Annotated in this window: 52 protein-coding genes (1 of these 52 running past the window's edge); 39 read left to right on the plus strand and 13 right to left on the minus strand. The window is 71.3% G+C overall.

Annotated features, from left to right (window positions below; translation table 11 throughout):
- The 15 genes from HYV93_18580 to rsmA form a co-directional block, all read left to right on the plus strand.
- On the plus strand, window positions 1-201 hold a 201-nt coding region (locus tag HYV93_18580; protein MBI2527977.1), incomplete at its 5' end, for a 2-oxoacid:ferredoxin oxidoreductase subunit gamma.
- Between the two features lie 20 nt (window positions 202-221).
- A complete protein-coding gene (locus tag HYV93_18585) occupies window positions 222-920 on the plus strand; it encodes an ABC transporter ATP-binding protein (GenBank protein MBI2527978.1) in 699 nt (232 codons plus the stop codon).
- 509 nt (window positions 921-1,429) lie between these two features.
- Entirely contained in the window at window positions 1,430-2,857 is a 1,428-nt protein-coding gene (locus HYV93_18590) for a glutamate--tRNA ligase (GenBank protein MBI2527979.1), read from the plus strand.
- A gap of 261 nt (window positions 2,858-3,118) precedes the next feature.
- Window positions 3,119-3,748, plus strand: coding sequence for a histidine phosphatase family protein (locus HYV93_18595; GenBank protein ID MBI2527980.1), 630 nt, complete (start codon window positions 3,119-3,121; stop codon window positions 3,746-3,748).
- Between the two features lie 7 nt (window positions 3,749-3,755).
- Window positions 3,756-5,360, plus strand: coding sequence for a Na/Pi cotransporter family protein (locus HYV93_18600; GenBank protein MBI2527981.1), 1,605 nt, complete (start codon window positions 3,756-3,758; stop codon window positions 5,358-5,360).
- 9 nt (window positions 5,361-5,369) lie between these two features.
- Window positions 5,370-6,863 (plus strand): glycogen synthase GlgA, encoded by a 1,494-nt coding sequence (gene glgA / locus HYV93_18605; protein MBI2527982.1) that lies wholly within the window; start codon window positions 5,370-5,372, stop codon window positions 6,861-6,863.
- A gap of 19 nt (window positions 6,864-6,882) precedes the next feature.
- Window positions 6,883-7,221, plus strand: a complete 339-nt coding sequence (locus HYV93_18610; protein ID MBI2527983.1) for a P-II family nitrogen regulator — start codon at window positions 6,883-6,885, stop codon at window positions 7,219-7,221.
- 50 nt (window positions 7,222-7,271) lie between these two features.
- Window positions 7,272-10,334: a bifunctional [glutamate--ammonia ligase]-adenylyl-L-tyrosine phosphorylase/[glutamate--ammonia-ligase] adenylyltransferase gene (glnE, locus tag HYV93_18615; protein MBI2527984.1), complete on the plus strand. Its 3,063-nt coding sequence runs from the start codon at window positions 7,272-7,274 to the stop codon at window positions 10,332-10,334.
- A gap of 7 nt (window positions 10,335-10,341) precedes the next feature.
- Window positions 10,342-10,647 carry a hypothetical protein gene (locus tag HYV93_18620; GenBank protein MBI2527985.1) on the plus strand — a complete coding sequence of 102 codons (306 nt, stop codon included), beginning with the start codon at window positions 10,342-10,344 and terminating at the stop codon, window positions 10,645-10,647.
- 97 nt (window positions 10,648-10,744) lie between these two features.
- Window positions 10,745-11,074 (plus strand): hypothetical protein, encoded by a 330-nt coding sequence (locus HYV93_18625; GenBank protein ID MBI2527986.1) that lies wholly within the window; start codon window positions 10,745-10,747, stop codon window positions 11,072-11,074.
- Window positions 11,075-11,210: 136 nt separating this feature from the next.
- Window positions 11,211-11,447 (plus strand): DUF4160 domain-containing protein, encoded by a 237-nt coding sequence (locus HYV93_18630; protein ID MBI2527987.1) that lies wholly within the window; start codon window positions 11,211-11,213, stop codon window positions 11,445-11,447.
- Window positions 11,428-11,778: a DUF2442 domain-containing protein gene (locus tag HYV93_18635; protein ID MBI2527988.1), complete on the plus strand. Its 351-nt coding sequence runs from the start codon at window positions 11,428-11,430 to the stop codon at window positions 11,776-11,778. Before HYV93_18630 ends, HYV93_18635 begins: the two co-directional genes overlap by 20 nt.
- 31 nt (window positions 11,779-11,809) lie before the next feature.
- Entirely contained in the window at window positions 11,810-15,649 is a 3,840-nt protein-coding gene (locus HYV93_18640) for a hypothetical protein (GenBank protein MBI2527989.1), read from the plus strand.
- On the plus strand, window positions 15,646-16,278 hold the full coding sequence (locus tag HYV93_18645; protein ID MBI2527990.1) for a dephospho-CoA kinase: 633 nt from the start codon (window positions 15,646-15,648) through the stop codon (window positions 16,276-16,278). The genes HYV93_18640 and HYV93_18645 overlap by 4 nt, the downstream gene beginning before the upstream one ends.
- Window positions 16,275-17,156: a ribosomal RNA small subunit methyltransferase A gene (rsmA, locus tag HYV93_18650; protein MBI2527991.1), complete on the plus strand. Its 882-nt coding sequence runs from the start codon at window positions 16,275-16,277 to the stop codon at window positions 17,154-17,156. The genes HYV93_18645 and rsmA overlap by 4 nt, the downstream gene beginning before the upstream one ends.
- Window positions 17,157-17,279: 123 nt before the next feature.
- Here the strand turns inward: rsmA and HYV93_18655 are convergent, their stop codons facing one another.
- The 4 genes from HYV93_18655 to HYV93_18670 form a co-directional block, all read right to left on the minus strand.
- On the minus strand, window positions 17,280-18,209 hold the full coding sequence (locus HYV93_18655; GenBank protein ID MBI2527992.1) for a creatininase family protein: 930 nt from the start codon (window positions 18,207-18,209) through the stop codon (window positions 17,280-17,282).
- Window positions 18,210-18,372: 163 nt separating this feature from the next.
- Window positions 18,373-18,903, minus strand: a complete 531-nt coding sequence (locus HYV93_18660) for a diheme cytochrome c (GenBank protein ID MBI2527993.1) — start codon at window positions 18,901-18,903, stop codon at window positions 18,373-18,375.
- Entirely contained in the window at window positions 18,900-19,331 is a 432-nt protein-coding gene (locus HYV93_18665; protein ID MBI2527994.1) for a DUF1924 domain-containing protein, read from the minus strand. Before HYV93_18665 ends, HYV93_18660 begins: the two co-directional genes overlap by 4 nt.
- Entirely contained in the window at window positions 19,328-20,473 is a 1,146-nt protein-coding gene (locus HYV93_18670) for a cytochrome b/b6 domain-containing protein (GenBank protein MBI2527995.1), read from the minus strand. Before HYV93_18670 ends, HYV93_18665 begins: the two co-directional genes overlap by 4 nt.
- A 107-nt stretch (window positions 20,474-20,580) precedes the next feature.
- On the opposite strand from HYV93_18670, the gene HYV93_18675 reads away from it, so the two are divergent.
- The 20 genes from HYV93_18675 to alaS all read left to right on the plus strand — a co-directional run bounded on the left by HYV93_18675 (window position 20,581) and on the right by alaS (window position 46,535).
- Window positions 20,581-20,913: a PepSY domain-containing protein gene (locus HYV93_18675; GenBank protein MBI2527996.1), complete on the plus strand. Its 333-nt coding sequence runs from the start codon at window positions 20,581-20,583 to the stop codon at window positions 20,911-20,913.
- Window positions 20,913-21,593, plus strand: a complete 681-nt coding sequence (locus HYV93_18680; GenBank protein ID MBI2527997.1) for a response regulator transcription factor — start codon at window positions 20,913-20,915, stop codon at window positions 21,591-21,593. Before HYV93_18675 ends, HYV93_18680 begins: the two co-directional genes overlap by 1 nt.
- Before the next feature lie 50 nt (window positions 21,594-21,643).
- On the plus strand, window positions 21,644-22,981 hold the full coding sequence (locus HYV93_18685; protein ID MBI2527998.1) for a hypothetical protein: 1,338 nt from the start codon (window positions 21,644-21,646) through the stop codon (window positions 22,979-22,981).
- Window positions 22,982-23,200: 219 nt separating this feature from the next.
- Window positions 23,201-24,802, plus strand: a complete 1,602-nt coding sequence (locus tag HYV93_18690; GenBank protein ID MBI2527999.1) for a ribonuclease J — start codon at window positions 23,201-23,203, stop codon at window positions 24,800-24,802.
- 153 nt (window positions 24,803-24,955) lie between these two features.
- The gene (locus tag HYV93_18695) at window positions 24,956-27,178 is read left to right on the plus strand and encodes a DNA translocase FtsK 4TM domain-containing protein (protein MBI2528000.1); all 2,223 of its coding nucleotides are present in this window, start codon (window positions 24,956-24,958) and stop codon (window positions 27,176-27,178) included.
- A 190-nt stretch (window positions 27,179-27,368) separates the two neighbouring features.
- Window positions 27,369-28,034 (plus strand): outer membrane lipoprotein chaperone LolA, encoded by a 666-nt coding sequence (gene lolA / locus HYV93_18700; GenBank protein ID MBI2528001.1) that lies wholly within the window; start codon window positions 27,369-27,371, stop codon window positions 28,032-28,034.
- 30 nt (window positions 28,035-28,064) lie between these two features.
- Window positions 28,065-28,562: a YajQ family cyclic di-GMP-binding protein gene (locus HYV93_18705; protein ID MBI2528002.1), complete on the plus strand. Its 498-nt coding sequence runs from the start codon at window positions 28,065-28,067 to the stop codon at window positions 28,560-28,562.
- Between the two features lie 555 nt (window positions 28,563-29,117).
- Window positions 29,118-30,026 (plus strand): PEP-CTERM sorting domain-containing protein, encoded by a 909-nt coding sequence (locus HYV93_18710; GenBank protein ID MBI2528003.1) that lies wholly within the window; start codon window positions 29,118-29,120, stop codon window positions 30,024-30,026.
- Window positions 30,027-30,134: 108 nt separating this feature from the next.
- Window positions 30,135-32,117 (plus strand): tetratricopeptide repeat protein, encoded by a 1,983-nt coding sequence (locus HYV93_18715; GenBank protein ID MBI2528004.1) that lies wholly within the window; start codon window positions 30,135-30,137, stop codon window positions 32,115-32,117.
- Between the two features lie 336 nt (window positions 32,118-32,453).
- Window positions 32,454-33,326 (plus strand): hypothetical protein, encoded by an 873-nt coding sequence (locus HYV93_18720; GenBank protein ID MBI2528005.1) that lies wholly within the window; start codon window positions 32,454-32,456, stop codon window positions 33,324-33,326.
- Window positions 33,327-33,961: 635 nt separating this feature from the next.
- Complete coding sequence (locus HYV93_18725; protein MBI2528006.1) at window positions 33,962-35,053, plus strand: PEP-CTERM sorting domain-containing protein; 1,092 nt, start codon at window positions 33,962-33,964, stop codon at window positions 35,051-35,053.
- Window positions 35,054-35,125: 72 nt separating this feature from the next.
- Window positions 35,126-37,177, plus strand: coding sequence for a tetratricopeptide repeat protein (locus HYV93_18730; GenBank protein ID MBI2528007.1), 2,052 nt, complete (start codon window positions 35,126-35,128; stop codon window positions 37,175-37,177).
- A 15-nt stretch (window positions 37,178-37,192) separates the two neighbouring features.
- The gene (gene rimO, locus HYV93_18735; GenBank protein MBI2528008.1) at window positions 37,193-38,503 is read left to right on the plus strand and encodes a 30S ribosomal protein S12 methylthiotransferase RimO; all 1,311 of its coding nucleotides are present in this window, start codon (window positions 37,193-37,195) and stop codon (window positions 38,501-38,503) included.
- 33 nt (window positions 38,504-38,536) lie between these two features.
- Window positions 38,537-39,001, plus strand: a complete 465-nt coding sequence (locus HYV93_18740; protein MBI2528009.1) for a phosphatidylglycerophosphatase A — start codon at window positions 38,537-38,539, stop codon at window positions 38,999-39,001.
- Window positions 38,998-40,233, plus strand: coding sequence for a nicotinamide-nucleotide amidohydrolase family protein (locus tag HYV93_18745; GenBank protein ID MBI2528010.1), 1,236 nt, complete (start codon window positions 38,998-39,000; stop codon window positions 40,231-40,233). The genes HYV93_18740 and HYV93_18745 overlap by 4 nt, the downstream gene beginning before the upstream one ends.
- Window positions 40,233-40,829: an RNA 2',3'-cyclic phosphodiesterase gene (thpR, locus tag HYV93_18750; protein ID MBI2528011.1), complete on the plus strand. Its 597-nt coding sequence runs from the start codon at window positions 40,233-40,235 to the stop codon at window positions 40,827-40,829. Before HYV93_18745 ends, thpR begins: the two co-directional genes overlap by 1 nt.
- 162 nt (window positions 40,830-40,991) lie before the next feature.
- A complete protein-coding gene (gene recA / locus HYV93_18755; GenBank protein ID MBI2528012.1) occupies window positions 40,992-42,047 on the plus strand; it encodes a recombinase RecA in 1,056 nt (351 codons plus the stop codon).
- A 9-nt stretch (window positions 42,048-42,056) separates the two neighbouring features.
- Entirely contained in the window at window positions 42,057-43,241 is a 1,185-nt protein-coding gene (locus HYV93_18760; GenBank protein ID MBI2528013.1) for a type IV pilus twitching motility protein PilT, read from the plus strand.
- A 53-nt stretch (window positions 43,242-43,294) separates the two neighbouring features.
- Complete coding sequence (locus tag HYV93_18765) at window positions 43,295-43,795, plus strand: regulatory protein RecX (protein ID MBI2528014.1); 501 nt, start codon at window positions 43,295-43,297, stop codon at window positions 43,793-43,795.
- 49 nt (window positions 43,796-43,844) lie between these two features.
- Window positions 43,845-46,535 (plus strand): alanine--tRNA ligase, encoded by a 2,691-nt coding sequence (gene alaS, locus HYV93_18770; protein MBI2528015.1) that lies wholly within the window; start codon window positions 43,845-43,847, stop codon window positions 46,533-46,535.
- Window positions 46,536-46,662: 127 nt separating this feature from the next.
- On the opposite strand, the gene HYV93_18775 is transcribed toward alaS, so the two are convergent.
- The 4 genes from HYV93_18775 to HYV93_18790 all read right to left on the minus strand — a co-directional run bounded on the left by HYV93_18775 (window position 46,663) and on the right by HYV93_18790 (window position 50,118).
- Window positions 46,663-47,841, minus strand: coding sequence for a class I SAM-dependent rRNA methyltransferase (locus tag HYV93_18775; GenBank protein MBI2528016.1), 1,179 nt, complete (start codon window positions 47,839-47,841; stop codon window positions 46,663-46,665).
- Window positions 47,842-47,862: 21 nt separating this feature from the next.
- Window positions 47,863-48,630 carry a class I SAM-dependent methyltransferase gene (locus HYV93_18780; GenBank protein MBI2528017.1) on the minus strand — a complete coding sequence of 256 codons (768 nt, stop codon included), beginning with the start codon at window positions 48,628-48,630 and terminating at the stop codon, window positions 47,863-47,865.
- 147 nt (window positions 48,631-48,777) lie between these two features.
- Window positions 48,778-49,635 (minus strand): agmatinase, encoded by an 858-nt coding sequence (speB, locus tag HYV93_18785; protein MBI2528018.1) that lies wholly within the window; start codon window positions 49,633-49,635, stop codon window positions 48,778-48,780.
- A complete protein-coding gene (locus HYV93_18790) occupies window positions 49,636-50,118 on the minus strand; it encodes an arginine decarboxylase, pyruvoyl-dependent (GenBank protein MBI2528019.1) in 483 nt (160 codons plus the stop codon).
- Window positions 50,119-50,406: 288 nt separating this feature from the next.
- Between HYV93_18790 and HYV93_18795 the strand changes: the two genes are divergently transcribed.
- From HYV93_18795 to maf, 3 genes are read left to right on the plus strand one after another with little or no spacing between them, the layout of a single operon-like run.
- Window positions 50,407-50,799 (plus strand): S-adenosylmethionine decarboxylase proenzyme, encoded by a 393-nt coding sequence (locus tag HYV93_18795; protein ID MBI2528020.1) that lies wholly within the window; start codon window positions 50,407-50,409, stop codon window positions 50,797-50,799.
- On the plus strand, window positions 50,799-51,719 hold the full coding sequence (gene speE, locus HYV93_18800) for a polyamine aminopropyltransferase (GenBank protein MBI2528021.1): 921 nt from the start codon (window positions 50,799-50,801) through the stop codon (window positions 51,717-51,719). The genes HYV93_18795 and speE overlap by 1 nt, the downstream gene beginning before the upstream one ends.
- Before the next feature lie 27 nt (window positions 51,720-51,746).
- Complete coding sequence (maf, locus tag HYV93_18805; protein ID MBI2528022.1) at window positions 51,747-52,319, plus strand: septum formation protein Maf; 573 nt, start codon at window positions 51,747-51,749, stop codon at window positions 52,317-52,319.
- Window positions 52,320-52,326: 7 nt separating this feature from the next.
- Here the strand turns inward: maf and HYV93_18810 are convergent, their stop codons facing one another.
- The gene (locus HYV93_18810) at window positions 52,327-53,298 is read right to left on the minus strand and encodes an ABC transporter substrate-binding protein (protein MBI2528023.1); all 972 of its coding nucleotides are present in this window, start codon (window positions 53,296-53,298) and stop codon (window positions 52,327-52,329) included.
- A gap of 50 nt (window positions 53,299-53,348) precedes the next feature.
- Here HYV93_18810 and HYV93_18815 point away from each other — a divergent pair, with 50 nt between their 5' ends.
- Complete coding sequence (locus tag HYV93_18815; protein ID MBI2528024.1) at window positions 53,349-54,038, plus strand: endonuclease III domain-containing protein; 690 nt, start codon at window positions 53,349-53,351, stop codon at window positions 54,036-54,038.
- Here HYV93_18815 and murG read toward each other — a convergent pair.
- The 4 genes from murG to HYV93_18835 all read right to left on the minus strand — a co-directional run.
- Entirely contained in the window at window positions 54,013-55,125 is a 1,113-nt protein-coding gene (gene murG / locus HYV93_18820; GenBank protein ID MBI2528025.1) for an undecaprenyldiphospho-muramoylpentapeptide beta-N-acetylglucosaminyltransferase, read from the minus strand. The genes HYV93_18815 and murG overlap by 26 nt on opposite strands.
- Window positions 55,126-55,240: 115 nt before the next feature.
- The gene (locus HYV93_18825; protein ID MBI2528026.1) at window positions 55,241-56,053 is read right to left on the minus strand and encodes a hypothetical protein; all 813 of its coding nucleotides are present in this window, start codon (window positions 56,051-56,053) and stop codon (window positions 55,241-55,243) included.
- A 10-nt stretch (window positions 56,054-56,063) separates the two neighbouring features.
- The gene (locus tag HYV93_18830; GenBank protein ID MBI2528027.1) at window positions 56,064-57,188 is read right to left on the minus strand and encodes a D-alanine--D-alanine ligase; all 1,125 of its coding nucleotides are present in this window, start codon (window positions 57,186-57,188) and stop codon (window positions 56,064-56,066) included.
- A gap of 12 nt (window positions 57,189-57,200) precedes the next feature.
- Window positions 57,201-57,671: the final stretch of an MFS transporter gene (locus HYV93_18835; GenBank protein ID MBI2528028.1), read on the minus strand. The gene runs 765 nt beyond the window's last position; 471 of the gene's 1,236 nt are visible here — the last part of the coding sequence; the start codon falls outside the window, past its right edge; the stop codon is at window positions 57,201-57,203.

Genomic DNA, 57,671 nt, shown 5'->3' on the forward strand with positions numbered 1-57,671 from the left:
CTGGCGCAGCTCGGCCGGGGACGCGCGGGCAAGGGCGTGCCGCCGAACATGGCCGCGCTCGGCGCGCTGGTCGCGCTCACGGACCTCGTGCCCCTGCCGGCCCTGGTCGAAACGGCGATGGCGCGGGTTCCCCGCGGAACGGAGGGGCCGAATCGGCAGGCGCTCGAGGCCGGCTATGCCGCTGCCAGGGGGACGAAATGACAACCGGGAGGGCGGGGACGATGCTGAGGCTCGGCGGCGTGCAGAGCGGGTACGGGTCCGTGCCCGTTCTCCGCGGCGTCAGCGTCGAGATCGGCAAAGGCCAGATCGCTGCGCTGCTGGGCGCCAACGGAGCCGGCAAGACGACGACCATGCGGACCATCATGGGTTTTCTGCGCCCGTCGGCTGGAGAGATCGACTTCGACGGCAGGTCGATCGCCGGGCTGCCCACCCCGCGCATCGTCCGGGCCGGACTCAGCCTGGTGCCCGAGCGCCGCGAGCTGTTCCCGCAGATGACCGTACGCGAGAACCTGGAGCTCGGGGCCTACAGTCGCCGGGACCGGCGAACCATCGGCGAGGACCTGGAGCGCGTGTATGGCTATTTCCCTGTCCTCAGAAACCGCCTGGGGCAGCTGGCGGGGACGCTATCGGGCGGGGAGCAGCAGATGCTGGCCATCAGCCGGGCCCTCATGACCTGCCCCCGGACGCTCCTCCTCGACGAGCCGTCGCTCGGGCTGTCACCGCGGATCGTTCAGGATATCTTCGACATCATTGCCCGACTCAACGGAGAGGGGCTGGCGATCCTCCTGGTGGAGCAGAACGCCGCGATGGCGCTGACCATTGCCGACTACGTGTACGTTCTCGACCGCGGGGTGGTCGCCTACGAGGGGCCGCCCGAGGAGTTCGCCGAAACGGACCTCGCCCTGGCGTACCTGGGGTGACGCTGAACCACAACAAGGCGGGCACGCTCATGACATCCACAGTCTGACGGATCGTCGTGATGCTGATCAGTTTCTGCATCGTCGTCCTCACCGGTGGGGGGCCCGCCGCCGCGGCCATCGCCAACGCGTGGCCGACGCCTTCGGCGGTCGATTGCAGATCCTGCATCCGGTGCTTTCGCCCGCGCGCGTCCAAGCGTTGCTAGCCCATCTCTGAAGGCGCTGCGCCGATCCGGCCTCCGCGACAGGGCCCCATGGGCTGATCGTGGGGGGGATCCGTTGTTGGCGGCCGGAGGCTGCAGCCGGGCCCGTTCTCGGGGACCGCGCCAGCCCTCGAACCGATCGCCGGCTCGGTCGCTCCTCGCTCAACGGTCAGCGGGTACGCCCCCTCGCCGCCTCGCATCTGCGCCCTCTCGAGCGGCCTGCGAGATGTTTCCGCAGCCTCCGGGCCGCGGCGGGGGGGAGAAGCCCGCGGCCCGGTTCCTGACCCCGGTCGGTTAGAATAAAGGCCTATGCGGGAGCCGGTGCGTGTCCGCTTTGCCCCCAGCCCCACGGGGCACCTGCACGTGGGAGGCGCCCGCACCGCGCTGTTCAACTGGGCCTTCGCGCGCCGGCACCAGGGGGTCTTCATCCTCAGGGTCGAGGACACGGACCGCTCGCGCTCCACGGAGGAGTACATCGAGTCGATCCTCGAGGCCCTCGCGTGGCTCGGGCTCGACTGGGGCGAGGGGCCGCCCACGGCGGGCTATCGCCAGACGGAGCGGCTGGAGATCTACAAGGCGCACGCCGATCGCCTGCTCGGCGAGGGCCGCGCCTATCGCTGCCGCTGCCCGGCCGACGTGCTGGACGCCCTCCGCCGTGAGGCGCAGGCTCGCGGCGAGACCTTTCGCTATCCGGGCACCTGCCGGGAGGCCGCCGTGCCGGCCTCGGAGCCGAGCGTCCTTCGCCTGCGCGTGCCGGCCGAGGGGCAGACCGTCGTGGAGGATGCCATCCACGGGCCCGTCACCTTCGACCACGCGCAGCTCGACGACTGGATCCTGGTGCGCAGCGACGGGACGCCCACCTACAACTTCTGCGTCGTGGTGGACGACGTGACGATGCAGATCACCCACGTCATCCGCGGCAACGACCACCTGTCGAACACGCCAAAGCAGATCCAGTGCTACGCGGCCCTGGGCTACCCGCTGCCGGTGTTCGCCCACATCCCGATGATCCTCGGCCCGGACAGGAGCCGTCTCAGCAAGCGCCACGGCGCCACCTCCGTCCAGGCCTTCCGCGACGCCGGGATCATGCCCGAGGCCATGCTCAACTACCTGGCCCGGCTCGGCTGGTCCCATGGCGATCAGGAGATCTTCTCCCGGGAGGACATCGCCCGGCACTTCGAGCTGGCGCAGGTGGGGCAGGCTGCGGCCATCTTCGATCGCGCCAAGCTCGAGTGGCTCTCCATGCACTGGATCAAGCAGGCGCCGCCCGAGCGGCTGGCGACGCAGCTCGCGCCGTTTCTCGAAAGGACCGGCCTGCCGGTGCCCCGGGACCGGGCCTGGCTCGGGCGCGTGGCGGAGACGCTCACGGAACGCTCCCACACGCTGGTGGAGATGGCCGAGAAGGCCGCCTTCTACTTGCGGCCGCCCGCGGCCTACGATCCGCAGGCCACGGCCCGCTTCTGGACCGCGGAGGCGCGCGAGCGCTACGCGCTTCTGATCAAGCGGCTCGAGGCCCAGGCCGACCTCGACCCGGCGACCGTCGAGGCGCTGTATCGGGAGCTGGCGGCGCAACTCGGGCTCAAGCTCGTGGACCTCGCTCAGCTCACTCGCATCGCCGTCACGGGCACGATGGTGAGCCCGCCCATCTTCCAGGTGGTGAGCCTCCTCGGTAAGGCCGAGACCCTCGCCCGCCTGAAGGCCGCCCAGTCGGCAACGCTCGAACGGGCGCCCCGATGAGCCCCGCAGGGGCGAAGAGGCCCCGACGCGAGACGAGGTCAGTGCCATTCAAGCGGGATGGTCAGAGCCCCGCAGGGGCGAAGAGGCCCCGACGCGAGACGAGGTCAGTGCCATTCAAGCGGGATGGTCAGAGCCCCGCAGGGGCGAGGAGGCAGCGTTGCGCGGGCGCCCCGTTGCGCCGGCGCCCCGATGAGCGCCGCAGGCGCGAAGAGGCCCAACCGCCACCCGACGTCTTCCACGTTCAAGCGAGACGATAGACACATGCGCTTGCTGCTGGCGCGCCACGGGCAGTCGGTCTCCAATGCGGTGCGCCGCTTCCAGGGGGTGCAGGACGTGCCGCTGTCCGAGATCGGCGTGCGCCAGGCGGAGGCCCTCGGCGTGGCCCTCGGGCGCCGCCGGGTGGCGGCGATCTACACGAGCCCGCTCCAGCGCGCCCGGCGGACAGCGGAGATCGCGGCCGCACGACTCGGCGCGCCTGTGGTGAGCGTGGAGGCGTTGCGCGAGCTGTCGCTCGGGGAGTGGGAGGGCCGCACCGTGGAGGAGATCCGGGCCTTGCCGGGTGATCCCTATGCCCGGTGGGTGCGGGACCCGGTGGCGGGGCTGCCACCGGGCGGCGAGCCCTTGCCGGATGTCCAGGCGCGCGTCGTCGGGGCCCTCGAGGCCATCGCGGCGGCCCACCCCAACGGCGACGACGTGCTGGTGGTCTGCCACGGCGGCGTTATCAGCGCCTTCCTCGCCCACTGCCTGGGGCTGTCGCTGTCGGCCATCTGGCGGGTCACCCTCTCCAACGGCTCGCTCACCGAGGTGGCGCCGCCGCGCGTCCTCTCGGTCAACGACACGACGCACCTCGCCGGCCGCGCAGCGGCGGGCGTGGCCGCGCTGAGCCCGTGAGCCGGCCGTGACATTGCTCGCGCTCTTCGGCGGCCTGGCCCTCCTCCTCTACGGCATGCAGCTCACCGGGGAGGGGCTCCAGCGCGCGGCGGGCGGCCACCTGCGCCACCTGCTCACCAGCCTGACGCGCACGCGGCTGGCGGCGGTGGGCTCGGGCGCCGTGGTGACGGCCCTCATCCAGTCCTCGTCCGCGACGACCCTCATGCTCATCGGGTTCGTCTCCGCGGGGCTGGTGTCCTTCCGCCAGTCGCTGGGCGTGATCCTCGGCGCCGACATCGGCACGACCGTCACGGTGCAGCTGCTCGCCTTCAACATCCAGGAGCTCGCGCTGCTCCTGGTGGGCGTGGGCTTCGCCATGTTCTTCTTCGCGCGCCGGGGCATGGCCAAGAACATCGGGCAGGCGATCCTCGGGTTCGGCTTCCTGTTCCTGGGCATGCGCGTGATGACCGAGGGCATCGCCCCGCTGGCCGGCCACGACCTCACGCGCCAGGTGCTCCTGGCCTTCGCGGCGAGCCCCGTCCTCGGGATCCTGGCCGGCGCCTTCCTGAGCGCCACCATGGCCTCCTCCGCCGCCACCATCGGGCTCACGCTCTCCCTGGCGACCCAGGGGCTGCTGGGGCTGGCCGGCGCCGTTCCCGTCGTCCTGGGGGCGAATATCGGGACCTGCGCCACCGCGCTGGCGGCGAGCCTCCGCACCTCGTCCGACGCGCGCCGCGTGGCGGCCGCGCACATCGCCTTCAAGGTGCTCGGGGTGGCGCTGGTCTTCCCGTTCGTCCATCCGCTGACGGGGCTGGTGGCCCAGACGGCCCAGGAGCCGGCCCGCCAGATCGCCAACGCCCACACGCTCTTCAACGTGGCGATCAGCGCGCTCTTCCTGCCCTTCGCCACCGTGGCCGCCCGCGCCATCATCGCGCTGGTGCCGGAGGAGGAGCGCGCCGACAACCCGTTCAAGACGCGCTACCTGGACGACCGGTACCTCGACCAGCCCTCGCTGGCCATCGGCCAGGCGACGCGCGAGGCCCTCCGCATGGGGGATGTGGCCCAGGCCATGCTCCGGGACGCCATGGCCGTGCTCCGGACGGACAACCAGGAGCTCCTCGAGGACGTCGAGCGGCGCGACGACCAGCTCGACTACCTGGAGCGGGAGATCAAGATCTTCCTCTCGCGCCTCGGCCGCGAGACCATGAGCCCCGACCTGGCCCAGAAGGAGATCGCGCTGATCACCTTCATCGGCAACCTGGAGAACATCGGCGACATCATCGACAAGAACCTGATGGAGCTGGCCCGGAAGAAGCTCTACCAGGGCCGCAAGTTCTCGGAGGCCGGGGAGGCCGAGCTGATCGAGTTCCACGCCCTCGTCTCCAAGAACCTCGAGCGCGCCATCGCCTGCTTCGCCGCCAACGACCGGAGCCTCGCCCAGGAGGTGCTGGACCAGCGGCCCGTCGTGCGCCAGCGGGAGCGGGAGATGCGGGAGTCGCACCTCACGCGGCTGCGTCGCGGGCTGGCCGAGTCGCTGGAGACCTCCGAGATCCACCTGGACGTGCTCACGAACCTCAAGCGCATCTCGTCGCACATCACGGCGCTGGTCTTTCCGATCCTGGAAGAGGTGTAGGGAGGGGCCATGCCTCAGCAGCGTCTCCGGGTTCTGTTCATGGCATCCGAGGTGGCGCCCTTCGCCAAGACCGGCGGGCTGGCCGAGGTGGCCGCGGCCCTGCCGCGGGCGCTACGCGCCCTGGGACACGACGTCCGCCTGCTCATGCCCAAGTACCGCGGGGTGGACGCGCACTGCGGGGACCTGCGCGTCGTGATCCCCCAGCTGCGCGTGCCCCTCGGTGACCGTGTGGCGGAGGGCGCCCTCTGGGAGGGGCGCACGCCCTCGGGCTTGCCCGTCTACTTCCTCGCGCACGACCACTACTACGACCGGGACGGCCTGTACGGGACCAACGACGGCGACTACTGGGACAACTGCGAGCGCTTCATCTTCTTCTGCCGCGGCGGGCTCGAGGCGCTGGGCGCTCTGGGCCGGGACACGGTCCAGGGCTGGCGGCCACAGCTCATCCACGTCAACGACTGGCAGACGGGCCTGGTCCCGGTCTACCTGCGCACGCTCTACCGCGACCATCCGGGGCTCGGGCGCGTCGCGACCCTGTTCACCATCCACAACCTCGCCTACCAGGGCGTGTTCTGGCACTACGACATGCCCATGACAGGGCTCGGCTGGGACCTCTTCACGCCGGCGGGCATCGAGTTCTACGGCAAGATCAACTTCCTCAAGGGGGGGCTCGTCTTCGCCGACCTGCTCACCACCGTCAGCCGGACCTACGCGCACGAGGTCCGGACGGCCGAGCTCGGCAATGGGCTCGAAGGGGTGCTGGAGGAGCGCAGTCAGGACCTCCACGGCGTGATCAACGGCATCGACTACGAGGAGTGGAACCCGGAGAAGGACGCGGCCCTGGTCAGGCGCTACTCGGTCTCCGACCTCGAGGGCCGGGCCGCCTGCCGGGCGGCGCTCTGCCGGGAGCTCGGGCTCGCCGGAGGGCCAGGGCTCCTCCTCGGCATGGTGACGCGGCTCGCCGACCAGAAAGGGCTCGACCTCACGCTCGAGGCACTGCCGGAGCTTCTCGCGGCGGGCGCTTCGCTGGCCCTGCTGGGGTCCGGCGCCCCGCACCTCGAGGAGGCTTTCACCCAGGCCGCGGCCCAGCACCCGGGACGCGTGGCCGTGAGGATCGGCTTCGACGACGACCTGGCGCGGCGCATCTATGCCGGCGTGGACTGCTTCCTGATGCCGTCCCGGTACGAGCCGTGCGGGCTCGGCCAGCTCATCGCCCTGCGGTACGGCGCCGTGCCGATCGTCCGGCGCACCGGCGGACTGGCGGACACGGTGCGGGCCTTCGATCCGGCCCGCCGCCTCGGCACGGGTTTCCTGTTCGACGGCTTCACGGCGGAGGATCTGGTCGATGCCGTGAGGCGAGCGGACGCGGTCCACCGAGACCCAGCGCTCTGGGGCGGGCTCGTGCGACATGCCATGGCCGAGGACTTCTCGTGGGATGCCTCGGCTCGCGACTACGTGACGCTGTACCGCAAGGCGCTCCGGGCCCGCCCGCCCCGGGCCTGACCCCGCGCAGGGAGGCTCCATGAAGAAGATCGAGGCCATCATCAAGCCGTTCAAGCTGGACGACGTCAAGGAAGCCCTGACCGAGCTCGGCGTGGTCGGGATGACGGTCACCGAGGTGCGCGGGTTCGGCCGCCAGAAGGGGCACACCGAGCTCTACCGCGGGTCGGAGTACACCATCGACTTCCTGCCGAAGGTCAAGGTCGAGGTGGTGGTGCCCGACGACCTCGTGGACAAGATCGTGTCGGTGATCTGCGCGGCGGCCAAGACCGGCTCCATCGGCGACGGCAAGGTGTTCGTGCTCCCGCTGGGCGAGGCGATACGGATCCGCACCGGCGAGACCGGGCAATCCGCCATCTGAGCCAGCCCGCCGCGGCAGGCCCCGCGTCCCCCCGCGCGGGCGCGACCGGGATGAGCGGGCTGCTGGCGGCGGCCCCGGGCGATCCCGGGGCGCTGCGGCAGCTCCGACGGCTGGGCTTCGCCGATCCGGCGGGGGCGCTCGCCAACCTCCACGCGCTGGCGCCGACGCCCTTCGAGGGTGAGGCCCTGGGGCCGTTCCTGCCGCGGCTCATGAGTGCGCTCGCGGCGGCGCCGGATCCCGACATGGCGCTCAACAACCTGGAGCGCCTGGCCGCCCACAGCGAGCGCGCCGCCCTCTTCCGGCTCCTCGACGCCCACCCCGGAGCCATCCACCTCCTCGCCCGCCTCGGGGGCACCAGCCAGTTCCTCGCCGACACGCTGCGCCGGTATCCGCATCTCTTCCCCTGGCTGCTCGAGCCGTGGACCATGCGCCAGTGGCTCCGGGACGAGCTCGAGGAGGAGCTCCGGCAGAGCACCGCCGCCTTCTCTCGCCCCGAGGCGCGCTGGAACGCGCTCCGCCGCTTCAAGTACCGCCAGCTCCTGCGGATCGGCTGCCGTGACATCCTGGGCGATGCCGACCTCACCGTCACGACGGAGGAGCTCTCCCGGCTCGCGGACGTGTGCCTCGAGACGGCGCGGCGCTGGGCCGAAGACGAGCTCCGTCCCCTCTACGGCGCGCCCCTGGGACCGGACGGCGCGCCCACGGGACTGGCCGTCATCGGCATGGGCAAGCTGGGCGGGGACGAGCTGAACTACTCCTCCGACATCGACCTCATCTTCGTCTACGGCGAGGATGGCGAGACCCAGGGGGGCTCGGCCGGCCGGGTGCCCAACGACCGGTACTTCACGGAGGCGACGCGCGCCATCGTCGGCGCCATCGAGTCGGTGACCGACGAGGGGCATGCCTTCCGCGTGGACCTGCGGCTCCGCCCCGAGGGGCGCTCCGGCGCCCTCATCCTCTCGCTCCAGGGGTACCGGACGTACTTCGCCGAGCGCGCCGAGACCTGGGAGCGGCAGGCGCTCATCAAGGCGCGCCTCTGCGCGGGCGACGAGGCGGTGGCCGCCCGCTTCTTCGAGCTGGCCCGGCCCTTCGTCTTCCGGCCCGGCGTCGACCCCGGCATCGTCGCGGAGATCCGGCGGATGAAGCAGGAGATCGACCGCTCGCAGCGGGCCAGGGGCAGCGAGCGCCGGAACGTGAAGCTGGGCGCCGGCGGCATCCGGGAGATCGAGTTCCTGGTCCAGGCCCTCCAGCTGCTCTACGCGGGGGACGATCCGTGGCTGCGCGAGCGGAACAGCCTGCGGGCCATCTTCCGGCTGACGGAGCGCGGCTACCTCTCGCCCGCCCTCGGCCGGCTCCTGGGCGAGGCCCTCGTCTACCTGCGTACCGTCGAGCACCGGCTGCAGATCCTCCACGAGTTCCAGACCCACAGCCTGCCCGAGGAGGCGCGAGCGCTCGGGCTCCTGGCGCGCCGCATGGGCGTGACGCTGCCGCCGCAGGCCGCGCGCCGCCGCTTCCAGGCCGACTACCGGCGTGTCACGCGCGGCGTGCACGCGGCGTTCCGGGAGTTCTTCGACAGCCGTCCGGCCCGGGGCCGGGCCGAACCGCCGCGCGTGCCCACCTTCACCGCGCTCAAGGCCACGGGCTTCGCCGACCCCGATCGCGCCCGCCAGAACCTCCGGCTCGTGCTCGAGGGACGCCCGCTCCTGCCGTATCCGGCGCGCGCCCGGGCGGCCCTCTGGCGCATGTTCCCGGTGCTGCTCGACGCCCTCTGGCAGAGCCCGGATCCCGACGAGGCGCTGAACCAGTTCGAGCGCTTCGTGGCCGCCGCCGGGCCCCGCACGGCCTACCTCGCCCTCCTGGCCGAGCGCCCCGATCTCCTGGCCAACCTCGTGAAGCTCTGTGCCCGCGGTGAGCTCCTCACGCAGATGCTGCTGTCGCAGCCCGAGCTCCTCAGCGGCCTCGCCGATCCGGCGACCTTCGCTCCGTCCCGGGGCAAGGCGGCCTGCCGGGCGGTGCTGGCGGGAGCCTTGGCGCCACGGCTCTCCCCGAGCGAGCGCAAGGACCGGCTGCGGCGGCTCAAGCAGGCCGAGGAGCTGCGCATCACGTGGCGGATGCTCCTGCGCGTGACGGACGCCGAGCGCTTCTCGGCCGAGATGACGGCGCTGGCCGAGGCCGCGCTCTCCACGGCGTGGCTGCTGGCGCTCGAGCAGGTGGCCGCGCGGCATGGTGTGCCGCGCGACGCTGACGGGCGCTTCATCCCCGCGGTGATCGTTGGGCTCGGGAAATTCGGCGGACGCGAGCTTGCCACCGGATCGGACCTGGACCTCTTCCTGGTCTACGAGGGGCCGGGGCAGACCGACGGCCCCGACAGCGTCGAGGCCCACGTCTTCTACGATCGGGCGGTGGAGGTCCTCTCGGGTCTTCTGGGCGACATCACAGCCTCCGGCCTCGTCTTCCCCGTGGACCTGCGCCTGCGCCCGGGCTCCAAGGGCTCCGGCTTCGCCTCGAGCCTCGACGCCATGGCGCAGTATTACCGCGAGTGGGCGGATCCCTGGGAGCGCCAGACGCTGACGCGGGCGCGACTCTGCACGGGCGACGCGCGAGTGGGCCGGCGGGTGAGACGGCTCCTCCGGGCGCTCCTCTACGGGACGCTGGCAGCGCCGCCGGACCTCAAGGAGATGCGGCTGCTCAGGGAGCGCATGGAGAAGGAGCTCGGCAAGGAGACGCCCGGGCTGTTCCACGTCAAGTTCGGGCGGGGCGGACTCGTGGACGTGGAGTTCATCACCCAGGCCATCCAGCTCGCGAGTGGGGCCCGGTATCCGGCCATCCGCCGCCCGAACACGCTCCAGGCCATCCGCGCCATGGGTGAGATCGGGCTCCTGTCGCGGGAGGACGCGGCGACCCTGGCGGAGCAGTACCGCTTCCTCCGCCGCGTCTCGGGGGGCTTGCGGCTCTTCGGGACGCGCCCTGCCGATGTCCTCGAGCTGGCAGGGCCCATCCCCGGGCGGCTCGCCCGGAGCCTCGACTACCCTTCGCGCCGGGAGTTCCTGGACGACTACCGGCGGCGCACGGCCTGGGTGCGCGCGCTCTACGACCGCGTGGTGCCGCCGTGAGCGAGCCATGACGCTCGCGCTGGCCCTGCTCCTGCCGCTGCTCGGGCTCGCGCTCTGGGTGTTCGTCCGGCTCCGACCCCGGGGCGGCCCGGCGAGGGCCGTGCGCGCCTACAATGTCGGCGTCCTCCTCGTGGCCGTGGCGAGCTGCGCCTGGACGGCCGCGCACTTCTACTGGACCACGGGGCAGAGCGTCGATCACGCCTGGTGGCCCGTCCTGGCTGCGCTGGCCTCGCTGCTCGTCGTGTCAGGGGTGCTCGTGGCCGGCGCGCTGGTCAGGAACCTCCTGCTGTTCCGCGGGACGCGGCGCCCCTGAGTCCCCGGGCACGCCGCCCGTGGCAGGCCAGGCGCGACGGTCCGTGGTGGGTCACTTTGAATAAGACGAGCGTCTCCCGTGATACCCTTCGAGGTCCATGAGTCGATTGAAATCTCGAAGTTCGGATGATGGAAGGGACATCGCGCCGCAAGAATGGCTGCCCGTGTGGGTTGCCCGGGATCTGGAATTTGACGATGCAGAACACAACGAACTGATTGCGAAACACAAATCGCTTTCAGCTGCAGACTTTGTACGGATCGGCAAGTGGAAGGATGCAGTGAAAACAGAGGGTAGGTGGAAGGCCAACGTTGCATCGGTGGCCTATCGAATCTGGATGCTGGCGGCTTCGGAATTGCCAGAATGCCCGGAAGAGAGTCGGGTAGTAGACTTTGCGCATGGTGGACAAGGCGCTCTTCAGCTACGGTAAGCGGACTCTTCCATTCTCGAACTGACCCACTACCCGACGGTCCGCGGGTGGATGCGGTCTCAAGGCGACGGCTCGCCGGAACGTCGAGGATGGGAGGCAGATTGCCCTCTGAACTGACCTCGGGTACCTTCGGGACGTGCCGACGGCGCTGCGGCTGGGTCCGTACCGGTTCTTTTTCTACGCAGGCGATCGCGACGAGCCCCCACACGTACACGTGGAGCGAGAGGACAACGTAGCCAAGCTCTGGCTCGATCCGGTACGCCTTCAGGCCAGCGGAGGATTTGGGCGCGCAGAAGTCCAGCGCATCGAGCGGCTGGTAGAGCGGAATCGAGCGCGCCTACTCAGGAGCTGGGATGACTACTTCAACGACTGAGACCCTTCCCGCACGGGCGCGGACTGTCGCCGTGACAGAGGACGCGCTGACCGTTGATCTGGCGGACGGACGCACGGTGACCGTCCCGATCGGCTGGTATCCACGGCTGCTCCACGGCACGCGGCGGCAACGGAGCCACTGGCGCTTGGTAGGGGGAGGCCTGGGGATTCACTGGCCTGATCTGGACGAGGACGTGAGCGTCGAGGACCTGCTCGCCGGGAGGCCCTCGGGGGAGAGCCAGCGCTCGCTGAAGCGCTGGCTCGACGCCCGCGCATCGAAGCGAACGCAGAAGCGCGGGCAGCGGCAGACGCGCGGAGTGCGCCGCAGCTGAGGCGGGCCCGTAGGCTCGCGAAGCTCCTCCCGTGACCGAGCGCTTCTTCGTGCTGGACGGCCCCGGCTTTCTCTACCGCGCTTATCACGCGCTGCCCTTCCTCTCCACCTCGAAGGGCCAGCCCTGCCACGCCGTGTTCGGCATGTCCACCATGCTCTGGAAGCTCCTGCGCGAGGAGAGCCCCGACTACTTCCTGGTGGCGTGGGACCCACCCGGCCCGACCTTCCGCGAGGAGCGCTTCGCCGCCTACAAGGGGACGCGCCCCGCCATGCCCGACGATCTCCGCAGCCAGATCCCGCAGGTCAAGGCGCTCTTCGAGGCGCTCCGGTTGCCGCTCGTGGAAGCGGCGGGTTTCGAGGCCGACGATGTCCTGGGCAGTGTCGTCGCGCGCACGGAGGCGTTGCCGGTGGAGGTGGTGCTCGTCACGGGCGACAAGGACATGCTCCAGCTGGTGGGCCCGCGCGTGCGGGTGCTCTCGCCCGGGCCCCGCGGCGAGCGCGTGCTGCTCGACGAGGGGCAGGTGAAGGAGAAGTGGGGCGTGGCGCCGGCACAGATCCCCGATCTCCTCGCCCTCATGGGCGACAGCATCGACAATATCCCGGGTGTCCCGGGGGTGGGGCAGAAGACGGCTGTCCGTCTGATCGGCCAGTTCGGAAGTGTCGAGCGGCTCTACGACAACCTGACGCTGGTGGCGGGCAGGCTGCGCGAGGTCCTGGCGGCGAGCCGCCAGCAGGCGCTGCTCTCGCGCGAGCTGGCCACCGTGCACACGGCGGTGCCGCTGCCGGAGGATCTCTCCTCGTTCCGGCGCCAGGAGCCTGACTGGGAGCGGCTCCGCGCGCTCTGGCGGGAACTGGAGTTCCACGCCCTGCTCCGCCAGCTGCCGGCGGAGGCCGCGGCCGGCGTCGAGGAGGAGGAGCCAGGGCTGGCATCGGCAGAGGCCCTCGCGGACTACCTCGCCCGGGTGCCCGCCGGCGAGGCCCTAGCCGTGGACTGGGTCGGGCAGGGGGGGCCGCCTGATCCCGAGGTGACGGCGCTGGGGCTTTACCATCCGGCGGCGGGCGGAGCGCGTCTCGCCCTCGACGCTCCGCCCGATCTGGGCGGCCGTGCCCTCGTCGGTCATGATCTCAAGCCGGTCGTCGAGTGGTGGCTCAGCCGCGGGGCCGCGCCGCCAGCCATCGAGGACACCGCCGTCGCCGCCTATCTCCTCAACCCCGCGCGCACCAACTACCGGTTCGAGGAGGTCTGCGCCGAGATCGTCGGTGAGGGCCCGGGGCTCGCCGCGGCCGGCGCTCGCGCGGCCTGGGTCTGGCGGCTCTGGGAGCGGGAGCGGGCGGCCCTGGACGCGGCGGGCCTGCGCGTGCTCTACGAGGAGATCGAGCGGCCGCTGGTGCCCGTCCTCGCCGCCATGGAGCGCCACGGGATCGGCGTGGACCCGGAGCGGCTCACTGAGTTCTCCAAGGAGCTCGAGCGGAGCCTGGAGGCGCTCACCCGGGAGATCCACGCGCTGGCCGGGGAGGAGTTCAACCTCTCGTCGCCGAAGCAACTCGCCGCGATCCTCTTCGAGAAGCTCAAGCTGCCGCCGGTCAGGAAGACCAAGACCGGCTATTCCACCGACGCCGATGTGCTGGAGAAGCTGGCCTTGGCGCACCCGCTGCCGGCAAAGCTCATCGAGCACCGGATCCTCGCCAAGCTCAAGTCCACCTACGCGGATGCGCTCCCGACCCTGATCAATCACCGCACCGGCCGCATCCACACGTCGTTCAACCAGCTCGTGGCGGCCACGGGGAGATTGTCGTGCCTTCCGGCGGGAAGCCTCGTGAACACTCAGCGCGGGCTGGTAGGGATAGAGGAGATCTGCCCGGGTGATCTCGTGCGCACCGCCCAGGGACCACGACGGGTTCTGGCCTGGGAGCGGACTGGCGTCAAGCCGGTTGTCGCCATACACCTGTCAAGCGGAGTCATCCTGCGGTGTAGCCCGAACCATACGGTCCGAAGTCGGGGCGAGTGGAGAGAAGCCTCCCTTCTCGAGGTCGGCGATCCGGTCTACATGACATTCCGGGAGGGGTTGTTCGGTTCGCGCACAGAACTGAATGTGGAGATGACCGCCGCCTACAGGACGCGCAAGACGCCAGGCATGCCGGTGGAGTGGTCTGTCGGACTCGCTGAGCTGGTCGGCTACGCAATGGCGGATGGGCACATTGCTCATAGCAACTACAATGGGAAGCCTGCCAAGCTCATCCTGGCCTTCGGCTGGCATGAAGGGGAACTGGTTCGGCACTTCAGCCGGGCAATCGTCCAGCTCTTCAACAAGTCTCCGAAGTACCGGGTGACTCGCACGTGTCCGGTCCTCGAGGTGTCCGGCGTGGACATCTGCGGGATGTTCGAGCAAGTCGGGGCTGGCGGGTCATCGAGGGTGATTCAGGTGCCGCCCTCCCTCTTCCGTGCCCCAGTGTCCATCGTGGCCGCATTCCTCAGGGGCTACTTCGAGGGAGATGGCACCGCGTCGAGCACCCTGTCAGTGAGATCCGTGTCGCGTGACATGCTGGAGGGAGTGCATCACCTGCTTGGGCTCTTCGGCATCCCCTCGGTCGTGCGAGATGGTGCCCCGGACCCGAGAGGCTACGCGCCCAGGCACACACTCTTCGTGGTCGGCGACCGCTCGAAGCGGGCGTTTCTTAGCCGCATCGGCTTCATCTCCCCGCGAAAGAGGTCTCAGCTTGAGGCACAGGTGGCTCGCCAGTCGGTCAAGAGCACCGCCGAGGTGCTGACCCTGCCGGAGCCCGCTGAGATGCTCAGGCTAAAGAGCCCTCTCTACGATGCTGGTCGCCAGGCGGGTGCCCACGGTCTCCAGGCGTTGTACGTGTTCATGCATAGGTTTGTCGCCGGACAGTCCACCTGCACCCTGCCGCGTGCGGAGTGGATCGCAGACACACTCCGCGCAACCGGCGCGGAGATGCCATCGTTCCTCGGTGAGGCCGTGGCGGGTCAGTACTTCGAGGTGAAGGTGGCGGCGATCCAATGGGAGCCCAGTGTTCCCATGTTCGACATCGCCGTCGAGGGAGAGGAGTACGTTGCGGACGGGATAGTCGTCCACAATTCGTCGGCGCCAAACCTGCAGAACATTCCCATCCGCACCGAGCTCGGCCGGCGGATCCGCGCGGCCTTCGTCCCGGAGCCGGGCTGGCGCTTCGTGGCGGCTGACTACTCGCAGATCGAGCTGCGCATCCTGGCCCATGTCTCCGGCGAGGAGAGCCTCGTCGAGGCCTTCCGCCGGGGCGAGGACATCCACCGGCGCACGGCCTCCGAGGTCTTCGGCGTGCCGCTGGCGGCCGTGACGCAGGAGCAGCGCGACGCGGCGAAGACGACGAACTTCTCGGTGATCTACGGCGTCACGGCCTTCGGGCTGTCCCGGGGCCTGGCCATCTCCCAGCAGGAGGCGCAGGAGTTCCTCGACCGCTTCTTCGCCCGCCACCCGAGGGTCAAGGCCTACCTCGAGCGCACCGTCGCCGAGGGGCGCGAGCAGGGCTGGGTCGCCACCCTCACCGGCCGGCGCCGCTGGCTACCCGAGATCAGGAGCGGCAACCCCAACCTGCGCGGCTTCGCCGAGCGCATGGCGACCAATGCCCCCATCCAGGGCACCGCCGCCGACCTGATCAAGACCGCCATGGTCAGGCTCCACCGCGAGCTGGGCGCGCGCGGGCTCGAGAGTCGCATGCTGCTCCAGGTGCATGACGAGCTACTCTTCGAGGCGCCGGAGGCCGAGGTCCTGCCACTGGAGGCGCTTGCCGCCGAGGTGATGGAGTCCGCCATGACGCTGTCCGTCCCGCTCCGGGTGGACATCAAGGCGGGCACCGACTGGGCCCAGGTATGAGGACCTTCCTGCTGGCGGGGCTCACGGGGAGCATCGGCACCGGCAAGAGCACGGTGAGCGTCATGTTCGCGCAGCTCGGCTGCAAGGTGATCGATGCCGATGTCCTGGCCCGCGAGGCGGTGGCTCCCGGCCAGCCTGCCTATGCAGCCATCGTGGCCGAGTTCGGTCGCGCGGTCGTGCAGCCGGACGGCTACCTCGACCGCAAGCGCATCGGCGCCGTCGTGTTCGCCGATCCGGAGCGACGGAAGCGGCTGGAGGGCATCGTCCACCCCGCCGTGCGCGCCCGTCAGGAACGCCTCCTCCGCGCGCTGGAGGAGGAGCGGTACGAGGGCGTGGTGATCTGGGACGTGCCGCTCCTGTTCGAGGTCGGCGCGGCCGCCAGCATGGACCGGGTCGTCGTCGTCTTCGCCGACGAGGCGACCCAGCTCGAGCGGCTCATGGCGCGCGACTGGATGCCCGAGGCCGATGCCCGCGCCCGGATCGGCAGCCAGATGCCCGTGGCCGACAAGGCCAGGCGAGCCCACTACGTGATCGACAACTCCGGGAGCCGGGCCGACACCGAGGCCCAGGTGCGCCAGGTCCACCGCGCCCTCCTCAACGACCTCCGCGCCATGCGCGCCCGCGCGTGACGCCACGGCGGAACGCCCGCGCCACGGCGCGCCCCGCCGGCGCGGGGCGACCGACCACGGGGCGCCGGCGCGCGCTGGGCCAGCACTTCCTCCGTGACGAGGGCGTGGCGCGGCGGATCGTGGAACTCTTGCGGCCCGGCCTGTCGGATCTCGTGGTCGAGATCGGGGCGGGGGAGGGGGCGCTGACCGGGCTGCTGGCCGTCGCCGCCGGCCGCCTGGTGGCGCTGGAGGTCGACCGCGCGCTCGCGGCCAGGCTTCGCGAGCGTTTCCAGGGCGCGCCGCACGTGGAGATCCTGGAGGCTGACGCCATCCGCCACGACTACACGGGGCTGCCAGGGCTCAGGCCGGACCCGGCGGGGCGGGTGCTCGTACTGGGCAACCTGCCGTACAGCGTTGGCACGGCCATCCTGGCCGCGCTGCTCACGGCCGGGCCAGCCGTCGCCCGCGCGGCGCCCATGGAAATGGCCCTCATGCTCCAGCGCGAGGTGGCCGAGCGCGTGGCCGCCGCGCCAGGCAGCCGGGCCTATGGCAGCCTCTCGGTGCTGAGCCAGCTGGCGGCCGAGGTGCGCCTGGCCTTCTCCGTGCCGCCCGGAGCCTTCCGCCCGCCGCCCCAGGTGGACTCGGCGGTGATCCAGGTGCGCGTCCTCGCGGAGCCGCCGGTCGCCGTCGCCGATCGGGAGCGCTTCCGCGCCGTGGTGCTGGCGGCCTTCTCCCAGCGCCGGAAGACCCTGGCCAATGCGCTGGGCTCGGGGCTCAGGCTGCCGGTAGGGCGGCTGAGGGAGGTCCTCGTCGCCACCGGCATCGACCCCACCCGCCGCGCCGAGACGCTCAGCCTCGCCGACTTCGCCCGCCTCGCCGCGGCGCTGCCCGGCCCCTGAGCGGCCCTCGCCGCGCCTGATCCACGGCAGGAGGGGGATGCGCCCTTCCCCCGTCGCCGTCTGCCGAAGACCCACCGGCGCTGACCCGGCCGTAGGCCACCGGTCCCTGACCCGGCCCCGGGGCTACATCGGCCGGAAGGTGCGGTTCCAGTAGTCCCGGTTCTTGACGTCCACCTTGATCTTCTTCACTTCCTCGATGAACTCGGCCATGATCTCGGCCTTCTTCTGGATGATGCGCTTGCCCTTCTCCGCGGAGGCGGTGAAGGGGTTGCCGGGGCGGCCGATGAGGCCGGTGTCGCTGTACTCCTGGTGGTCCATGGGCACCCAGGCCACGTCGAGACCGTTCATGGTGAGATAGGGCGAGCCATTGGCCTTGGTGAACTTGTCGCTCACTTCGGTGATCCACTTCGGCGGATGGGTCCAGTCCTTGTCCGTCCGGTCGAGGTGCACGATCTTCTTGCCGTACAGCCGCTCGAAGTACAGGCACTCGGCGGTCTCCACCTCGCTGCCGTGCCAGCCGGGCGCCTCCTCGGGCGGGTTCTCGATGAGCCCGGTGCCCTTGAGGAGCCCCGGCGCCGCCTCGGCGTCGTTGCGGTAGCAGCAGATGAAGGCGTCGGTCTCGTAGCGCAGTGCCCGCAGGGCCGGGTCCACCGCCTTCATGTTGGAGGTGTGCCCGGTGGCGAAGACCAGCTTGTTGAAGCCGTTGTGGATGAGGGAGCGGCCGACCTCGTACAGGACGTTCTGATAGGTCGCGGCGCTGAGCGTGACCGTCCCCGACGCCATGCCCGCCGGATGGAGATGCTGCGGCGAGTACCCGAACGGGATGAGCTGGTAGTAGGGGACGCTGGCCAGCTCTGCGGCGAGCATGCAGGGCAGCTCGGTGGCGATGCTGTCCGTGCACACCGGCAGGTGCCGCCCGTGCTGCTCCGTGCTCCCCAGCGGGATGAGCACGACGTCCGTCTCCTCCAGCCACTCCCTCACGTCCAGGTAGCCGCACCGGAACAGGTTGTGGATCTTCTCCTTCTTGACCTCGCCCTTCTCCTGCCATTCCATGCTGGGCCTCCGGGTGTCGAGAGATTCACGGACCTCGGCGTCGACGATGTCCCGCAACGTGTGTCGAGTCGGGGACTCTTGGGCCCGCGCGCGGGTGGCCAGGATAGCACGCCGCGGCGCGCGGCAGGAGCCTCGAGACACGTCGTGGGGGTGCCGGCCGCTGTCAGCGCGGAATGCGGATGGCGCCTTCGTCGTAGTTGCCCTGTTCGGCCCGCAGATGGCAGGCCGGACAGTTCGCCTTGCTGCCGACCGCCTTCCGCTGCCAGGCGTCGGGCGGCACCTCGCCGGCGTTGTGCTTCCTGAGGAACCGGCCCGTCTCGGTAATCCGCAGCGGCGTGCGGTCGCCCGGGATGCTGGCCATGAACTTGCCGCCCTCGCGGGTGCGGGTGACGTCGCCGGCATGGCCGGTGAGGTAGGTGACAATGGCCTGGCGGGTCGCCGCCGGCAGGGTGGCCTTCTCGCCGAAATGGTCGTCGAGGCCGTTCATGAGCGCCACCCACGAGCGCCGGGGCAGCATCTGCGGCGCGAAGGGCATGTGGCAGTCGCCGCATTCCTTTCGCACCAGCGGGTCGGTGACCGGCGGCAGCGGCTCGCCGGCCCCGGCCTGCCCCGGGGCGACGAAGGCGGTGAGGGCAGCAGTAAGGATGGCGGCAACGGCAAGAGCGATCGTGCGCATTGGCGTGGTCTCCTTCACTGGCTCAGCATGTAGGCGAGGAAGTCGCCCTTCTCCCTGGGCGTGCACTCGCGTCCCAGCACGCTCTGGCAATTGCGGCTGAACCACTTGTTGACCTTCTCGGGATCGGTGTAGCGGTGGGCCACCTTTGAGACGGCCATCGGCTCGATCGGCTTGCCGGCGCGCGTCTGGCCGGACGTCTGCGGGGTGGCGCCGTGGCAGGTGTCGCACGCCGGCGTATCCGGCTTGCCGCCGCCGGGCCGGGCCTTGTAGAAGGCGGCGCCGCGCGCGGCCGAGAAGCCGGCGAAGCCGGGATCGGCGGCGCGGGCCTGGGCTGCAAGGTCGGCCACGATGCGCTCGCGCGGGCCTTCGGCCCTCGCCGGCACGCTGCCGAGCAGCAGGAACAGGGACAGGGACAGGGACAGGCAGCGGGCGAGGGTCGTCGTCATCGCTCTGTCACTCCTTGAGGGATCGCGATCTTCGGGCCGTGGAAGCCGCCGGTGTCGGCGTCGCGGTGGCAGGCATTGCAGTTGCCGGAGCTGCGCACGGCCTTGCTCCTGAACACGGCCGGCGCGATGTCGGCGTGCGTGCGCTTCCAGTAGGGGGTGGCGGTGATGCGCAGCGGCTCGGCCGGCGAGCCGTGGCGGAACCCGTTGGCCGCCTTGGTGTCCCAGCTCTCGGCGGCGTAGGCCTGCAGGAACGCGCCGATGTCGGCGGCGGTGGCGGCCGGCAGGCGGGCGTCCTCGCCGAAATGGTCGGCCAGTCCCGCCATCATCGTCTTCCACGAGGCCGCCGGCAGCAGGCTGGGGTGGTAGGCAGGATGGCAGTCGCCGCACTCCTTGGTGTAGGCGACGTGGCGCGGCATATCGGGGACGCCCCTGGGCGGCAGGGCGGCCAGCGCGCTCAGTCCGCCGCTGCTGACGGCGGCGATGGCGGCGACGCTCAACGCCCCCAGCCACGGGCGGGCCGACTCGAAACGCGGCGGAGGTGCCTCCCCCGGCAGGCGCTTGAAGCCCGTCACCATGGCCCGCGCGAGGTTCTGGCGCTCCACCACGCTGCTGACGGCGACGCCGGCCACATGCAGGCCTACCAGGGTGATCAGGGCAGCAGCGAGGCCTGCGTGGAGACTCTGGAAGGCGCGGCCGGCGGCATAGGAGACGACCCCCGCCAGGGGCCCGTGCTTCTCGACCCCGCCGAAGGCGACGAGGCCGCTGAGCAGCAGCGCGGCGACCGTCCCCAGGAGGGTGTAGATCATCATGGCGCCGGCCGGGTTGTGGCCGAGATGGTGCGGCGGGCGCCCCCGCGCCAGATCCCTGAGGTAGGCCACCGCCGCCCGCGGGCGGAGGGGGAAGCTGGCGAAGCGGCTGGTCTCGGGCCCGAACACCCCCCACACCAGCCGGAATGCGATCAGGCCGGCGATGGCATAGCCCAGGATGGCATGCGTGCCGAGCATCCACTTCGGCCCGAACCAGCCGATCAGCGCCGTCGCCAGCAGCAGGCCGGCCAGCGACCAGTGGAGCAGGCGCGTGGGCAGGTCCCACACGCGAACCGAGCGGGTCAGGGTTCCTCGATCGTTACCGTCGTCGCTCATGAGTATCCTCCTCGATGCTCGTGTGTGGACCTTAGCGAAGGCCGTGTGAACCGGCGGTGAACGGAGAATTCAGATTCGGTTCATCCGCGGCCGGCTATGCTGGGGCCATGGGTAGACGCGTCCTCGTCGCCGTCCTGGCCGCCTCCCTGCTCGCCATCCCGGGCGTATGGGCCGATGAGCGCCAGGAGGACCACGAGCGCGCCCGTGCCGCGCTGGAACGCGGCGAGGTGGCACCGCTGGCCCAGGCCATCGCCAAGGTGCAATCCCTCTACGCCGGCGATGTCGTGGAGACCGAGATCGAAAGCGAGCACGGCCGCTTCCGTTACGAGATCAAGCTGCTGACGCCCGAGGGTCGGGTCCTCAAGGTCGTGCTCGACGCCCGCACGCTGGAGATCGTCAAGGTCAAGGGCCGCCCCGGCCGCGACGGGCGGAGGAAGTGATGCGCATCCTGGTGGTCGAGGACGATCCCGCGCTGGCTCGCCAGCTCAAGGCGGCCCTGGCCGAGACCGGCTACGCGGTCGACCGCGCCCCCGACGGCGAGGAGGGCGAGTTCCTGGGGGAGACCGAGACGTACGACGCCGTCGTGCTCGATCTCGGGCTGCCCAAGGTCGACGGGGTGACCGTCCTCCGGCGCTGGCGGGCGGCGGGGCGGACCATGCCGGTGCTCATCCTCACCGCGCGCGATGGCTGGGGCGAGAAGGTGGCGGGTTTCGATGCCGGCGCCGACGACTATCTGGGCAAGCCCTTCCACATGGAGGAGCTGCTGGCCCGGCTCCGGGCGCTGATCCGCCGGAGCGCAGGCCACGCCCAGCCGGTGCTCGACTGCGGGCTGGTGCGCCTCGACACCCGCGCGGGCCGCGTCACCGTGGACGGCACGCCGGTGGAGCTGACGGCGCACGAGCTGAAGGTGCTCAGCTACCTCATGCATCACCTGGGTCGAGTGGTCTCCCGCAGCGAGCTGACCGAACACGTCTACGCCCAGGATTTCGACCGCGACTCCAACACCATCGAGGTCTTCGTCGGCCGCCTGCGCCGGAAGCTGGGGGCCGACGTGATCCGTACCTATCGCGGTCGCGGCTACTGCATGGTCGCCGCCCCCGCCGGCGAGGACGCCCCCTGAGAGCGGCCGATCCGCCCGCTGCCCCCCCGGGGGCACCGGCGGTCGCGCCGGTGGGCTCGCTGCTCGCCCGACTGGTCGGGGTGGCGGTGCTGTGGATCGCGGTGGCCCTGCTGGCGGCCGGGTTGATCCTGGCCCACCTGTTCCGCGCTCACGTCGAGCGCACCTTCGACGCGGGGCTGCGCGATCACATGGCCGAGCTGGTGGCATTGGCCGACACCGATGCCGCCGGCCGTCTTCGCCTCAAGCGCCCATCGGTCGATCCCAACTTCGCCCGGCCGCTGTCGGGCTGGTACTGGCAGATCACGGACTCAACCGGCCGGATCGATCGTTCGCGTTCACTGTGGGACCAGGAGCTGGCGGTCCCCGCGGCGGGACCGTCGCCCCGCCTCGTCGTCCTCGCCGGGCCGCGGGGCCAAGCCCTGCGCGCCCTGGTGCGCGCCGTCGACCTGCCAGAGGCGCCAGCGCCTTTCGGCTTCGTGGTGGCCGGCCCCCAGGAGGAGATCGAGAAGGCCGTCCACGGCCTGGTGTCGGTGCTGGCCGTGGCCCTGGTGGTGCTGGGGCTGGGCCTGGTCGGCGCGGTGGTCGGCCAGGTCGGGGTGGGTCTGCGGCCCTTGCGGCGCCTGCGCCGTGCCGTCGCCTCCGTGCGCGCCGGGCGCGCCGCCCGGGTCGACGGCGCCTATCCCGCGGAGGTGGCGCCACTGGCCGACGAGATTAACGCGCTCCTGGCCCACGACGCCGAGGTGGTGATGCGGGCACGCACCCAGGCCGGCGACCTGGCTCACGCATTGAAGACGCCGCTGGCGGTGCTCGCCAACGAGGCCGCGGGGCTGCCGCCGGAGCGTGCGGCGCTGGTGCGCGGCCAGGCCGATCTCATGCGGCGTCACATCGACCGTCATCTCAGCCGCGCCCGCGCCGCCGCCAGCCGCAGCGTGCTGGGTGCCCGCTGTCCGGTCGGGCCCGTGGGTGCTGCCCTGGTCCGGACCCTGGCGGCGCTGCACCGCGGTCGGACCATCGCCATCACCGTCGACGGGCTGGACGGCCTCGTCTTCGGCGGCGACCGCCACGACCTCGAGGAGATGCTGGGGAACCTCCTCGACAACGCCTGCAAGTGGGGCCGGACGCAGGTCAGGGCCGCCGGCCGCCTGGTGGCGCGCCCCGACGGCGACCGCCTCGAGCTGACGGTGGAGGATGACGGCCCTGGCATCCCCGAGGAGGCGCTGGGGGAGGCGCTCGTGCGCGGGCGCCGTCTCGACGAGAGCGTTCCAGGCAGCGGGTTGGGGCTCGCCATCGTCGACGACGTGGCGGCGCTCTATGGCGGCGGCGTCGCGCTGCGGCGCTCGGAGCTCGGTGGCCTGGCCGCCGTGCTCGATCTGCCGGCCGCGGGCTAGCCTTCTTCCTCCGGGAGCCGGCGCAGGTCGAGCACTGGGCCGGAACCGCCGGAGGCCTGGGGGCTCTGCGGGTTTGTTGGGCCCTGTGAGCCCGGGTGATACGATAGCTGCGCCGCCGTGAGCACCACGTATCGACCCGAGCCTGTTCCCATCGACAACCCCGTGGAGCCCTGCGTCCGCCTCATCCCCCTCGGGGGGCTGGGGGAGATCGGCCTCAACATGATGCTCGTGGAGTCGGGGGAGGACATCGTCGCCGTGGACTGTGGCCTCATGTTCCCCGACGACGAGATGCGGGGGGTGGACTACGTGATCCCCGACTTCTCCTACCTCCGCCAGCGGCGCGGAGCTTTCCGGGCGGTGGCGCTGACCCACGGCCACGAGGACCACGTCGGCGCGCTCTCCTACCTCCTCCGCGAGTTCGACGTGCCGGTGTACGGCACGCCCTTGACGCTGGCCATCGCCCGCCACCGGCTCAGCGAGCACGGGCTGGCCGAGCAGGCGGATCTCCGTCCCTATGGGCCCGGCGACGAGATCCGCGCGGGCGCCTTCCGGCTCTTCCCCATCCGCGTCACGCATTCCATCGCCGACGGCATCGGGCTCTGCATCGAGACGCCGGTGGGCACTCTGGTCCACACGGGCGACTTCAAGCTCGACGCCCATCCCGTCGACGCCCAGCAGCCCGACTACGGCGCCTTCGCCGCCCTCGGCGCGCGGGGAGTGCTCGCGCTCTGCTCCGACTCGACCAATGTCGGCCGCCCGGGGCGCACGGGATCCGAGACCGAGGTGGGCCAGGCGCTGGCCTGGCGCTTCGCCGAGGCGCCCGGGCGGATCATCGTCGCCACCTTCGCCTCGCACATTCACCGTATCCAGCAGCTGCTCGACCTGGCCGCGGCCGGCTCCCGCAAGGTCGCGCTCCTGGGCAAGAGCATGGCGGCCAACGTCGCGGTGGCTGCCGAGCTGGGCTATCTCAAGGTGCCCGACGGGCTCCTGGTCACGCTGGACGAGGCGGCGGAGCTGTCCCCGGAGCGCCAGCTCATCCTCTCCACCGGGAGCCAGGGCGAGCCGAACTCGGCGCTGGCCCTCATGGCGGCGGGCGAGCACAAGTACTTCGAGGTGGGCCCGGGCGACCTCGTGATCTTCTCCTCGCGCATCATCCCGGGCAACGAGCGGGTCCTGGGGCGGCTCATCAACGCGCTGCTCCGGCGTGGCGCCGAGGTGCTCTGGGAGGACGTGGCCTTCGTGCATGTCTCCGGCCACGCCAGCCAGGAGGATCTCGAGGAGATGCTGCGGCTGACCCGGCCGCGCTACTTCGTGCCGGTGCACGGCGAGTACCGCCATCTTCTGCAGCACGCCCGCCTGGCGGAGCGCATGGGGATCCCCGCCTCCCGCATCTTCCTCCTGGAGGACGGGCTCGGGCTCGAGCTGACCCGGTCCGGCGCGCGCGTCCTGAGCGGCTACCCCGCGGAGCGGGTGTTCGTGGACGGCAAGGGCGTCGGGGACATCGGGGCAGTGGTCCTGCGGGACAGAGAGATCCTCGCCGAGTCCGGCATGGTCGTGGTGGCACTCACCATCGATAGGCAGACAGGGGCCATCGTCGCGGGACCGGAGATCGTCTCGCGCGGGTTCGTCTACGTGAAGGAGGCCGACGACCTCATGGCCGAGGTGAAGGAGGCGATCCGTGACGCGCTGGCCGCCCGGGAGGAGCCGGAGGTGCTCGACAGGGAGCTGTTCGGCGCCATCGTCCGGAGCGCGGTGCGCCGGTTCATCAACCAGCGCTTCCAGCGCAAGCCCATCGTCCTTCCGGTAATTCTGGAGGTATAGCGAGGTGTCCACGCGACGGGGGCCACGGGCGTCAGGCGCGGGCGGGCGCCAGCCCGGGTGCCCGCGGCCAGGCGCGGGCGGGCGCCAGCCCGGGTGCCCGCGGCCAGGCGCGGGCGGGCGCCAGCCCGGGTGCCCGCGCCATGGTGACATCTGATGGCCGCCAGAATCGTGGATCCGCGTGCGGAGGACGGCACGGAGACGCTCGCCACGGCCCAGGACGCCCGCCGCCGGCGCACCGTCCGCAAGGCCGCCCGGGAGCACGGCCGCTGGGTGCGCGAGGTCAAGGGCATCCTCGCGCTGGCGCTGGCCGGGTTCGCCCTGGTGGCGCTCTACGCCTTCGATCCCGCCCGTCACCCGCTGGATCAGTCGAGCCCCGTGGGCCCGGTGGGGCTCTGGCTCGGCTCCGCGAGCTTCCAGGTCTTCGGCTATGCCGGCTACCTCTTCCCGCTCCTGCTGGTCTGTTACGGCGCGGGCGCCTTCGTCCACTCACGAATCGCGCGAGGGTGGCCCGGTGTGGTGGGACTCGGGCTCCTCCTGGTGAGCGTGGCCGGCATCCTGGCCCGCGCCTCGGATACGCTGTCGGAGCTCCGCATCCACAAGGGCGGCCTCCTCGGCTGGGCCATCACCGAGGTCCTGCTGCGCTCCGTGGGGACGGTGGGGACGTGGATTCTTCTCCTGGCGATCATCCCGGTCGGGGCTCTCTTCGTCACCCAGGCCTCCCTGGGACTGGCCTCGCGCGGCGCGGGCGCGCGGCTCGCCGGCCTCTGGCGGCGGCGTCCCGCCCCCGGCCCGGCGGGCGCCACCCCCTCCCCGAACCCAGGCGAGGGCGTGGGCAGGCCCGAGGACTCCGAGCCGACCGCCCCGCCGCCCTTCGTGGTCAAGGAGCCGCCCCGGCCCAGGGCTGGGCTCGTGGAGAAGGGACTTGCCTGGCAGGAGACCTTCGACTTCGGCACCGGCGGGGCCCGGTCCTTCCAGCTGCCGGCGGTCGGGCTCCTGGCGGCCCCCCCCGCCACCGGACTCCAGCGGACGCGGGAGGAGCTCGAGGCCAATGCCAACACGCTCAAGCGAAAGCTCCAGGACTTCGGCGTCGAGGGGCACATCGTCCAGGCCAGCCCCGGCCCCGTCATCACCTCCTACGAGTTCGAGCCGGCGCCGGGCATCAAGGTGAGCCAGGTCGTCAACCTCTCCGACGACCTCGCCCTGGCCATGAAGGCCGCCGCCGTGCGCATCGTCGGGCCCATCCCGGGGCGGGGCACCGTGGCGGTGGAGGTGCCGAACCCGGAGCAGGCCACGGTGTACCTGCGGGAGATCCTGGTCTCCTCGGAGTTCATCGAGTCCAGGGGTAAGCTGCCGCTGGCGCTGGGCAAGGACACCACCGGCAACCCCGTGGTGTCCGACCTCACCGCCATGCCCCACCTCCTCATCGCCGGCTCGACGGGCAGCGGCAAGAGTGTGGGGCTCAACACGATGATCTGCTCGCTGCTCTACAAGGCCACGCCGGCGGATGTGCGCTTCCTCCTCATCGACCCCAAGCGGCTCGAGCTGGGGGTCTACGAGGGCATCCCCCACCTCCTGGCGCCCGTGGTCACCGACGCCAAGGAGGCGGCCATGCGCCTCAAGTGGATCGTGGGGAAGATGGACGAGCGCTACAAGCTGCTCCAGGGCAAGGCCGTCCGCAACATCGAGGGCTACAACCGTGAGGTCCCGGCCGAGGAGAAGCTCCCTTACTGGATCGTGGTGGTGGACGAGCTGGCCGACCTCATGATGGCCTCGGCCGGCGAGGTGCAGAACTCCCTCGTGCGCCTGGCTCAGATCGCGCGGGCCGTTGGCATTCACCTGATCGTCGCCACCCAGCGGCCGTCGGTTGACGTGGTGACCGGGCTCATCAAGGCCAATTTCCCCACGCGCATCGCCTTCCAGGTAGCCTCAAAGGTCGACTCGCGCACGGTGCTCGACCAGAACGGCGCCGAGGGGCTGCTCGGGCGCGGCGACATGATCTTCGTGCCCCCGGGGGCGGCGCGGCCCATGCGCGTGCACGGCTCCTGGGTGGCCGATGGCGAAGTCAAGGCCATCTGCGAGTTCCTCCGCAAGCAGGGCGCCGCCGTGTACGAGAAGGTGGAGCTGCCGCCCGCGGCGGAGAGCGGCGGCGAGGGCGGTGAGGACCGGGACGACATCTACTGGGATGCCGTGAACCTGGTGATCGCCCAGCGCCAGGCCTCCATCTCGTTCCTCCAGCGCCGCCTCGGCCTCGGCTACCCCAAGGCGGCGCGCTTCATCGACATGATGGAGCAGGACCGGATCATCGGGCCCGGCCAGGGAGCCAAGCCGCGCGAGGTCCTGGTCGGCCCCGACTACCTGACGAAGCACGGCAGATGACTGGCGAGCCGCAGCCGGAGGCGAGGCGAGCGGAGGTGGAGGTCAGGCGAGCGTGAGCGAGCCAGGCGAGCCGCAGCCCGCAGTGCGAGGCGCAGCCGAAGGCGAGCCGAGTAGAAGGATCGAGAGAGCGCGAAGCGCGCCGAGGCGAGCGGAGATGGAGATGGCCCGAGCGGAGCGAGGGAGCGGACTCATGACCACAGCGCTCCTGATCACGGCGCTGGTGGCGCTTGTGGGCCTGGGGCCCCCGCCGGCGGACGCCCAGACGATGGAGGAGGTGGTGTCGGGGCTCGAGGCCACCTATGCCCGGGTGCAGGACCTCCGCGCCGACTTCTCCCAGGTGTCTCACAACCGGAGCCTGGGCCAGGACATCAGGGCGGATGGCACCGTGTACCTCAAGAAGGGCGGGAAGATGCGCTGGGAGTACCGGAGCCCGTCGGCCCAGCAAATCGTCTCGGACGGCAAGTCCCTCTGGGTCTACACCCCCGAGCTGAACCAGGTGAACACGGGCGCCGCGCCCGAGGCCCTGGCCGGTCCGGCAGGAAGCTTCCTGGCTGGCCTCGGACGCGTGCGGGAGCAGTTCCACGTGCGCTTTCTCAACCCGGCCGCCAAGGTGGATACGGCCGGCCGCCCTGTGCTCGACCTCGCCCCGAAGGTACCCACGCCGCTGCTCACCCGGCTCGTGCTCTCGCTGGACCCGAAAGATTTCGTGGTGCGCCAGGCCGTGCTCTACGACCAGCTCCAGAACACGGTCACCATGACGTTCACCCGCGTGACGATCAACGCCGGGCTCAGCGATGCGCTCTTCGCCTTCACGCCACCCAAGGGCACGGCGGTGGTGCCGCTCGCGCCCCGGTAGCGCCAGCCAGGAACAAGGGAGGAGACGGCCGTGGCCGCCGAGAACAGCTTCGACATCGCGTGCAAGGTGGACATGCAGGAGGTCGCCAACGCCATCAACCAGGCGAGGAAGGAGATCGAGACCCGCTACGACCTGAAGGGGACACGGAACGAGATCGCGCAGGAGAAGATGGAGATCGTCCTGACCTCCGCCGACGAGATGAAACTCCGGGCCGTCCTGGACATCCTGCAGTCCCGGCTTCACCGGCGCGGCATCGATCTCAAGGCGCTCACCATCGGCGAGCCCGAGCCCGCGGCCGGGGGAACCCTCCGCCAGACGGTTACGCTCCAGGACGGCATCCCCGTCGAGAAAGCCAAGGAGATCGTGCGCCTGATCAAGGACTCGAAGATCCGGGTCCAGGCCTCGATCCAGGAGAAGCAGGTGCGCGTCGCGGGAAAGAACCGAGACGATCTCCAGGCCGTCATCGCGCTGGTCAAGGCCAAGGATCTCGGCGTCGCGCTCCAGTTCACCAACTACCGCTCCACCTGATTGCCTCCGCCACGTGGAGGTGCTGGCCCCCCCAGGTCCGGCGGCAGAGGGCCCGGATACCGGTGGCCGAGGGGCCTCTCCGGTGGTTCCCTGTCGGCGAGCTTGACAGCAATCCGCCCTGGCCCAGGCTCGGAACGGCACACGACAGGGGAGCTGGGTGGCGCCCAGTTGCTGGTGGCCAGTTCGAGAAGCCCTCTCCGGACGCTGGGTTAGCCTGTAGGCCCAGCGGGGGACGGAATGCTCCCGGCGGGCATCCCTCCCCTTCCGGAACCCCGGTCCAGTGACGGCGGTGCCGGGACCGGCGCCGGCGGGGCGGCCGTGGGCCTTCCGTTTACGAAAGCCCGGACTTCATTGGCGAATACTTGTGATGAGGTCAGAGCTTTGGGTTCCCTCTCGCACCGAGCGCCATGTCGACGGCGTTGACACCTCACCACATTTCCGTGGACAGCCCATGCCTAAGTCAACGAGATCAGTGAAATTCCTGCGTGGCCCTCCACTTGCGCATCCCGTCAGATGCCAGTGGAAGCCACAAACGGGCTGGCAGGGGGAGAGAACATGGTGAGCAAGCTGGTCGGAGCCGTGATGGCGCTGCTGGTCGCTGTCCTGCTCGGGGGGGAGCCGGCCGAGGCGAGTCACCTCGTGCTGGGGAGCGCTGAGGACCTCGCGCTGAGAACCCTTGCGCTGGAGGGGTCAGACGCTACGGGACTGCATAGGGACACCACCTACACCGGTCAGCTGGGGGCATTCCTGAGGGCTGGCCGTCACGAGCCCATTCTCGTCCTGGGGACCGTGGACCTCGGCTTCGGCGGACTGGGATTCCCCGGGGACACCGTCTACGTCAGCGAGGCGGGCCTCGCCGCCATCATTGCCGCGGGCGATTTGCACAGGTCCGACTTCAGCGCCCTCTACATCCAGAGCCCGGGGGCGTGCTGCACGGAGAGACATGCGGGCGCCGCGCCGTTCCAGGCGGACATCGGCGCCTTCTACGGTGAGGGCGGCAGCCTGGCCATCCAGGACTACGGCGGCCGCGACTGGGGGGCGGCACTGCCATTCCCTACGCCGCCTCCTGGTGCCGTGAGGGGGTTCGACACGGCGGGCGGCACCGTCGGTACGTTCTGCTGGGACAGCGAGGTTTTCACGGCCGATGCGCTGGCCAAGGGGTTCACCCAGCCCCCGGTGCTGGGCTGCTGGGCCCATCAGGCGTATGACACGGCCTACTTCGGGGACGCGTCGGCTCTCGGCCTGTCGGCGGCCTTTCTCAGCCTCGTCGACTCCGGCCCGGCACACCCCCCGGGGTTCTCGAGCTTCCTCGCTCTCGGCGGCGGCCTCGGGACAGTCGGTGGCTGCCCCACCTGCCCGCCGGGCGACGGAACTCCCGGCGTTCCGGAGCCGGCCACCCTGCTCCTCCTGGGCGCCGGGCTCCTCGTGCTGGCTTGCTGGCGGAATCTGCGCAGAGTGTTCTAGAGGCCCGATCAGCCGGCTACACGGCATCCTCTCACGGGCGCCAGGGATGATCCTGGCGCCCGTGGTCTTTCTGTTCTTTGCCGGTACAGGTTTGGTAGGCTGTGCCACGTGCTGGTCATCGCCGCGCTCCTGCTTCTCGCCGCCGCCAGCCCGGCCGCCGCCGCGGATGGGCAGTCTGCCGGCGAACCGGTCCCGGATGCTTCGACGACCCCCCCCGCGCTCGCCGCCGTCATCGAGTTGCTGAAGCGGGGGGATGCCGTCGGGGCCCTCGCCGGAGCCCGGGAGTTCGTCAAGAGCCAGCCTGGCTCGGCGGTCGGGCACGAGGTGCACGGGATCGCTGCCACGGCGAGCCGGCTGCCGCGCGAGGCCTCGGGGGCCTTCTACGAGGCGCTGCGCCTGGAGCCGGGGCGGCTCGGCGTCATGGTGCGGCTCGGGCAGCTCGCGCTGGATTGGCGCGACCCGCAGCGGGCCGAGAGCTGGTTTCGCAAGGCGCTCGCGGCGAACGCCGATCTCCACACGGCGCGACGCGGCCTCGCGGTGACCCTGCTCACGCGGCGCCAGCTCGACGCGGCGCTCGCCGAGTTGCGCGAGGTACTGAGGCGCTCGGGCGGACGGGACGTGGAGGCCAAGCGCCTCATCGGGCAGGTTTACCACGACGCGGGCCGCCCCGCCGAGGCCGAGCCCATCCTCGACGAGGTGCTGGCGGCGAGGCCTGACTCCATGGCCACGATTCTGCTCCAGGGCCTGGTCAAGCTCGAGCTGGGAAAGGACGCCGAGGCCGAGCGGCTGTTCGAGAAGGTCGTCGAGCGCGATCCCAGGTCCCCCGGGGCGCGCCTGGGGCTGGCAATGATCCAGCGGTCGCGCGGAGATCTCGCCATGGCCGCGACAGAGATGGAGAGCATCGCCAGGGACAACCCCGCGTGGTCGCTGGCTCACTTCGAGCTCGGACGCACTCTCGCGGCTCAGCGCGAGCTGGGCGCGGCGCTCCGTGCCTTCGACCGCGCCGAGCAGACCAGCCCCGCCCCTGCCGTGACACGGGTCCGAGGCGCCCAGGCTCTCTTCGTCGCGGGAGAGGCAGACCGGGCTCTCCTCCGGGCGCGGGCCTCACTCGCCTCCCCGGGCGCGGCGCCCCTCGCCCGCGCGCTCATCACTCAGATCCACCTGGCGAAGGGGATGCCCGAGACCGCCGAGCGTGAGCTCGTGAAGGCCGCGGCCGTCGCCCCTCAGGACGTGACGGCGCTCCTGCAGCTGGCCCGCTTCTATCTCGGCCAGCGCCGGCCCGCCGACGCGGCGCGCCGGTTCGAGGAGGCCGCGCAGGCGCGGCCCAACGCCTCCGGGCCGCTCGCTGGCCTCGTTGACGCCTATATGGCGCTGGGCCAGACCGACCTGGTGCTGGCCACCGGGGAGCGGCTCCTGCGTGCCCAGGGGGAGACCGCTGGCGCCTACGTGGCCTTTGCCGCGATCAACGAGAAGGCTGGGCGGCCGGCGGAGGCCCTGGCCGCCTATGCGCGCGCCCTCGACAAGGAGCCCCACCACCTGGCCGCAGCCCGGGCCCGCGCCAGCCTGCTCGAGCGTCAGCAGCGGGTGGCCGAGGCCATTCAGCTCCTCGAGGAAACAGCCCGCGCACACCCGAAGCAGACGCTGCTTCTCGTCGAGCTCGGGCGGATCCAGGAACGTGCGGGGAACCCCGCGGCTGCCGCGGCCGCCTACCGCCGCGCTCTCGAGAGCGCGCCCGCCAGCGCGGAGGTGATGAACAACCTGGCCTACCTCCTCAGTGCCGATCCGGTCAGCCGCGACGAGGCCCTGACGCTGGCCGAGCGGGCGCACGCGCTGGCACCCCGGAGCCCCGCAATCGCCGACACCCTCGGCTGGCTCCTGTACCAGAAGGGCGACCTGGGGCGGGCCGAGCCCCTCCTCGCGCAGGCTGTCCAGGCCGCGCCCGGCCTGCCAGCGATCCGCTACCACCTCGGTCTCGTCTATGCCCGCCAGGGCAAGACCGCCGAGGCCAGGCGGCAGCTCAGGGAGGCCCTCGAGGCCCCTGGCTTCACCGAGGCGGACGCGGCCAGGAAGGCGCTTGAGGCGCTGAAATAGCGGGTCCCGGCCGAGTCTCCCGCCCGGCAGCCCAGCGTGCGCCCCGCGGCAAGGCGTAAGAAGGGTCGACACCCTCTGTTCTGACGACCTCTGGCCGGCATGGAGCAACCCGTGGAAAACATTGAGGCCCGGCACGAGCAAGTCGGGAAAGCTTACAGCCCCGCCCCGCGGCGGTGCCACGAAGGAGTGAAGATCTTGTATTTGAATGCGTTTCTTTAAGTGGCACGCCGGCTGCAGTGCTTGCGCACCAGCTGAATTGGAACGCTCCAACTAACTAGTGCGCCGGATGGTTTGGGCGGGCAGGCCGGACCCAGTCGAACTCGAAAGGAGCAGAGAATGCGACGTGCCACTCTCGGGGCAGTTCTGGCGACAACAGTTCTGACCGGGCTCTTCTGGTTCAGCCCGGCGTCAGCCGGAAACATCTGGTTGACAGGCCATGACGCGGATTTCCACTGCGCGTTCGGTGCTCAGTGCAATCACTTCGGCATCGCGCTAGACTTCGCGCGGCAGGATGCGCCGGACAAGACCAAGCCGCTCCTCTTCCTGGACTCGGGGGGCGAGGTCGCCAGCGCAGCGGGATCGGCTGGCGCCAGGGCGAGGAACACCGTCGAAGGCGCAGGCTCTCCGTTCCCATTCGTCGTGGTTGACCCCTCGACGCCCGCCTTCGCGGCCTTGGCGCTGACGACCGCGTCGTTCAGCGCCATCGTGATCGCGTCGGACTCAACCTGCGGCGGTTGCGACAACAACGCCGCGGACATCGCGGCGATCAACGCCAGGACGGCTGACATCACCGACTTCTTCAATGCCGGAGGCGGCTTGGTGTACTTCGCCGGGGCCGCCAACAGGGACACCTACTACGACTCGGTGCCGATCCCCGCAGCGGCGGTTGCCGTGTCTCCGCCCTTCAGCCTGACGGCCGACGGGGTTGCGCTCGGCCTGCTGGATCCTGCGGACACCGACTGCTGCGCCACCCACAACAGCTTCTCGCTTCCTGGGGCCGGCAGTGCGCTCAAGGTGGCCGAGCTCGACTCGCTGGGCTTTGCTGAGACCCTGTTCGCCGGCGACGTGACGATCGGCGGCGGCGGCTTCGAGCCCGGCTGCGGCACTGCAACGACTCCGCCCTGCTCAGTGCCTTCTCCCGCTGCGCTGCTGCTGCTTGGCCCGGCGATCGGCGCCTTTGGATACTGGGAATGGAGGCGCCGCAAGTAAGACGCCTTAGTCGTCAGGGCTGACGATCCGGATGCCGGAGCGCCTGAGCGCCGCGGGGTAACCCCCGCGGCGCTCGCCCTGTCTGCCTGCTCGGCTCTGGCCTACGTCAACCTCCTGCCGGCCTCCTCCGGACCTCCTTCCAGGCGCCCAGACGCCGCCTTCCTCTGCAACCGTCGAGTGAGGCTCGGTCCTTGTCGGGCTTGCCCTGAGCGCCCCATAATCGCCCGCGACATCTCTCCCAGCGCCGTCACCCGGCCGAACCCGAGCAACGAAGCGCACTTGGCCGGAAGTTGGATCTCCGAAGCCTGAGGCGGAGCTGTCGGACCGGTTTACATCAGGCCGGGGCCTCAACTCAGATGCCGCGCCCGGGAATGAGTCAAACGGGTCAGGGAAGGTAGAGCCGGGGGCCCAGGACGCCGCCCGAGCGGTAGAGATGCCTGGCGATGAGCCCGTCGGGGATTACCCGAATCGGGCCGGACGCGGCACCCAGGTTTACAGCTGCAAAGGGCGTCATGCCTTCCCCCAGGCCAAACGGTTGATGCGTCAGGCAATTATCTTCGGCACGATTTCTGCTAGTGAAGCTTTGCACGAGAGTTCATTGCGAGTGCCCTATTAGTGGGCCAGAGGAGACAACCATGATTCGGAAGGCCGGAGCGTTGTGGCTATGCGTGGGGCTGGCTATGGTTCTCGTGGGCGGGTGGGCACCGCTCGCGGGCGCGGGAGGAGTGGTCACCAACGGCACCGTGACTCTTGGGATCAACGACCATGGGGCGTTGAACTTCGCTGGTACCGGGCTGATCTTCAACGCGACCGGCAACGACAGCACGTTCCCGGGTTGCACCTGCGAAGGCTGGGGCGCGGGGATCGTGAGTTCCGGCATCTCGGGATATCAGAACACCGCCTTCGGGGGACCGGTCAACCTGTCTCTGGTGAGCTTCGTCTCGACCGCCAGCACGGCCACGTCGGTCGTGAACATTAACGACCCGTCAGGTGGCCCGGCGCTGCAGGTCAGCCAGGCCTACCATCCGATCGCCGGTACGCCGAACCTGTACCAGGTCGATGTCGCGATCACGAACCTGACCGGCGCCCCTCTCGCCGCCGGAGACCTCGTCTACCGGCGGGTGATGGACTGGGACATCGAGCCGACGCCGTTCAGTGAATTCGTCACCATCCAGGGCGTGCCAGCGCTGCTGGGCGTCGCCAATGGCAACAACGTCCGGCGCACGGGCAATGACGGTTTCGACACCGCGAATCCGCTCGCCACGGTGTCCGGCGGTATGATTGGCGGCGGACCGGGGTGCGCGTCCGGCGTTCTCGCCCTGAACAGCAACTTCACCGACTGCGGTCCTGCTGACCATGGCTCGGTCTGGGATTTCGAGTTCGAGGCGCTCGCAGCCGGGGCGACCCGTAGCTTCGCCATCTTCTACGGCGCGGCGGCGACCGAGGCAGGGGCCGACCTCGCCCGTTCGATGGTCGACGGCGATCCCACGGACGTCGAGATCGGCCTGTTCTCGTACGGTCAGTGCAACAGCGGGTCCAATGCCTCCTGCAGCGAGATCACGGGCACGCCCAACACCTTCATCTTCGGCTTCGGTGCAGCGGGCGGCATCCTGCTTCCGCCTCCGCCTCCGCCCACCCCGGGCGTGCCCGAACCCGCCTCGCTGCTTCTGCTCGGCGCGGGGCTGGTCGCCGCGGCGGCCCTGAAGCGGGCGTATCGCAGGAAGTAGACGCGCCAGACACCTAGTTGCAACGCGGGGCCCTCTTCCCGTAACGTGGCAGGAAACGGGAAGGGGGCCCCGATGGTTTCTGCGCTGATCCCGATCCGGTCCGCCGTTCTGCTGGTCGCTGTGTCGATGTGGCTGGTCGCCACCGTGCCCCACTCGCTCGCCGCGCCCATGGATATCGGCGCGTCGACCGACCCCAACCTCCGCATCGATCCGCGAGCGCCCGACAGGCCCGGCGCTGCGCCGTCCCCGAAGCTCGCCGCGGCGCTCCAGGCTTACAAGGGCGGCGATTTCGACAAGGCCCTGTCCCTGGCGCGAGAGCATGTCAAGGAGCAGCCGCGCTCGGCCGTGGGCCACGAGCTGCGCGGCGCTGCGGCCATGGCCAAGGGACAGCTCAAGGAGGCCGAGGAGGCGCTCAACGAGGCGCTCCGGATCGAGCCGAAGCGGGCCGCGACCCTGGCCATGCTCGGGGAGCTGTACTACCGGCGCAACGATCCGAGGAGAGCCGAGGACCAGCTTCGACAGGCGCTGACGATCGACTCGCGGTTGCCAGGCGGTCACCGCTTCCTCGCCCTTGTGCTGTTTCGGCAAGGCAAGGTCGGGCCGGCTGTGGAGGCCGCGCGAGAGGCGGTGCGGGTCTCGGGCGACGCCGACCCGGAGGCCCATTACGTCCTCGCGTCGATGTACTTCGAGCTGGGCCGGCCGGCCGAGGCCGAGCCGTTGCTGGCCCGCGCGCTGGCCGGACGCCCCGACTCGGCCCAGACGAACACGCTTCAGGGCTTGGTCAAGCTCCAGCTCCGGAAGATCGACGAGGCGGCGACATTCCTGCAGAAGGCGGCGGCCAAGGACCCGAGCTCGCCGTGGGTACGCCTGGGCATGGCCCTCGTCCAGCGCTCGCGGGGCAACATGGCGCAGGCCCGCAGCGACCTCGAGAAGCTGGCCAAGGACCAGCCGGCCTGGCCGCTCGTCAATCTCCAGCTCGGCGAGACGCTGCTGGCCGACAAGCAGGTGGAGGCGGCCCTGCGTGCCTTCGACGCCGCCGAGAAAGCCAGCCCGAACCGTTCACTGACCCAGTTTCAGGCGGCGCGCGTGCTGCTGGCCTACGGCGAGGCCGACCGCGCCATCGCGCGGGCCCGGGGCGCCCTCGAGTCCAAGGAGGTGGCACCCGCGGCGCGCGTCGTGATCGCGCAAGCCTATCTGGCCAAGAAGAGCCCCGACCTGGCCGAGAAGGAGCTCCAGGTGGCGCTGGCGGCGGCGCCGAAGGACCCCGCGCCCGCGATGCAGCTCGGGAGCTTCTATGTCGGGCAGAAGAAGTACGCCGAGGGGCTCCGCCAGTTCGAGAAGGCGGCGAGCCTGCGCCCTGAGGCCTTCGAGCCCCTGGCCGCCCAAGCCGAGACGCGGCTCCTCCTCAAGCAGGGGGACGAGGCAGTGAAGGTGGCCGAGCGGATGGTCGAGACGCAGAAGGAGGCGCCCGATGCCTACGTCTTCCTCGGTGGCATCCAGGAGCGCGCCGGGCGCTTCCAGGACGCCGCCAGGAGCTACCAGAAGGCCATGGAGAAGCAGCCGAACCACCTGGGCGCGGCGCTCTCGCTGGCGGCGCTGCACGAGCACGAGAAGCGCCCCCAGGCGGCCGCCAAGCTGCTCCGCGAGGCCGCCGACGGCCACCCGCAGGCGGCGCTGCCGCTCGTCCGCTTGGGGATCCTCAAGGACCGCGAGGGCGACAGGCCCGCAGCCGTTGCGGCGTACCGGGCGGCGCTCCAGCGAGACGGTCGCAACGCGGTGGCGCTGAACAACCTCGCCGACGCCCTCGCGAAGGACCCGAAGACGCGCGACGAGGCGCTGGGGCTCGCCGAGCGCGCCTATCAGGCCGCGCCCCGGAGCCCGGTGATCGCCGATACGCTCGGCTGGCTCCTCTTCCAGAAGGGGACCCTCGATCGGGCCGAGCAGCTCATCGCCCAGGCGGCTACCGCCCTGCCGGGAAACTCCGAGATCCGCTACCACATGGGTCTGGTCTACGCCAAGCGCGGGAAGAAGGTCGAGGCCCGCCGGGAACTGGAGGAGGCACTCAAGTCCCCGTCCTTCCCCGAGGCGGCGGCGGCGCGGAAGGCGCTCGATCAGCTCAGGTAGCCATCGCATCTCGCCATGAAGGTCCATCTCACGACGCTCGGCTGCCCGAAGAACCAGGTGGACTCCGAGCTGATGCTCGGCATGCTGGCGGGCGCCGGCCACGAGATCACGGAGCGCGCCGAGGCGGCCGAGTGCCTCGTGGTCAACACCTGCGCGTTCATCGACCAGGCGCGCGAGGAGTCAGTCAACACGATCCTCGAGCTGGCAGAGCTCAGGGAGCGCGGCCGGGCCCGGGCCCTCATCATCACCGGCTGCCTCACCCAGCGCTATGGCGGGGAGATCCTCACGGAGATCCCCCAGGTCAGCGCCATCCTCGGCACCTCCGAGCTCCACCGCATCGTCGAGCTGGTGAGCCAGGCCGGCTCGCGCCAGGACTGGGTATCGAGCGCCCCGCCCGGGTACCTCTACGACGCCACGACGCCCCGCCTCCTCACCAGGGGGGTGCCCTACGCCTACGTGAAGATCGCGGAAGGGTGCGACATGGGTTGCACCTTCTGCGCCATCCCCCAGTTCCGCGGCCGGCACCGGAGCCGCCCCATCGGCGACATCGTCGCCGAGATCGAGCAGCTGGCCGCGCGCGGCCTCCAGGAGGCCATCCTGGTCTCCCAGGACACGCTGGCCTATGGCCGTGACCTCCCGGGCGGGGGCGACATCGGTGACCTGCTGCTGGCCCTGTCCGACACGCCCATGCCCTGGATCCGCCCCATGTACCTGCACCCGGCCCATGTCACCGACCGGCTCATCGCCCGGTGGGCCCGCGCGCGGGTCGTTCCCTATCTCGACATGCCGGTGCAGCACGCCGACGACGGGGTCCTCCGCGCCATGCGACGCGGGGTGACCGCCGCGCGCATGATGGACGTCCTGACCCGGTTCCGCGAGGCGATGCCTGGCGTGACCATCCGGACCACGGTGCTGGTGGGCTTCCCGGGGGAGACCGAGGCGGCCTTCGACCGCCTCCTGGCCTTCGTGGAGGACGCGGCCTTCGACAGGCTCGGCGTCTTCACCTACTCGGCGGAGGAGGGCACGCAGGCGGCCGGCCTGGGCGCGCAGGTCCCCGCCGAGGTGATGGCCGAGCGCGCGGCGCTCGTGCAGGAGGTGCAGGACCGGCTGGCCTGGGAGCGGCAGAAGGCGGTCTACGGCACGCGCCAGACGGTGCTCGTGGACGGACCCAGCGCGGACCCCGCCTTCCCCTTCGAGGGCCGCACGGCGGGGCAGGCGCCGGAGATCGACGGCGTGGTCTATCTGCGCGACGGGGCGCTCACGCCCGGCCGCTTCGCCGAGGTGCGGGTCGTGGAGGTGGAGGGTTACGAGCTCGTGGGTGAGTAGGCCCCGCGTGCCCGGCCCGCGAGGGCAGTTCGCCTGAAGCCCGCCGATCGGGCGGCGCTCCTGATCGCCAGCGGCGTCGGCGCCGGCTATGCGCCCGTCGCCCCGGGCACCGTCGGCAGCGCGGTGACTGTCGGGGCGCTCTGGCTCATTCCCTTCACCCCGGCAGGCCTCGTCGCCGCGCTGGTCGGCGTCACCGCCGTCGGGCTCTGGGCCGCAGGGCGCGCGGAGCGACTCCTGGGCCACAAGGACCCCGGCGTCATCGTCATCGACGAGGTGGCGGGCATGATGCTCTCCGTCCTCTTCCTGCCGCGCACGCTTCCCGTCCTCCTCACGGCCTTTCTCCTCTTCCGCCTCTTCGACATCTGGAAGCCCTTCCCCGCGCGCGAGAGCCAGGCCCTGAGCGGCGGGCTCGGCGTGATGGTGGACGACCTGGTCGCGGGGCTTTACGCCCTGATCCTCGTGATGGGGGCCCGCGCGCTGTTCGGGGTGCCGCCGTGATCGGTGCCCGCGTCATCACGGTGGGCGCGGCGCAGCTGGCGAGCAGCGAGGATGCGGCGGGGCTCGCGGTGGCGCGCGCCATCCAGGCCGAGGGGCTGCCGGTGACGGGCCGCGAGGTCGTGGATGAGGACGAAGGAGCACTGGAAGCCGCGCTCCGCCTCGGCCTCGAGACGCCGGGTGTCGTGGTGGTGCTGGCACCTCCCGGCGGCTCGAGCGGGGAGATCGTGCGCCGGGTGGTGGCGCGGCTCGCCGAGGTGCGACTCGTCCTGAGCGAGCGGCTCCTGGCTGTCCTCGAGGCGGACTTCTCCCTCCGCGGCCAGGCGATGCCGCGCCGCCTCGACCGGCTGGCCCTCCTGCCCCAGGGCGCCCACGTCTGGCCAGGTCCTGCGGGTGAGCCGGCCTGGGCCCTGGAGATCGGGAAGACGCTGGTGGCCGTGCTCCCGGCGGACGCCGCCCATCTGCCGGCCCTGACGGAAGAGCAGCTGCGGCCGGCCCTGCGGCAGCGCCTCGGAGCGGGGGAGGCGGCGATACTGCGCACGCTCAGGACGGCCGGGCTGGCGGCGGCGGAGGCCGAAGCGCGCCTCGGGCCGTGGCTCGGCAAGGAGGGCCCGGTCTCGGTCTCCTGCGTGCTCGCGGAAGGCGAGATGTGGGTGAGGCTCCTGGCGCGCGGGGCCTCGCGGGGCCTCGCGGCGGCGGCACTCCAGGCGGTCGAGGACGAGGTGGCCCGGGCGCTCGGCGTGGACTGCTACGGCCGCGACGGAGAGTCCCTCGAGCAGGCGCTCGGAAGCCTCCTGGTCGCGCGTGGGCTCACGCTCTCGGTGGCGGAGTCCTGCACGGGCGGCCTCCTCGCGAGCCGGCTGACCGATGTGCCGGGCTCGTCCCGCTACTTCGACCGGGGCGTGATCGTCTACTCCAACGAGGCGAAGGAGGAACTGCTGGGCGTGCCCCGGGCCCTGCTGCGCGCCCACGGCGCCGTGAGCGCTCCCGTGGCCGAGGCGATGGTGCGCGGCATCTGCACCGCCTCGAAGTCTCCGTGCGGCCTCGCCGTGACCGGCATCGCCGGGCCGGACGGCGGCACGCCGGAGAAACCGGTCGGGACCGTGTTCATCGCCGTCGCCTCGCCCGCGGCCGTCGAGGTCAGCCGCTTCCGCTTCGCCGGCTCCCGCGGGGCGGTCAAGTGGCGGTCCTCCCAGGCGGCGCTCGACGGGCTCCGGCGCCTGCTGCTTCGCTGATGCCGCGGGCCTTCGTCGCGCTGCTGATCAGCGACGAGGCCCGGGGGGCCGTGGCCGCCGAGATCGAGCGGCTGAGACCGCTCTCCCGCGCGGTGGCCTGGGTGCCCCCGCCCAACCTGCACCTCACGCTGCGCTTCCTCGGGGAGCAGGGTGAGGATGCGCTCCGGCAGGTGCGCGGCGCGCTCGAGGAGGCCGCCGCGACCACGGGGCCCTTCACGCTGGGGCTTCACGGCCTCGGCGCCTTTCCGGGCTTCGAGCGGCCGCGCATCCTGTGGATCGGCGTTGCCCAGGGCGCGCTCGAGGTGCGCGAGCTCCAGGCGAATGTCGAGCGGGCCCTCGAGCGCGCGGGGTTCGCCCGCGAGCCGCGCCCGTGGCATCCGCACCTCACCATCGGGCGTGTGTTCGACGAGCGGCGGTGGCGTCGGGAGACGAGCCTCGAGTTGCGACAGGCCGTGGCCCGGGCGGGCAGCCTCCCCTTCGCCTCCGTGCCCGTCGCGGCGCTGTCCCTCATGCGGAGCGATCTCTCGCCCGCAGGCGCCCGCTACAGCGAGCTCGCCTCCGTGACGCTCGGATCCGTATCAGATTCGGGACATTGACAGGCGCCCGGCGAGCCCCAAGACTGGCGGTTGAGCGCCCGCGCTCGATTGACTTTGGGAGGATCGGCCCCCTACAATGTCGCAACCGCGCGTGGAATCGTTTTCTTGCCCCTGCCCCCGCCTCCCGACGGGGAGAGGTCCGGACGGGTTGAGGAGATCCCAATGGCCGAAGTGAAAAGCGACCGCCGTCAGGCCCTCGAGCTGGCGCTGGCATCCATCGACAGGCAGTTCGGCAAGGGCGCCATCATGCGCCTCGGCCAGGGTGGGGCGTTCGACGAGATCGCCGTGATCCCGACGGGCGCGCTCTCGCTCGACGTGGCGCTCGGCATTGGCGGCATCCCCCGCGGCCGCGTCACCGAGATCTACGGTCCGGAGTCCTCCGGCAAGACGACGCTGGCGCTGCACGTCATCGCGGAAGCGCAGCGCGCCGGCGGCACCGCGGCCTTCATCGACGCCGAGCATGCGCTCGACCCGATCTACGCCAAGAACCTCGGCGTCAACACCGACGAGTTGCTCATCTCGCAGCCGGACACGGGCGAGCAGGCGCTCGAGATCGCCGAGACCCTCGTGCGCTCCAACGCCGTGGACGTCATCGTGATCGACTCCGTCGCCGCCCTCGTGCCGCGCGCCGAGCTCGACGGTGACATGGGCGACTCGCTGCCGGGGCTGCAGGCGCGCCTCATGTCCCAGGCCCTCCGCAAGCTCACCGCCGCCATCTCGCGCTCCGGCGGCAGCGTGATCTTCATCAACCAGATCCGCGAGAAGATCGGCGTCATGTTCGGATCGCCCGAGACCACGACGGGCGGGCGCGCGTTGAAGTTCTACTCCTCCATCCGTCTCGACATCCGCCGGCAGGATACGATCAAGAACGGCACCGAGTCGATCGGCGTGCGTACCAAGGTCAAGGTGGTCAAGAACAAGCTGGCGCCGCCGTTCCGCGAGGCCGAGTTCGACGTCATCTACGGCGAGGGCATCTCGAAGGAGGGCAGCGTGCTGGACGCGGCCGTCGAGCAGAATGTCGTGGAGAAGTCGGGGACCTGGTACACGTACAAGAGCGAGCGGATCGGGCAGGGCCGCGAGAACGCCAAGCGCCACCTCAGGGAGAACCCGAAGACGCTCCTGGACCTGGAGGTCAAGGTGCGTGCCGCGCTGGGGCTCAGGCCCGCCGGCGGCCCGCCGGCGGCCGCCGCCGACAAGCCCGACAAGCCCGCCCGGTAGGAGGCAGGTATGGATCTGGATGAGCTGCTGACCTTCGCGGTGAAGCGGCAGGCCTCCGATCTCCACCTCAAGGCCAACACGCACCCCGTGCTGCGCATTCACGGCCACCTCGAGGTCCAGGACGACGTGCCGCCGGTCACGCGGGAGTTCATGCGGCGCACGGCCATGCGGCTCCTCGGCGAGGACCGTTACAACGACCTCATGGGCGGGCAGGAGAAGGACCTCGGGTACGCGCTCGAGGGGTTCGGCCGCTTCCGCGTGAACCTCTTCCTCTCCCAGGGCGAGGTGCGCGCTGTCCTCCGCCACATCCCCGGGCGCATCCCGGCCTTCGAGGAATTGCACCTGCCCAAGGCCCTCGAGCGGCTGGCCATGGAGCGCCGCGGGATGGTGCTGGTCACCGGCATCACCGGCTCAGGCAAGTCCACCACGCTGGCCGCCATGATCGACTTCATGAACCGGAGCCGGAACGACCACATCGTCACCATCGAGGACCCCATCGAGTTCGTGCACGACGACCGCAAGTGCGTCATCAGCCAGCGCGAGATCGGCCAGGACTCGACCACCTTCGCCCAGGCGCTCCGGGCCGCCCTGCGCCAGGACCCGGACATCATCCTCGTGGGCGAGATGCGGGACGCCGAGACCATGGAGGTGGCGCTGCACGCGGCCGAGACCGGGCACCTCGTCCTCTCGACGCTGCACACCCTGAACGCCACGGAGACGGTGAACCGCATCATCTCCACCTTCCCGCCTCACCAGGAGGACCAGATCCGCGGCCAGCTCTCGGCGGTGATGCAGGGCATCGTCTCCCAGCGCCTCGTGGTCCGCGCGGACGGCAAGGGGCGCGTGCCGGCTGTCGAGGTGATGGTCGGCACAGGTCTCATCCGGGAGTGCATCCGTGAGGCGGCCAAGACACCGCAGCTCCCGGCCGTCATCGCCGCCGGCCAGTCTCAGTACGGCATGCAGACCTTCGACCAGTCGCTCCTCGGTCTCTACCGCGAGGAGATGATCACGTACGAGACGGCGCGGGATGCAGCCACCAACCCCGACGACTTCGACCTGAAGGTGAAGGGGATCTTCTCCACCGGCGAGATGACCTGGGAGACGAGCGCCCAGCCGCAGCCGGCCCCGGGAGCGCCGCCGCCCGGACGCTCGCCCGGCGGGGCGCCGGGGGGGCCGTTCTTCAAGAAGGGGTAGCGGTGCCGCGGCGGCGGCCGCGCCGGCCTCCGGACGCGGGGCCCGTACCTCCGATGGACGCGAAGGCCGCCCGGGTGGCGGCCTTCGATCTCCTCGCGCGCAAAGCCTGGAGCGCCCGCGAGCTGACGGCCCGCCTGGCGCGCCGGGGCGCCCCGGCCGAGGTCGCCCGCGCCGTGGTCGCCGACCTCGAGTCCCGGGGCTACGTCAACGACGAGGACTTCGCGCGCTGGTGGGCCGAGGTGCGGGCGCGCGGGCGGAAGGTCGGCAGCTTGCGGCTCGCCCGGGAGCTGCGCACCCGTGGGATTGCCCCGGCGCTGGCGGCCGCGGCGGTGGCTTCGGCCTTCGCCGAGGTGCCGGAGGCGGAACGGGCGCTCGAGGCGGCCCGCCGGCGGCTCCCGGCGCTGCTGCGCGCCCGGCCCGAACGGGCTCCGGCGCGGCTCGGCGACTACCTGCTCCGGCGCGGCTATCCCGCGCGCGTCGCGCTCGCGACGGTGACGCGGCTGCTCGGGGGGCCCGAGGCGGCGGAGGAGCCCTGGGACGAGCCCCGCGCGTGAGCGTGCGTATAATCGGGGAGAGCGAGATCGTGACCCAGTGGGAGCTCACATGACGAGCGGCAACGAGCTGCGCCAGCGTTTCCTCGACTACTTCGGCCGCAACGGCCACACCGTGGTGCGCTCCTCGCCGCTGGTGCCTGCCCAGGACCCGACCCTGCTCTTCACCAATGCCGGCATGGTCCAGTTCAAGTCCGTCTTCCTGGGCGAGGAGAAGCGGCCCTACGTGCGCGCGGCCTCGGCGCAGAAGTGCGTGCGCGCGGGCGGCAAGCACAACGACCTGGAGAACGTGGGCCGGACCGCTCGGCATCACACCTTCTTCGAGATGCTGGGCAACTTCTCCTTCGGCGACTACTTCAAGCGGGAGGCAGTGGGCTACGCCTGGGAGTTCCTCACGAAGGAGCTGGGGCTCCCCACGGACCGGCTCAAGGCCACCGTGTACACCGACGACGACGAGGCCTTCGGACTCTGGCAGGAGGTGGCGGGCCTCGCCGGGGACCGCATCCTCCGCCTGGGCGAGGCGGACAACTTCTGGGCCATGGGCGACACCGGGCCCTGCGGGCCCTGCTCGGAGATCCACGTCCACCAGGGCGATCACCTGCCGTGTGCCGAGGTGGCCGCAGGGCGCCGCTGCCTCGGGCCGGCCTGCGAGTGCGACCGGTGGCTGGAGGTGTGGAACCTGGTCTTCATGCAGTTCAATCGCGACGCCGGCGGGCGCCTGACGCCCCTGCCGCGCCCGTCCATTGACACGGGCATGGGGCTCGAGCGGATCGCGGCCGTGCTCCAGGGCAAGGAGTCCAGCTTCCAGACCGACCTGATCCGCCCGCTCATCGCCCATGTGGAACAGCTGGCGCGGACGCGATACGGCGAGCCGGGGCCAGCCGGCGCCGAGCAGGATGTCTGCATGCGGGTGATCGCCGACCACGCGCGCGCGGCCAGCTTCCTGATCACCGACGGCGTCACCCCCTCCAACGAGTGGCGCGGCTACGTCCTCCGCCGCATCATGCGCCGGGCCATGCGTCACGGCCGCATGCTGGGGCTCCGCGAGCCGTTCCTCTGGCAGGTCACGGCCACCGTGGCGGAGACCCTGGGCGGGGCCTACCCCGAGATCCGGGAGCAGCATCCGCGCGTGGCCGAGACGGTGCGGCTCGAGGAGGAGCGCTTCGCCGAGACCCTCGACCTCGGCACGGCGAAGATCCGCGAATACCTGGCGACCCGGCAGGAGGAGGCCCGCAAGGTCGTGGACGGCAAGTTCCTCTTCACCCTCTACGACACTCACGGCTTCCCCACCGACCTCGCCCAGGAGATGTTCCAGGACGCCGGCTGGTCCGTGCCCCCGGAGAGCCTCGAGGCCTACGAGCGCGAGATGGAGGCCCAGCGCGAGCGGGCCAGAGGCGTGCGGGTGTTTGCCGCGGACGAGGCGGCGCCCTCGAACGCGGTGTTCGCGGAGTTGAGCGCTGCGCTGCCCAGGCCCGTTTTCCTCGGCTACACGGCCCTGGCCACGCCCGCGCGCATCCTCGCCATGGTGGCCGGAGGGCGGCGGCGCTCCGAGGCGTCGGGCGGCGAGATGGTGGAGGTCGTCCTCGACCGCACGCCGGCCTACGCCGAGTCGGGCGGCCAGGTGGGCGATACCGGCACGCTCGTGGGCCGGGACGGTCAGGGCGAGATCCTCGACACCTATCACCGCGGCGCCCAGCTCATCGTCCACGCCGTCCGGGTGACGCGGGGGGCGCTCCGCGAGGGCGACGAGGTCGCGGTGAACGTGGAGCCGCGCCGCCGCCAGGGGCTCCGGCTTCACCACACGGGGACGCACCTCCTTCACGCTGCCCTGCGGCGGGTCCTCGGCACCCACGTGACCCAGGCGGGTTCGCTGGTGGCACCCGACCACCTGCGCTTCGACTTCTCCCACGGGGGCGCCCTCAAGACGCGGGAGGTCGAGGAGGTGGAATCGCTCGTCAACGAGCAGGTGCAGGCCAACATCGCCGTCAGGCCCGAGGAGATGGATCTCCAGGCCGCCCTCAGGAGTGGGGCCATGGCGCTCTTCGGCGAGAAGTACGGTGACCGCGTCCGGGTGGTGAGGATCGGCGACTTCTCGACGGAGCTGTGCGGCGGGACGCATCTGGACGCCACGGGGCAGATCGGGCTCTTCAAGGTGACCTCGGAAGGCGCGGTGGCCTCCGGCGTGCGCCGCATCGAGGCCGTGACCGGCGATGCCGCGCTCCGGCACGTGGGGCAGGAGGAGCAGGCCCTCCGCGAGGCGGCCGGACTGCTGCGGATCCCGCCCCTCGAGCTGCCGCGCCGGCTGCAGAAGCTCCTGGATGAGCAGCGGCAGCTCGAGAAGCAGCTCCAGGAGCTCGAGGGGCGCCTGGTCCGGAGCCGCGCCCTGGAGCTCATCGCCAGCGCGAAAGAGGTGGCGGGCGTGCCGGTGCTCGCCGCGCGCCTGGACGGCCTCGACCCCGAGGGGCTGCGCTCGGTTGTGGATCTCCTCCGCGCGAGGCTCGGCTCGGGCGTCATGTGCCTGGGCGCCGTCACCGAGGGCAAGGTCAATCTGGTGGCCTCCGTCTCCCGGGACCTCACGGGGCGCTTCCAGGCGGGCCGGCTCATCCAGGAGGTGGCCAGGCTGGTCGGCGGCGGCGGCGGCGGGCGTCCAGACCTGGCCCAGGCGGGGGGCAAGGATCCCTCCAGTCTCGACGCCGCCCTGGCGCTGGTGCCGGCCTGGGTCGAGCGCGTGGCCCGGGGCTGACCGCCGCCGCCCTCGAACCGGGAGCACCCCTCATCGGGACACCCTCGATCGCGCGCGCGGCCGGCCCGGTTGGCGCGAGTCGCCCCGGGCGGGCCGCCCTGGCGTCACGCGGGCCCAGCCCCCCACGCTATAGCCTCTGGAGCAGGAGGCCCGTGAGGTAGCGGCTCTCGGGCACGCTCAGGAGCACGGGGTGGTCGCGGCTCTGGCCGAGGGTGGCGAGCACGCGCACCACGATCCCGGCGTCGCCCGCAGCCCCCCGGCAGATCTCCTCGAAGTGTGCCGGGGTGACGTGGTGCGAGCACGAGAAGGTGGCGAGCACCCCGTCCGGCTCGAGGAGCCGGAGCCCCCGCAGGTTGATCTCCTTGTAGCCGCGGGCAGCGGCCTCCACGGCCTCCTTCCTGCGCGTGAAGGGCGGCGGGTCGAGGACCACCAGGCCGAAGCGCTCCCGGCGGGCCTCGAGGCCGCGCAGCTCGTCGAAGGTATTGCCCTCGCGAACAGTTGCGCGCCCGGCGAGACCATTGAGTGCGAGATTCCTCGCCGCCCCGGCCAGCGCCTCGGCCGAGGAGTCCAGCAGCAGCGCCTCACCGGCGCCCGCCTTGAGGGCCTGGCAGGCAAAGGCGCCCATGTAGCAGAAGGCGTCCAGCACCCGGCGGCCGGCTGCGTGGGCTGCCACGAGCCGGCGATTGTCCCGCTGGTCGAGGTAGAGACCTGTCTTCTGGCCCGCGCCGAAGCTCACCGCGAAGCGGCACTCCCCCTCGCTGACGACAGTCTCCATCCCCTCACCCCCGCCGGCGCCCAGCCAGCCGCGCCGGGGGGCGAAGCCCTCGATGCGCGCCGCCGTCGGATCGTCGACCCGGTAGATCGGGCGGCGGGGGAAGAGCTGCCCGAGCGCCTCGGCGATCCAGGGCAGGGCCCGTTCCATGCCGAGGGTCAGCGGCTGGACGACGCTCGCCGGGCCATAGCGGTCCACGACGAGCCCCGGGAGACCGTCGGCCTCGCTCCAGCAGAGCCGATAGGCCTCTGCGACGAGACTCGCGGCCTGGCGGTAGCCGAGCGCCGCCCTCAGCCGGCGGAGGAAGAAGGCGCCGTCCACGGGCTCGTCCCGGCGAGTGAGGAGGCGACAGGCGATGGCCGGGCGGGGGTTGTAGAAGCCCCGGCCCAGGAAGTGGCCGTGCCCGTCCACCACCGTGACCGCCTCGTCGGCGGCCCAGTCGCCCTCGAGGTCGGCGATCTCCGAGCGGTAGATCCAGGGGTGGCCGGCTCGCAGCCGCCGGTCACTGCCAGGCTTGAGGACGAGGGCGGTCACCGAGCCGGGCTCCGCCGCCGGCTATCGCCGGCGCAGGGCGACGACCATCAGGAGCGGGTGATGGGCACGGTCCAGCTTGAGGTGTGGCTTGAAGCCGTAGAACCACTCCGCCAGCTCGAAGCCGCCGGCCAGCGCCACCAGGCTCCGCAGCTCCTGGGGGAACACCATCCGGGAGGCGTGGCGCTGGCGATAGACGCGGCGGCGGCCGTTCTCGTGCGCCTCCAGCTGCAGTTCCTCGTAGAAGACCTGGGTGACCGGGTTGAGGTCCTTGAGCGCCTCGAAGGTGGCCCGCACCGTGGTCCCGCCGCGCCGCCGCGTCCAGGCCCAGCGCCGGGCGGGGTCGGTCCACGACGAGCACACGTAGCGGTCGAAGACGTAGAGCCCGCCCGCCCTCACTGCGCCGGCGACGGAGCGGAGGTGGGCCAGAATGGCCTCGTTGGTGAGGAGATGCCCTTGCGAGTCCTGCATGCAGATGGCCGCGTCCACGGGTCGCGGGAGACGGAAGCGCGTCATGTCGCCCACGTGGAGGCTCACCCTGAGCCCCTTCTTCGCGGCCCGCGTCCGGAGGAAGTCGATGTTCTGCGGGGAGAGGTCGAGCCCGCTCATCCCGTAGCCGCGCGCGGCCAGCCGGATGAGATGCGGCCCGGTGCCGCAGGCGATGTCGAGCACGGTCCGGATCGGCCGACGGGCATAGCGGCGGAAGCAGTGGGCGAGGAAGTCCACCTCCTGCTTCCGGTTCATGTCGAAGGCGATCTCGTAGTCGCGCGGGTCCGAGTACTGTGCACTCACCGGCCCGGCGCCATGCCCAGCATGCCTGGCGGCATGCTGGCCGTGGGCCAGAAGGTGGGCGCCACCCGTTTTCACTTCCCCGTCACCATGTCCAACATGCCTGGCGGCATGTTGGCCGTGGGCGAGAGGGTCGGGGCCACCCGTTTCTCACTTTCCCCACCACGCGAGGATGGCCTCTCGGAGGAGCCAGGAGGCGGTGATGGCGGTCCGGCCGGAGGGGTCCCAGGCCTGGGCCACCTCCACCATATCGGTGCCGACCAGGTGGCAGCCCTCCAGGAGCCGGACGATGTCTACCAGTTCCGAGGCACGGAGCCCGCAGGGCTCCGGCGAGCCCGTGCCAGGCGCCTCCGAGGGATCGAGCACGTCCACGTCGATGGTCACGTAAAGCGGGTGGGGCCGGAGCTCGGGCAGCAGGCGCCGCACGGCTTCCACCGGAGCCAGGGCATGCGCCGGATAGAGGTGTGCGGCGCCGCGGCGGTACTCCGAGCGGTCGCCCGTGCGCATGCCGACCTGATAGACACGCTCGGGAGGCATCACCTCCATCACCCGGGCCATCGCCGAGGCATAGCAGTAACGCTCGCCGAGGAACTCCTCGCGCAGGTCCGGGTGGGCGTCGAGCTGGAGGAGGCGGAGATCCGGGATGGCTGGCGCCAGCGCCTCGATGACAGGCAGCGTGGCGGTGTGGTCTCCGCCGAGCATGATGGCCGCGAGGTTAGGCCGCCAGAAGCGCCGGATCTCCTCCCGCGCCCGGGCGAGCCGCTCCCGCGGCGGGCCCTCGCCGAGCTCGCAGTCGCCGAGGTCGCAGATCGCGAGATCCTCGAGGTCACGGTCCAGGGTGGGGGAGTAGGTCTCGATGGAGTCGGAGAGCGCCCGGAGGTCCCGGGGACCGCGGTGGGCGCCCAGGCGCAGGTTCACGGTGCCCTCGAAGGGGATGCCGAAGAGGACGGCCCGGGCCTCCGGGAGGGAGGCCCGGCAAGCGATGAAGCGGGGGTTCGCCGGGATCAACTACAGCAGATCGTCGTCGGACAGGAGCGTCACGGCGGCCAGGGCGCAGCCGGTGCGCTCCACCCGGTGCTCCACGGCGGCGACCTTCATCTGGGCGATCCGCCATCCGCGGGCCCGGAAGGCCTCCTGGAGCATCTGCACGATCATCGCCTCGGCTTCCTCCCGGGTGGCCTTGTCGTGGAACTCCATGATGACCCCGTTCTTGGCGGGATCGTCGGGGAGCGCCCAACCGACGGCCGCCGCCACCACCTCGCCCGGCACCTCGCTGGTCACGGCGGCGTACGCCGTGGGAACGATGGCGCCCGGCTTGATCCGGGGCAAGGAGACGACCTCGGCGGCGGGAGGGAAGATGCTCGAGACCTTCACCAGGTTGACGTTGCCGATGCCCGCCGCCAGGAGGGCGTTGTCGAAGGCGTTGAGGGGAGTCGAGCCTTCCGCGTTGCCAGCCGTCGCGGCCACCTTCGTCACCGGCTTCCAGCCCATCCGCTCCCTCCTCTCGCCCCACGCGAGGTCGCGCTTCCGGGGCCCCTCACACGAGGGGAATTTTGATTGCTCATGTTAGCGGCTCGACTCGGGAACGCAAGCAAAAACTTGCCCCGCGCAGCGCTCAGCCGCCGCGCGCTGGGCCCGCGGCGCGGCGCCCGGAGAGCTCGCCGAGGGGCGCGAAAGCCAATTTTTTTCTTGCAATGCCTTTTCGCTGGTCCTACATTGAGCGAAATTCTGCCGCAAGTTTTTTTCGGCGGAGAGCTACAGGAAGGGAGGAGAGAACGCGTGCACGCCTTGGGGCGACACCTGCTGCTCGAGCTGTTCGACTGCGACGCAGAGGCCATCAACAGCCTTGAAGTCGTGAAGACGGCGATGGTGGAGGCCGCCCGGCGAGCCCAGGCCACCATCGTGGACGTCGTCTTTCACGAGTTCAACCCGTTCGGCATCAGCGGAGTCGTCGTCATCGCCGAGTCGCATCTGGCGATCCACACGTGGCCGGAGTACCGCTACGCGGCGGTGGACGTGTTCTCCTGCGGCGACGTGCTGCAGCCTCAGGTCGCGGCCGACTACCTCGTGGAGCAGTTCGGCGCCGCGCGGGCGTCGGTCGTTGAGGTCCAGCGGGGTGTCTTCCTGCACGCCGGCATGCCGATGCCGCACAAGCCCGTCGCCGTCGCCTGATGGCGGGTCCCCCGCAGTACAAGTGGTTCTTCGAGACCACTACGCCCGTCGAAGGCCACATGCACGCCATCTCCCGGACCATCACCAGCCTCCAGACCAAGTTCCAGTTCATGGAGATCATGGAGACCCATTCCTACGGCAAGGTCCTGGTCCTGGACGGGCGGATCCAGTCGAGCCAGGCCGACGAGTTCATCTACCACGAGGTCCTGGTCCAGCCCGGCCTCCTGGCCCATCCCCACCCCCGCCGGGCCATGGTCATCGGCGGCGGAGAGGGGGCAACGGTCAGGGAGGTTCTCCGCCACCGCTCCATCACCGACTGCCTCATGGTGGATATCGACGCCGAGGTGGTCGCCGAGTGTCGCAAGCACCTGCCCGAGATGCACCGGGGCGCCTTCGATGACCGGCGCACCCGCCTGCTCCACGAGGACGCCCGGGCGTATCTCGAGAAGACCTCCGACCGCTTCGACCTGATCGTGATCGACCTGGTGGAGCCCCTGGAGGAGGGGCCGGCCTGCCTGCTCTTCACCAGGGAGTTCTACGGCCTGGTGCGGGACCGGCTCACCGACGAGGGCGTGATGACCATGCAGGCCGGGATGACCAAGGTCAACGAGCTGTTCTTCTTCGGCGCCGTCAACCGCACGCTCCGAGAGGTCTTCCCGGTGGTGGCACCCTATCAGGGTTTCATCTCCTGCTTCGGGACGCCGTGGGGTTTCGTCCTGGCCTCCAAGGGCGCCGACCCCCGTCGCCAGACGCCGGAGGAGGTCGACCGCCTTCTCGCCCTCCGCCTGGACCCGACGGCCCTCGGGTACTGGAACGGAGCTGCTCACCTGCACTCCTTCAATCTCCCCAAGTTCATCACCCGGGCGATCGAGACCAACGACCGCATCATCACCGACGCCAATCCCCTCATCGTCTCCTAGCCAGCGCCCCTGAGCAGCGCGCCCTCGCTGATCCTCGCCTCGGCCTCGCCCCGCCGCCAGGAGCTGCTTGCCCGGCTGGGGATCCTCTTCACCGTCCGTCCGAGCCATCTCCCCGAGGTGCCGCCGCCGGAGGCCGCTCCGGCCGATGCCGTGGTGGCGCTGGCGCTGGCCAAGGCGCGCGCCGTCGCCCTGGCGCTGCCCGCTCCCGGCGGGGTGGTGCTGGGCGCGGACACCGAGGTGGTGATCGAGGGCGAGCTCCTCGGGAAGCCCGAGGATGCGGCTGACGCGGTCCGCATCCTGCGACGGCTGCGCGGGCGAGTCCACGAGGTCGTCACGGGGCTGGCCCTCGTCGAGGCGCCTCCAGGCGGGCGGGAGGAGACCGCGTCGGTGACGACGCGCGTCCGGATGGCCGACTACGCCGACGCGGCGATCGAGGCCTATGTCGCCACCGGCGAGCCCTTCGACAAGGCTGGAGCGTATGGCGTGCAGGGGCTGGGCGGCCGGCTCGTGGCCGAGGTGGACGGGTGCTTCACCAATGTCGTCGGGCTGCCCGTCTCGACGACACGCCGGCTGCTCCGGGCGTGGGGACTCCTCCCGTGAGCGGGGGCTATCGCGGTCGGGAGGCGAGCACTTCCTCGAGCGCCTCGGTCCTGAGCAGGCCCGAGAGCGCGCGCGGCAGGCGAACCACCGAGGGGAGGCCAGCCCGCTCGCGCGCCATCTCCACCGCGCGCTCCAGGGCGTCGGCCGTGACGCGCCCATCGGGCAGCGCGACCCCCCGAGCGGCGGCGAGCCGCGGGGCGAACTCCTCACTGGCGCCCGTCACGGCGCCGGGCAGGCGCGCGCGCAGCTCGTCGGGCGTTGCCTCCCGGAGCCGTGCCGTGGCTCTCAGCAGGGCGCGGACCAGCGGCGTCAGCTCTCGGGCGCCGAGCCGGCTGTCTGCGCGCATGAAGAGGGCGGCGTGAACCGTGAGTCCCCCGAGCCAGCGCGCTGCCTCGTCCGCCCTCCTGAAGTCCGCGAACAGGCGGGCCTGCCGGTCCTCGAGGAGGCGGCTGGCCCAGGGCTCCCCGATCATCGCGGCGGCGACGGCGCCCGAGCCGATGGCGCCGGCCAGGCCCCGGTCGCCGTGGCTTGTGATGGTCACCCGCTGGGGCGGAACGCCGGCCCGGGCGAGCAGGAAGTGGAGGAGGGCGGACTCGGGCGTCCCCGGCGACGGGATCCCCACCGTCTTGCCCGCCAGATCGTCGAGGCCCCGGATGGAGTCGGCCCGACCGGGAGCGATCAGGAGGGCCGCGGGAGACGCCGCGGTGAGGCCGAAGACGAGCCGCGGCGGTTCTCCGCGGAGGTGGCCGAGCCGGAGCGCGGCCTCCACGGAGGTGGCGGCCAGATCGGTCCGCCCCTGGGCCAGCGCCTCGGCGGCCGCGGGCTCGCCCCGGAGGCTGCGCAGCGTGACCCGGAGCCCTTCGTCGGCGAAGTAGCCCTCGGCCTCCGCGACCCGGACAGCCAGGTACTCCGGAGAGGTCGGCGGGCCCGCCACGGCGATGCTGAGCGTGGTCTGCAGCAGGAGCATGAGACCGATCACGCTGTCTCCTCCGTCACCGCCATGAGTCCCACCAGGGACGGGAGGCATTCATGGGCGCGCTGAAGGCGTCGCGGGATCCAGTCAAGCGCCGCCTCCTCAGTCTGCACGTGGCGCTTCTCGCGCGATTCGGGCCGCAGCGGTGGTGGCCGGCCCGGGGCCCCTTCGAGGTCGCCGTGGGCGCCATCTTGACCCAGCATACCGCCTGGAGCGCCGCGGCGCGTGCTGTCGGTAACCTGCGGTCGGCTCGCGCCCTCACGGCCGCCAGGCTGGCCGCCCTGTCCGCGCCGAGACTTCAACGACTGGTCCGCCCCGCGGGGACGTACCGGCTCAAGGCGCGCCGGCTGCGCGGCTTCACGGCCTGGCTGCTGGCGCGGCACGCCGGACGCATGGCCGCGCTCGAGGGCGAGCCGCTGGCCAGGCTCAGGGGGGAACTGCTCGCTCTACCCGGGATCGGCCCCGAGACGGCCGATTCCATCCTCCTCTACGGCGCCGGCCGGCCCGTCTTCGTGGCCGACGCCTATAGCCGGCGCGTTCTCGCCCGCCATCGCCTCGTGGCGCCGGACATCGGCTACGAGGATCTCCGCCGCTTCCTGGAAGCCCACTTGCCTGGAGATCCTCGGCTCTTCAACGAGCTGCACGCCCTCCTCGTGGCCGTGGGCAAGTCCCACTGTGGTGCCCGCCCGCGCTGCGGCGGATGCCCGCTCAGCGGAGACCTCAGGGGCCGACGGCCTCGAGGATGAGCCGCGCGATGCGGTCCGCGGCATCCGGCACCGCCAGGCTCCGGGCCCGCTCACCCATGGCGCGCAGCTCGGCAGGGGTCGACAGGAGCGCCGTGATCGCCTCCAGCAGCCGCTCCGGGGTCAGCGAGACCTGGGGGAGCAGGACGGCTGCCCTCGCGGCCTCGGCCAGGCGCGCATTGGCCGTTTGCTCGTCGCCGCGCGTGCCCGGTAGCGGGATGTAGAGGGCCGGCCGCCCGAGGTGGCAGCACTCGGTGACCGTGCCGGCCCCGCTCCGGCCCACCACGAGGTCGGCGGCGGCGTAGATGTGCCGAAGCTCGGCGCCGACATGGGGCCTGAGGGCGTAGCGGCGGCCGAGCCGCTCGGGCAGCTGCCGGGCTTGCTCCTCGAGCCACTCGAGGTCGCCCGTCTCCAGGTTGGCGCCGGCCTGGTGGATGATCTGGCCGATCTCCAGCAGCGGACCCAGGGTGGCCCCGACGGTGCGGTTGATCCTGTGCGAGCCCTGCGATCCACCGGTCACATACACCACCGGCCTGGCCGCGGTCAGGCCGAAGAGCCGGCACCCCTCCTCCCGGGAGCCCCCGAGGAGCTCAGGCCGGATCGGGTTGCCGGTGAGCACGATCCGCTCCCGGGGGAACTCCTCGCCCGTCAGCGGAAAGGTGAGCGCGATGCGACGGGCGAAGCGGCCCGCGATCCGGTTGGCAAGCCCCGGCACCGCCGTCTGCTCGTGGACGATCACGGGGACGCCCAGCGAGCGCGCGGCCAGGGCCGGCGGCAGTGCCACGAACCCGCCGGTGGCGAAGAGCAGGTTCGGGGCGAGGCGCCGGAGCAGCCGCCGCGACTGGAGGAAGCCCGTCGGGACGCGCAGGCCAAGGTCGGTGACGTTGCGCCAGTCCCAGTAGCGGCGCAGCTTGCCGGTGGCGATGGTGTGATACGCCAGCCCCGCCTCGGGCACGCGCCGGGCCTCGATGCCGTGCCGGCTGCCGATCCATTGCACGTCGGTGATGCCGTGGCGGCCGAGCGCGGCCGCCACGGCGAGCCCCGCGCTCGTGTGTCCACCCGTCCCGCCTCCGGCAATGACTATCCTCATCGGGTGCCGGGACCCGAGCCGGGCTCCGCTCCCGCGCTTCGGACCCTCGCGAGGCGGACACCTGTGCGGCCGATCAGAGCTGTGCTCACCGCGGCTCCCGATCCCTCCACGGCGCTCATCCGCACGCTGTCGAGGCGCTCTGGCCGGCCGCCGGCGCCAGCCCCGTGTAGCTCGCGCGCTCCAGCACGACGCCGGCCCACTCGCGCGCGACCTCCGCGTTGAGGCACGGCTCGGGCGCAAGGCCGCAGGGGGCGACCACCTCCCCGAGCAGCAGTCGCCGGATGTGCTCGAGCCTCCGCCGGGGATCGTAGCGATCGAGGAGGAACGGGGCGGTCCGGGCCTCGTGGGGCAGGCGAGAGGCGTTGAAGACCAGCGTGTCGCCCGGCTGTACCGCTTCCTGCAGGTACTGGGACACCTCTCTCCACGGCTCCTTCTGGTCCCCGCGGTAGTGGTAGAAGGTTCCCAGCGCCAGCACGGCCGCCAGGGCAGGCAGGCCGAGGCGACGCAGCAGCCGCCAGCGGGAGTCGCCGAGAGATCCGAGGAGCAGCGCCACGGGGACCACCACGACGATGAGCACGCGCTGGATGAGCACGGGCCGTACCATCAGGCTCAGCGCGGAGAGCAGCGCGATCGGAAGCGCATAGGCGGCGACCAGGGTGTGTATGGCTCCCCGCCGCTCCCGCTCGGCGCCGGCGCCGGCCCAGACGAGCGCACCCAGCAGCACGGCGAACCACACCCAGCGGCCGAGGACCTGGCCGGTTTCGAGCCCGAGCTGGTTACGGAGCATGGCCGACAAGGGGGGGATCGGCCTGACGGTGAGGTCGTAGAACGCATCGAGACGGTGGACCCGGATGAGGAGGGCACTCACGGTGATGGCCGCGAGGGCGAGAAGCATGGTGGAGCGCCCCGCCGCCGGCCTCGGCGTCATGGCGGGCGGGTCAGCGGCGTTCGAGCGCCAGATCGATGAGCCGCGAGATGAGCGCGGAGTAGGAGAGGCCCGAGGCCTCCCAGAGCCGCGGGTAGGCGGAGGTGGCGGTGAAACCGGGGATCGTGTTGATCTCGTTCACCAGCGCCCGGTCGTCGTCCTCGACGAAGAAGTCCACGCGCGCCATGCCGGCGCAGTCGATGGCCTGGAAGGCCTGCACGGCGAGCGCCCGCACGCGCGCCGTGGTCTCCGCCGACAGCGGGGCGGGGATCTGGAAGGTCGTCTGCCCGGCGCCGTACTTGGTCTCGTAGTCGTACCATTCGCCGGCATAGCAGACCTGGCCCGGGAGCGAGGCCTCGGGCCTGTCGTTGCCGAGGACGGCGACCTCCACCTCGCGCCCGGAGACGGCGCGCTCCACGAGAATGCGGCGGTCATGACGGGCGGCCGCGGCCAGCGCCGCGGGGAGCACCTCGAGCGCCTTGACCTTGCTGATGCCGACGCTCGAACCCAGGTTGGCGGGTTTCACGAAGCAGGGGAAGCCAATCTGCTGTCCCAGGGCGCGTGCCACGCTGCCGGGATCGGCCGCCAACTCGTGGCGCCGCACCACCGCGTACTCGACCACCGGCAGCCCATGGGCCCTGAACATGTCCTTCATGGCGGCCTTGTCCATGCCCACGGCCGAGGCCAGCACGCCAGCCCCCACATAGGGCAGCCCCGCCAGCTCCAGGAGCCCCTGGATGGTGCCGTCCTCACCGCGGGGCCCGTGGAGCATGATCCAGACCACGTCGAGCTCGCGGGCGAGCCCGGGGGGCAGGGCCTCGCTGGTCTCGACCCGCGCCAGCGACCGGGGCTCGGCCGCTCCCGTGGCTCGCTCGGCCAGCGCGCGCTTGACGCCGGCCTCCTGTCCGCCCGCGGTGAGCGCCCGGCGCGCGGCCTCCTCGGAGAGCGCCCGGAGCGGGTCGCCGCCCACGAGCCAGCCTCCGGCCAGCGTGATGCCGATGGGGACGGGCTCGAAGCGGTCGCGGTCCATGGCCGCCATCACCGAGGCGGCCCCCGCGAGGGACACCTCGTGCTCCCCTGACTTGCCGCCGAAGATGACCCCGACCCGAAGCCTCCTGCCGCGGTGGCTTCCGCCCATGGCTCCCTTGTATCAGATCCGCCGGGGAGTGCGGGAGAGATCCCTGAAGCCCACTGCGATGGGGCCCAGGAGGGCGCCAGCGCCCAGGAGACCGAAGCCCCAGATCCATGCGCCGTCAGCCGAGGCGCCGAACCGCGGCGCCCAGTCCAGCGCCACCCCGAAGGCCACGGGCCCCAGCGCGCCGAGGCTGAAGCCCACCGTGGATTGCAGCGCCATGGTGCGCCCGAGGTACACGGGCTCGGCGTGATCGGCCACTCCGGTGGAGATGATGGCGGACTCGGCGGTGACGAGGATGCCGTAGAGCAGCCCCAGCGCCACGAGCGCTCCCCACGACCAGGAGAGCGCCCAGCCCATGGTGAGCGAGCAGGCCGCCGAGAGCAGCATGAAGGCGCTGATGGGCCTGGCGCGTCCCAGGCGGTCCGACAGGAGCCCGGAGAAGGGATGGGGCAGCGCCCCCACCGCCAGCACCGCCGAGCCCGCCAG

This window comes from Candidatus Rokuibacteriota bacterium (genome assembly GCA_016188005.1).
GTDB lineage: Bacteria > Methylomirabilota > Methylomirabilia > Rokubacteriales > CSP1-6 > UBA12499.

Bases quoted from the DNA above. Each gene is read 5' to 3' on its own strand.
- HYV93_18635 (MBI2527988.1), top strand. From the start codon at position 11,428: ATGACTACTTCAACGACTGAGACCCTTCCCGCACGGGCGCGGACTGTC.
- alaS (MBI2528015.1), top strand. From the start codon at position 43,845: ATGACGAGCGGCAACGAGCTGCGCCAGCGTTTCCTCGACTACTTCGGC.
- HYV93_18590 (MBI2527979.1), top strand. From the start codon at position 1,430: ATGCGGGAGCCGGTGCGTGTCCGCTTTGCCCCCAGCCCCACGGGGCAC.
- HYV93_18655 (MBI2527992.1), bottom strand. From the start codon at position 18,209: ATGGAATGGCAGGAGAAGGGCGAGGTCAAGAAGGAGAAGATCCACAAC.
- HYV93_18595 (MBI2527980.1), top strand. From the start codon at position 3,119: ATGCGCTTGCTGCTGGCGCGCCACGGGCAGTCGGTCTCCAATGCGGTG.
- HYV93_18625 (MBI2527986.1), top strand. From the start codon at position 10,745: ATGAGTCGATTGAAATCTCGAAGTTCGGATGATGGAAGGGACATCGCG.
- HYV93_18760 (MBI2528013.1), top strand. From the start codon at position 42,057: ATGGATCTGGATGAGCTGCTGACCTTCGCGGTGAAGCGGCAGGCCTCC.
- HYV93_18720 (MBI2528005.1), top strand. From the start codon at position 32,454: ATGCGACGTGCCACTCTCGGGGCAGTTCTGGCGACAACAGTTCTGACC.
- HYV93_18645 (MBI2527990.1), top strand. From the start codon at position 15,646: ATGAGGACCTTCCTGCTGGCGGGGCTCACGGGGAGCATCGGCACCGGC.
- HYV93_18585 (MBI2527978.1), top strand. From the start codon at position 222: ATGCTGAGGCTCGGCGGCGTGCAGAGCGGGTACGGGTCCGTGCCCGTT.
- HYV93_18730 (MBI2528007.1), top strand. From the start codon at position 35,126: ATGGTTTCTGCGCTGATCCCGATCCGGTCCGCCGTTCTGCTGGTCGCT.
- thpR (MBI2528011.1), top strand. From the start codon at position 40,233: ATGCCGCGGGCCTTCGTCGCGCTGCTGATCAGCGACGAGGCCCGGGGG.
- recA (MBI2528012.1), top strand. From the start codon at position 40,992: ATGGCCGAAGTGAAAAGCGACCGCCGTCAGGCCCTCGAGCTGGCGCTG.
- speE (MBI2528021.1), top strand. From the start codon at position 50,799: ATGGCGGGTCCCCCGCAGTACAAGTGGTTCTTCGAGACCACTACGCCC.
- HYV93_18670 (MBI2527995.1), bottom strand. From the start codon at position 20,473: ATGAGCGACGACGGTAACGATCGAGGAACCCTGACCCGCTCGGTTCGC.
- HYV93_18825 (MBI2528026.1), bottom strand. From the start codon at position 56,053: ATGACGCCGAGGCCGGCGGCGGGGCGCTCCACCATGCTTCTCGCCCTC.
- glgA (MBI2527982.1), top strand. From the start codon at position 5,370: ATGCCTCAGCAGCGTCTCCGGGTTCTGTTCATGGCATCCGAGGTGGCG.
- HYV93_18610 (MBI2527983.1), top strand. From the start codon at position 6,883: ATGAAGAAGATCGAGGCCATCATCAAGCCGTTCAAGCTGGACGACGTC.
- rimO (MBI2528008.1), top strand. From the start codon at position 37,193: ATGAAGGTCCATCTCACGACGCTCGGCTGCCCGAAGAACCAGGTGGAC.
- HYV93_18620 (MBI2527985.1), top strand. From the start codon at position 10,342: ATGACGCTCGCGCTGGCCCTGCTCCTGCCGCTGCTCGGGCTCGCGCTC.
- HYV93_18790 (MBI2528019.1), bottom strand. From the start codon at position 50,118: ATGGGCTGGAAGCCGGTGACGAAGGTGGCCGCGACGGCTGGCAACGCG.
- glnE (MBI2527984.1), top strand. From the start codon at position 7,272: ATGAGCGGGCTGCTGGCGGCGGCCCCGGGCGATCCCGGGGCGCTGCGG.
- HYV93_18815 (MBI2528024.1), top strand. From the start codon at position 53,349: ATGGGCGCGCTGAAGGCGTCGCGGGATCCAGTCAAGCGCCGCCTCCTC.
- HYV93_18665 (MBI2527994.1), bottom strand. From the start codon at position 19,331: ATGACGACGACCCTCGCCCGCTGCCTGTCCCTGTCCCTGTCCCTGTTC.
- HYV93_18695 (MBI2528000.1), top strand. From the start codon at position 24,956: ATGGCCGCCAGAATCGTGGATCCGCGTGCGGAGGACGGCACGGAGACG.
- HYV93_18680 (MBI2527997.1), top strand. From the start codon at position 20,913: ATGCGCATCCTGGTGGTCGAGGACGATCCCGCGCTGGCTCGCCAGCTC.
- murG (MBI2528025.1), bottom strand. From the start codon at position 55,125: ATGAGGATAGTCATTGCCGGAGGCGGGACGGGTGGACACACGAGCGCG.
- HYV93_18675 (MBI2527996.1), top strand. From the start codon at position 20,581: ATGGGTAGACGCGTCCTCGTCGCCGTCCTGGCCGCCTCCCTGCTCGCC.
- HYV93_18690 (MBI2527999.1), top strand. From the start codon at position 23,201: ATGATGCTCGTGGAGTCGGGGGAGGACATCGTCGCCGTGGACTGTGGC.
- HYV93_18830 (MBI2528027.1), bottom strand. From the start codon at position 57,188: ATGGGCGGAAGCCACCGCGGCAGGAGGCTTCGGGTCGGGGTCATCTTC.
- HYV93_18710 (MBI2528003.1), top strand. From the start codon at position 29,118: ATGGTGAGCAAGCTGGTCGGAGCCGTGATGGCGCTGCTGGTCGCTGTC.
- HYV93_18725 (MBI2528006.1), top strand. From the start codon at position 33,962: ATGATTCGGAAGGCCGGAGCGTTGTGGCTATGCGTGGGGCTGGCTATG.
- HYV93_18765 (MBI2528014.1), top strand. From the start codon at position 43,295: ATGGACGCGAAGGCCGCCCGGGTGGCGGCCTTCGATCTCCTCGCGCGC.
- lolA (MBI2528001.1), top strand. From the start codon at position 27,369: ATGACCACAGCGCTCCTGATCACGGCGCTGGTGGCGCTTGTGGGCCTG.